This is a genomic window from Micromonospora sp. PTRAS2 (genome assembly GCF_054052245.1).
Genome location: NZ_JBSWBU010000001.1, coordinates 1,068,378 through 1,124,250, shown reverse-complemented (window position 1 = coordinate 1,124,250; position 55,873 = coordinate 1,068,378). Strand labels below are relative to the sequence as shown.

Here is a 55,873-nt window from a genome sequence, read left to right as displayed (position 1 = left end):
GCGACCCAGGTGGTGGACGATCCGGAGAGCTTCGACGAGTATCTTCGCTCGCTCGGCCGGGACCACCGGAAATACCACGTCGACGCGGCGCACTACGAGACGATGGGTGTCGCGCTGCTGGACGCGCTGCGCAGCACCGCCGGCGACGGCTGGAACCTGGAGTACGACCAGGCCTGGCGGGACGCGTACGGGGCGATCTCGGCGAAGATGCTGGCCGGGGCCGCGGCGGACGACAATCCGCCGTTCTGGCACGCGGAGGTGTTGACCCACGAGCGGCACGGGCAGGACACCGCGGTGTTGACGGTGCGCGCCCTCCAGCATCCGCTGCGGTGGCGGGCCGGCCAGTACGTCAGCGTCGAGGTGCCCCGGCACCTGCCCCGGGTGTGGCGGACGTACTCGGTGGCGAACGCCCCGAACGACGACAACGTCCTGGAGTTCCACGTCCGTACGCCCCCGGGGGCCGGCTGGGTCTCCGGGGCGCTGGTGCGGCGCACGAGGCCGGGCGACCTGCTGCGCGTGGCCGCGCCGATGGGTTCGATGGTCCTGGACCGCGACTCCGAGCGGGACGTGCTCTGCGTCGCCGGCGGGGTGGGGCTGGCCCCGATCAAGGCGCTGGTGGAGGAGCTGGCCGGCTGGAACCGGACCCGCTGGGTGCACATCTTCTACGGTGCCCGCCACGCCGCCGACCTGTACGGGCTGGCCGGGCTCCGCGAGCTGGTGGAGGCCCACCCGTGGCTGTCGGTGACGCCGGCGTGCAGCGATGAGCCGGACTTCGACGGCGAGCGGGGTGACATCTCCGATGTGATCACCCGCTACGGCCCGTGGACGACCCACGACTGCTACGTCTCGGGCTCGGCCCGGATGGTCCGGTCGACGTTGCGAGCCCTCGCGGAGGACGAGGTCCCGCCGCCGAACATCCGGTACGACACCTTCGGCGACCTGTAGGTCGGCCGGCAGCCGTCGTTCCCCGCCCGGTCGGCAAGCCGGGCGGGGTCGGCGGCAGAGAAGCTTTCCTCCCCCCGAAAAAGACCGGGTCGCGTGCCCCCGCCCCCTGGGGCACGCGACCCGGTCCCCTCTCGGCCCGGGCCCGTTCCGGCGCGAGGTCACCCCGCCTCGGCCAGGGATGCCGTGCCCGCCTCGGCGCGAAGTCACCCGCGCCCCGTCCGGGGTCGCCTCGGCTCAGTACCGCCAGGGGGTGCCGGTCTCGCGGTATTCCTCGACGGGCACCAGCGGCACGCCGGGCGTCATCCGGTCGACGTAGAGGCGGCCTTCCAGGTGGTCGATCTCGTGTGCCACGAGCCGGGCCATGGCGAACTCGAACGAGGTGATGAGGCGGGCGCCGTCCCACTGGGCGTGTTCGACGTCGATGCGCAGCGGCCGGGGCACCAACCCGCGGTGGTCGAAGAAGGAGAGGCAGCCCTCGTACTGCTCGTCGGTCTCGGGGGACGAGTCGACGACCCGGGGGTTGAGCAGCACCACCGGCTCGGCGGCCCGGTCGGGCGGGCGCACGACGGCGGCGGCCCAGGCGAGGCCGAGCTGCGGCGCGGCGATGCCGACGCCCTTGCTGAACGGGTGCAGCTCGTCGAGGCGGACGAGTGCCGAGCCGAGCCGTTCGACGACCTCCCGGGCGATCCCCTCCTCGGCGGGCAGGTCGAACTGGCGGCTGGGCTGGCGGAGCAGGTCCGCGCCGCGCTGGACGATGCCGAGCCCGCGCATCCGGTCGCTGGCCCGCACCCGGGCGACGCCGGCCGGGCCGCCCGGGTCCGAGTCGGGCGGGCGGCTGCGGAACCGCCACTGCAGCCGGTACCGGGCGTTGAGCGGCGGGTCCTCCGTCGCCCAGTCGAAGACGGCCCGGTCGGCGCGGTCGTGTCGGACGACAGGGCGGCGCAGCGGCCCTTCCTCCGCCGAGAGCGAGGTCTCCAGCCCCCAGACCTGGGGGTCCAGCTCCGCGGGGAGGTCCAGCCGCACCGCCAGGTGCCGGGTGGGCAGGCGTACGGCGCGCTGGAACCAGGGGCCCCACTTCTCGCGGCCGACCTGGTACGCGTATTCGATGGTGACCCGGTCGCCGGGGTAGAGCGGGAACCGGCCCTCGTCGTTCTCGAAGAGCAGCCAGATCTCCTTGAACGCGTCCCGGTCGTGTTTGGCCCGCCAGTGCATCGGCTCGGGCTGCCCGCCGCCGTCGTCGCGGTGCGCCCGCAGTTGCAGCTCGGCGAAGGTGAGCGGGTGCTCCCGGTGGTGCCGGTTGGACCGGCCCGGGTCGTTGGGGTAGCGGTCGACGGCGACCCGGACGAGGTAGCGGGTGACCGGTTCGGTGCCGGCGTTGTAGAGCTCCCGGCGGATGAGGCAGTGGTAGGCGCCGTCGGTGTGGGTGAGGACGGCCTGTTCGCGTTCGACGATGAGCCCGGTGCCGGGGGGCATCCACTGGCCGGGGGCGGGGTGGTCCCGGGCGGGCGTGGCGGAGCGGCCGTGCCGCAGTTCGTCGTACTCCCGGAAGCGTTGCCAGATCGCGCCGCTGGCCTCCAGGACGGCCTCGGCCCGGCGGGCGAAGTCCTCGGTGGGTCGGTGCCGTCGCCCCTCGACGTGGCTGACGTAGGACGGGTCGAAACCCATCAGTGTGGCCAGCTGCTTCTTGGACAGCCCCCGCTCGGTCCGGTGCCGGGCAAGTTCGGCCGCGAACGACTCGGCGGCCCGCTCGATGGGAGAGGTCGTCATCAGCTTCCTCAACGCCGGGGAGTATCAGTTTCACGTTCCGTACGTGAACGCGCACAGGAATGACATCTTGCCGACACTCAACTTGACAATTCACCCACGAACGTCAATCATTTCGCGACCCGAGCCCGGCCTCGCGCCTCCCGCCGCCCCCGGGCTTCCGCCCGCCGGCCCTGCGGCTCGACCGCCACCCCGGGCCGCGGGCCCCGCGTTTCCGCCGCCCCGGGCCGGGTAGTAGCGGCGCATGACCCTCCCGGTCGACGGGCCGCCGGAGTGACCGGAGCCTCCCTCCAGCACCCAGGTGAGGCTTTCCTTATCCGACCGGGATGGTTAGGCTAGCCTTAGTTCACTGGCCGGCGTGTCCGGCGGGCGCAGAGGCGGGGGGATCAGGTGACAGCGGTGCTGCCCACGCGGGAGACCGCGACGCCGCTCGCCCCGGTGACCGCCACCCTGCGCGCCATGTTCGGCACCGACGACCTGCCCGGTCTCGCCCCAGGGCTGCTCGTCACCGACGACCGGTTCGGCTGGGCCCCGGCCACCACCCTCGTCGACGGCAGCCGGCTGCCCGAGCTGCTCGCGGCCGCCGCGCTGCGCTGGGGCGGCACCCCGCACGCCTGCGCCGCCCTGGCCTGGAAGTCGTACAGCTACTGGGCGGCCCTGCCGGCCGTCCTCGGCTGGGCGGCGGCCCGCCGGGTGCCGCTGCTCGACCCCGCCGACGTGTTGATCCACTTTGAGGACCATCGCCCGCTGGTCACCCTCGGGCTGCGCCGGTCGACCACCGTCGCGGTGCTCCCCGGCGACCCGCTGGCCCTCGCGGGGCTCCCCGAGATCCGGGTCGTCGCCGACGAGGCCGCGCTCCTGGCCGCGCTTCGCGCCTCGCTGCTCGACGCCCACCTCGCCCCGCTGGTCGCCGCCATCCAGGCCGAGGTCCGCATCGGCGCCCGTACGCTGCTCGGCTCCGTCGCCTCCGGCATCGCGCACGGCGTCCTGCGGGCGGCCGACGCGCTGCCCGGCCCCGCGGCCCGGCACGTGGAGACGCTGCTCGACGCGCTCGACCTGGCGGACCTGGTCGAGCTGGTGCCCGGCCCGGCCGGCGAGCCGACGGTCCAGCGCCGCACCTGCTGCCTCGCGTTCACGCTGCCCCGGCCCAAGGTCTGCCAGGGCTGCTGCCTCCGCACCGCCTGACCCGCCACCGCCTCCGCTGGCCCCCCCGCCCGCGCCCACCAACCGCCCCCGCTCGCCAACCGCCCGCGGCCGGGCTTCAGTTCGTCAGCGGGCGGACGTCCCACACCCAGGCCCCGCCGGTGTACGTGGGGCGGATGCCGGTCAGCTCGGTCATGCCCCGGCGCAGCGCGTCGGCGTGCTCGTGCGGGCCGAGCACGACCACCCCCGCCCGCCAGTACCGCAGGTCGTCCACGGCGCTCACCCGGGTCAGCGGGGTGACCGGGGGCACCTGGCCGGTGCGCCGGATGGTGATGAAGAAGCTGCTGGTGGGGCGGGGCGGCGCGGTGAACAGGGCGATCCGCCCCTCCGGTGCCCGGGGGCGGGTGTCCGGCCCGAGGAAGTAGCCGCGCGCCAGCGGCAGGTCCAGCCCGGTGGCCGCCGACCAGCGCAGCGGGTCCGGGTAGTCGGTGTCGGGAAGTGGCAGGGTGACCACACTGCGGCCGCCGGCCACGTACGGACGCCAGGCGCCGGAGGTGACGAACTCGGGCACGGGGTCGAGGCGGGCCGAGGGCAGCGGGGTGGGGAACGCGGGGAGCAGCGCCATGGTCAGCACGGTGGCGGTGGCGAAGCGGATCTGCGGCCGGGCGGCGGGGTGGTCCCGGGCGAGCCGGCGGGCGCGGTCCGCGCCGAGCGCGAGCAGCACCCCGACGATCGGTACGGTCGCCAGCGCCCACCGGGTCGGCACCACGGAGTGCAGGATCGGCAGGTCCTCCAGCGCGGCCCAGGGGCCGGCGACCCCGGTGGCCCGGCCCTCGAACTGGATCTCGCGGCCGAGCGAGAGGACGGCGAAGAGGAGGCCGACCGCAGCAAGGCCGAGCACCACGGGGCTGCGCCGCAGCCACCATACGATTGCGCCCACCAGCACGACGAGCGGCCAGCCGAAGAAGCCGTTCTCCTCGGTGGGGTTCTTCACCAGCTCCCGGTTGGCCTCCGGGTTCCCCGCGACCGACTCGCGGGCGAACGCGGTGAACGCGGCCAGGTCGGTGCGGTAGCCGCGGATCAGCCGGGACAACCCCTCGTAGGCGCCAGGGCCGAAGAACTGCACATACAGCGGGTAGGCCAACAGGGCGGCGGAGAGAACGGCGGCGACCGCGAGGCCGGCGAGGAAGGGCCGGGCCTGCCGGCGCAGGTCGGGCCGGCCGAGGGCGAGCGCGACGACCACGACGCCGAGCCCGATCGCGGTCATCAGCAGGATCTCCAGGTTGATGAACGCCTGCCAGACGATCACGAGGCCGAGCAGCACGCCGTTGCGCAGCCACCGGCCCCCGTCCGCCAGCCGCAGGGTGCGCCAGACGATGAGCGGCACGACGAACTGGCTGACGATGTTGGGGTGGGCGTTGGCGTGCGACACCATCGCGGGGGCGAAGGCGCAGAAGCCGGCACCGAGCCAGGCCGGCCCCCGGGCGCCGATCAGCACCCGGGAGAGCACGAAGTACCAGGCGGTCGCGGTGGCGATCATGCCGCCGGTGAGAAAGACCAGGAATGCAGTACGCGGACCGAACAGGACGGTGATCGGCGTCATTGGCAATGAAATGGACAATACGGATGTATTAGCCATCAGATTCACGCCGTCCGGCACGTTCATCCGGTCCGAACCGAACGGGTATGCGAAATCGGTCACCACGCGCGCGCCGTGCGCCAGCATCCATTCGAAGAGCGCCTGATCGGATCGGTTGTCCCGCACCCCGTGCGCCGGGTTCGACCAGAAGCGCAGCGTCACCCAGAACGCGATCAGCGCGAAGCTGAGCACGGCGGCGGCGTCCACCCAGCGGCCCCGACGGGTCGCCGCAACACCGGCCCGCCGCTCTTCGCGGGCGCCCTGCGCCGGGGAGCCGCCCTCGCCGCCCCCGGCCTCGCCGTCGGGGCGGCCCGATTGATTAGTAGTCATGACAATTCGTAGAGTAGTCAGGGTTTGGCACTGACGTGACATGTTTCTGGGGACTGGCGTACTATGTGCCGGGTTCGCCGACCGCCGATCTCGTGCCCACCCCCGACCGCAATTCGGCCACTTCGGTGCCCCGATTTCCCCGCCGTCCGCTTCGGATGGTTCACTCTGTCGGTCCCGGGGCAGGTCGAGTCACACCGTGAGGAATCGACGCATGGCAGATATCACTGGGGATCAGCGAGTCCAGTCCGAGGTCCTCGAGGGGCTCGCGACGGCGGTCAACCACCGCAGGTGGTTCGTCGAACTGGCCGTCCCGCACCTCGGTGACAACCCTATCGAGATCGGCAGCGGGCTGGGCGACTACGCCCTGGAGTGGTCGGCGCACCTTCCCCGGTTCACGGCCACCGAGGCCGACCCGGATCGGCTGATCGCGCTGAAGGAGCGCCTCGCCGAGCAGCCGACCATCGAGGTGCGGCAGATGCTGCTGCCGCACTCCGAGCGGGGGGACTACAGCGCCGCCGTCTCGTACAACGTGCTGGAGCACATCGAGGACCACGTGGGCGCGCTGCGCAGCATGCGCGACCTGGTCCGGCCCGGCGGCAACGTGATCATCATCGTGCCGGCGTTCGAGTTCGCGATGAGCCCGGCGGACATCGCCACCGGCCACGTCCGGCGGTACACGAAGAAGACCCTGGCCGCCGCGATGACCGAGGCCGGCCTGACCGTGGAGAAGATCCACTACGCGAACGCGCTCGGCCTGATCGGCTACTTCATGGCGACCAAGGTCTTCCGGCTGATGCCGAAGGAGGGCCCGATGGTCAAGGTCTACGACACCCTGGTCCTCCCGGCGACCAAGGCCGCCGAGCAGCTGGTCCGCCCCCCGTTCGGCCAGTCCGTCTTCGCCGTCGCCCGGGTCCCCGCCTGACCCGAACCCCCTCCTGCGGCGATCTTGCACTTAGGGCCCCGACAGAACGGGCAAAGGCCGCGAGCGGCGGGCCCCAAGTGCAAGATCGCGGGAACGGGTGGGGCTGGGTCAGTCCTTGACCTGGTACGTCGGGCGGATCACCGCCCGGGCCAGGGTGTGGAAGGCCAGGTTGAAGCCCACGTACGCGCAGCTCGCCCCCGCGCCCACGTCGAGGCGCTCGACGTCGACCGCGTGCACGGCGAAGACGTACCGGTGCGGGCGGTCGCCGGCGGGCGGGGCGGCCCCACCGAACCCGGTGTCGCCGTAGTCGTTGCGGACGCTGAACGCGCCGCCCAGGTCGGCCTCCTTGACGCCCCGGGGCAGCTCGGTCACCGAGGCGGGCACGTCAACCAGGACCCAGTGCCAGAAGCCGCTGCCGGTCGGCGCGTCCGGGTCGAAGCAGGTCACCACGAAGCTCTTCGTCTCGGCTGGGAAGCCCGACCAGGCCAGGTGGGGCGAGACGTTCTCGCCGCCGACGCTGCCGTGGGCGTACCGGGCGGCCATCGGCTCGCCGTTGTGCACGTCGTCGCTGGTCAGGGCGAACGACGCGACGGTGGGCAGCAGCTCGTACGGGTCCGGGGCGATCGGTCGTTCCAGGGACATCGGGATGGTCCTTCCGGTGGGCGCGATTTCCTGCGCCCCTTCTTACCCCGCGACGTCCCGCCTATCGACCACCGGCACGCTTTCGGTCCCTTATCGTCGCGCTGCCTGCAAAGCCCTTGACGCGACGGTGTCTGCATCCACCATCAGAGGCGGCGGATGACCAACCCGGGCTTGACGTCTGCGGCCGCCGACAGTTGCGCGATGTCCTCGGGGTCGCTGGTGAACACGATGCCACCGCAGGCCAGGGCAACATTGACCACGCAGGCGTCGACCACGTCACGCGTGCCCGCCTTGCCGCACAGGACACCGGCCGCCTTCGCCAGCTCGACCCCGACCGGAACGACCTCGCAACTGTGCAGGAACCGGCCGAGCTGGACCTGCCGACGGGCATCGTGCCACGCCTGGCCCACCACGACGGACGGGATGAGCAGGCGTCGCCCCTCCTCCACGGCCAGGTGGTGGATAACCCACATCCGCCGGTCGTTGCCGTCGATCGCGAGCAGCACCCCGGCGTCGTAGACGTAGGGAATGCTCACGCGGCAGCTTGCCCTGCGGCACCGAGCGCCTGGGCGTCGGCGGCGGCCATCTCGGCGCGCGCTGCGGCGAGTTCCTCCACCGTGAACGCTCCATGCTCGGCTTGCCACTCCGCGACCAACCGTCGACCAACCCGCCGCCGGAGTTCGCTCTCCGCTGCGCTGGCGACCAGCCTCGACAGCGGCACCCCATCCTCACTAGCGGCCGCGCCGAGCGCTTCGACCAACTCTTCGGGGAGGGTGACGGTGATCTTCCTAGAAGCCATACAATCACCATACCGCGATATGGCGGGCCACCACATCGTGCCTCGGCACCCCTTCATGGGTGTTTCCGCTGCTCAGGAGGCGGAGGGTGTGGGATTCGAACCCACGAAGACATCGCTGCCTTACCGGTTTTCAAGACCGAGAGTCACACGGCGCTGACCTGCTCCAACGAAACCTGATCGGTGACAGCCGACACGTACACGACGTGGAGGGAGCGAAAGTAGAGCGCGGGGAACAGCGCTCACCTTCGGTCGCCCCGGACGTGTAGTCCGGATCGCCCCCGCGTGCGCGGGAACAGCCGGCGATCCGGACCGTGTCCCACTCCCGACCCGGATCACCCCCGCGTGCGCGGGGAACAGTGCGTCGCCGTCGCGGACGCGCTGAGCCCGTGGGGATCACCCCCGCGTGCGCGGGAAACAGGGGTCCGGCAAGGCTCGGCGTGTACGCGATCGGGGATCACCCCCGCGTGCGCGGGGAACAGGCGGTGCCGTGCCGGTCGATCGCATCGATCAGCGGATCACCCCCGCGTGCGCGGGGAACAGGCGGTGCCGTGCCGGTCGATCGCATCGATCAGCGGATCACCCCCGCGTACGCGGGGAACAGTCCGCCTTGCGGGTGGCCAGTACCGTGCCCGGGGGATCACCCCCGCGTGCGCGGGAACAGCTGGTGCCGGAGGTGAATCCGAACAGTCGCCGCGGATCACCCCCGCGTGCGCGGGAACAGGCGGCCCGCTACAACCTGCCGGCGACGCTGGCGGGATCACCCCGGGTGCGCGGGGAACAGTCGCCCGGCTCGCCACCCTGGCGAGAACCGGACGGATCACCCCCGCGTGCGCGGGGAACAGCTCCAGCGTCAGCACGAGCTGGAGCGGAAGAGCGGATCACCCCCGCGTGCGCAGGGAACAGGGCCACGGCCGACCGGGCATCCCACGCCGCTTCGGATCACCCCCGCGTGCGCGGGGAACAGCGCAACCCCCAGGCTCGTGGGCCAGGTGGACCGGGATCACCCCCGCGTGCGCGGGGAACAGGGCAGTCCGTACCGAGCACGGGTGCGCTCTCTCGGATCACCCCCGCGTGCGCGGGGAACAGAGCAGGAACACCCCTTGCGGCCATTCCACCCAGGGATCACCCCCGCGTGCGCGGGGAACAGATCACGTTACCGATCAGGTCCGACAGTTCCCCCGGATCACCCCCGCGTGCGCGGGGAACAGGCGTCTCCCCTGCCATACACCTACCTTTCGTAGGGATCACCCCCGCGTGCGCGGGGAACAGTTCGGGCCGGCGACCTGGCAGGCGTACCGCACCGGATCACCCCCGCGTGCGCGGGGAACAGCCCGAGGTGCGGGCCAACGCGATGGCGACGATCGGATCACCCCCGCGTGCGCGGGGAACAGTGCCGCTCGGTGTGGCCGCAGGCGCGGATCTCGGGATCACCCCCGCGTGCGCGGGGAACAGTTCCACACGATCGCTCGGGAGCGACTGCGGGAGGGATCACCCCCGCGTGCGCGGGGAACAGTGATCGGCCTCGTACGGGTGCGGGGCGAGGCGGGGATCACCCCCGCGTGCGCGGGGAACAGCGGCCGTCGACCTCCGCGCACGGCCCGCACGTGGGATCACCCCCGCGTGCGCGGGGAACAGACGCCGTCGACGTCGTACAGGTTGTCGGACACCGGATCACCCCCGCGTGCGCGGGGAACAGTACGAGCCGGCGCGCATCCAGGTGAGGTGGGCGGGATCACCCCCGCGTGCGCGGGGAACAGAAGCGGGTGCGTCGGTACGCGATAGGCGTATCCGGATCACCCCCGCGTGCGCGGGGAACAGACGGTCAGCCAGGCGATCAGCTTCGCGAGCTGCGGATCACCCCCGCGTGCGCGGGGAACAGACGGTCAGCCAGGCGATCAGCTTCGCGAGCTGCGGATCACCCCCGCGTGCGCGGGGAACAGACTTCCTGACCTGGACCGCTAAAGATCAACAACGCCGATTTCATTCACTTTCCCGCCCAAGATCCCTCCGCCCGTGCCGCCCGGCTGCTGGTAACAAGGTACCGCTGACTCGCTGCGCTTGGTGCGCACCGCCGCGCCCCCGGTGACCGGACGACCGCGCGGCAGGCCGAAGAGTGGAATCTATCGAGGGTCGGCTACGTATACGAGCGTAGCGTCATCGCTCTTCTTATTGCGCGGCCATTGGAGGGCGACCGGATCGGACTCTTCGAGCTGGCGCACGCGCCGGAGCGCCTCGGTTGGCCCTTGATGCTCCAATAGGTCGAGCATTTCCCTCCAGCTAACGTCATTGAACATCCGCACAAGCCTTGCAGCCCCATCGGTCAACAGGACCGACCGAGTGACGGTTTCGATGGGCACTGCCTCAACGATTGCGTGACTAACGACCGTAGGATCTGCTGCCGAAACCCAGAAGCCACCCTCAGCATTTCGGGCGGCTAGCTCAGCATGCTTCATTCGAATCAGGGCATCGGCTTTCTCGACCGATCCGATCGGGTATTCGTCCGCTTCTCGACGCTCTGCCTGCGCAGTCTTGTCTACCCGGTCATCGATGATGACACTTAGGTGCGAGTCGGAGGCAAGGATGATGCCGACATCTCCGAGAACCAGGTATTCGAGGTGACTCGGCGTGCGCCGGAGAACGGCCACGGCAGCCGAAGGTGTGCCGGGACTCGTTAGGTCGCAGTCGGGGTGCTTCTCAGCAACAACCTTGATCGCCGTTGCCAATGCTGCCGGCAACGCGACTGACGGATCGCTTGCCTGTGCTGAGACTGCGGCTCCGAGCTGCGCTGCATACCAGGAGACGCCGTGGATGCAACCGGTGTCGGTCCGGGCGGTCGCACCGTCTAGCACCACGACCAGATTTGGCGATGCCGAGAACCAGTCTTCATTGAGCTTGTCTGCCTTGGACGGCTCTGACGCTGCAAGGATTCGCATGCTTCTCAGCTCTCGTGGCGATAGATCGGAGTTACGCGCTCGCAGGAAAGAATCTTCCTTGGGTTGGCCGGGTCGTACTCGCAGCGAACCACCATCGAGAATCGGCGGCTCTTAAGCTCCTTATGGAGCTGAGCAAGGTTATTGGCGACGAAGTGAGCAGCGCCTAGCGTTCCCTGTGCGTGGGTGCCCGCGAGGTAAAGGAACGATCCCTTGCCATCAGGTCGGGGCAAGCGACCAACATAGCCGTAGTCCGCCGATTGCCCGTCGTCGCGGGGAGAGCGGTATTCGGTTTCGCCGTCGATAAGGTACCAACCGCGTTCGTCTGAGCCGAACCGCAGATGCGGATCTGCTTCCATCACCTGACCCACGAAAGGCAAGAGTCGTGGCGAGGTAAGGACAATGAGGTTCGGGCGATTCAGGTGCACGAACCCTGGGGGCGGTACTACCTCGTAGTTGGCATCTAGTCCGACCGTCCGGGCCAGGTCCGCTAGGACGTTGTAGGCCGCGAAGCTCTCGGCCGAGAGCATGTCGCCCGGGTCGTGCCGACCAGACTCCTGCTTTCCGCCGATGGCAACCGTCAGCCGACCGGTGCCGAGGAAGGCGCGTTCGGGCCGGGTGCCAGCGGACAGCAGTTGCGAGACCCGCGACCGAGACATGTCGAGCAGGTCTGCGATCTGCGCCTGCGTCATGCCGTCGACCAGGAGCTGCTCAAGGGCTTCCCGCCGGATCCGTGACAGCTCGGCGATCGCGGCTTGGTAGTCCTCGATCAGCGTGTGCGCCGCCTTTGCTCGCTCTCGCGTGTCGCCCACGGTGGCTACCGCTGCGGGGTCCTTCACCCGGCGCTCCCTTCGTCAAGGGGGCTAATTCTACCCGAGCTGCCTTGACCCGCCCGAACGCCTGCCGTCCTGTCAGTGGGGGCGAACTGGCTTGTTAAGGGGGGTTGACTGGCCTTGGCGGGGCGTGTTCAACTTGTCGCCACCACCCCCCTGGATCCCAGGGTTTAGGGGGGTGAACCTGCCGGTTGGTTGGCGGCGTCGGCGTTGCGGCTTCGGCTGCGGCGTGCGCGTACGGGCTGCCGTGTGCACGTTCATTGAGAACTTCACAGCACGAAGCGCCGCGTTGATTCGTCTGCGGTATGCCTGCCTTGATCCACACGGTGGCCGACCTCGGTAGATCCCGAGCGAGCGGGCCGAGTGGGCGGATCTGGCGCGCGGTTGCTTCTGCCACTGATCGCTCCCTGTGTTGGGCGGGGGCCGCGCTGTTAGAGGGCGCGGCGTACGCCCCAGGGGGTTCCCCGGCCCGCTGTGTTCGGGCCGTGCGTGACCGGGGCGTGATCGCCCCGCGCTGTCTACCTGACCTGACCTGTAGGGAGAGGTGATCTCGCTATGTCCGTGCTCGCTGCGTGTGTCCGCGTCACGACCAAGTCCAGCGCCACCTGGCGCACCTGCACCGCGTGCCGGGGCCTCGCCCCGCTGGCCCCCGACGAGCAGCACTGCCGGCCCTGCCGGCAGCCGTCGCGCTCTCGCCGTACCGGAAGGAACCGATCGAAGTGACCACCGACCACGACGCCACCACGGGGCCGACCGCCGCCGACCTGGCCGCGATCAAGCAGGAGTGGCCGTTGATCGCGGCCAACCTGGACCTGCTCGACGCCGAGATCGCGATGCTCTACGCCGCCGACGACGGCGGGCCGACCGCGCTGGACTGGCGCAGGCTGCGCCGGGCTGAGGCCCGGGTGACCCGCGCCGCCGCCGAGTTGTCCGCTCGTCCCACGCACGTCTGTCCCGCTGGCCAGAGCGCGTCGCGGGTTGCCTGATGTCGCGGATCCGGGCCGCGTACTGGGATCCGGACGGCGACCGTTACGGCATTCCTACCTTTTGGTGGAGAGGTGCCCCGCCCGGCTACGCCACCCGCCGTCAGTTGCGCGCCGCCGGCCTGCGCCCCGCCGGGCAGCCGGTCGCCGCTCAGGTGCTCTGGCGTGGCGTCGGCGGCACCCGTACGGCGTACCTGTACCGGGTTGATCTGGCACGGCCGAAGCGCACCGCTACCCCCGCCCAGCTCCGCGCCGTCCGCGCCGCGTTAACCGCGCGCCGTACCTGCCGCATCTGCGGCCATGAGCGGCCCTACTACATCCCGCGCTCGCTCGGCGAGTGCCTGACCTGCGCCGACCCGGCCGCGTTTCCTGAGGAGGAAGCAGCATGACCGCCCCGACCATCAACGGCACCCGCTATCCGCAGCCGGTGGAGACGCTGCTGCCGGCCGCCCGTGATCTGCCGCTGCCCGCCGGGCAGGAGTTCCCGTCGCGGAACCGGTTGATGCGGGAGTTCCGCATTGGCGCGGCGAAGGCTGACGACCTGCTCGCCCGCCTCAAGTCCGAGCACGCCGACCGTACCCGGGCCGAGACGCTGCGCACCGCGATGATCGTGCGCGGCGCGCTGCTGACCCCCGAGACGACCGCCGACGAACCTGCCGCGCCCCGGCTGGACTACCCGGAGCCGATCGGCCCGAACCCGGCCCCCCCGCCGATCGTGGCCGAGCAGACCACGCCGGCCCCGCAGGCCCCGGCCGTCGCCGTGGACAGCGCGCCGGTCGAGCAGGTCGAGCAGGTCACGGTGGTCAGTCACCCGGGCACGAAGATCAGCCCCGGCCGGGCCGGCAATCGGGCCCAGGGCCGGGGGTGGGCCTACGTCGGGGTGATCCTGGGCGGGGTGGTGTCGATCGCGGCGAACGTGGCGCACACCTACCTGCCGAAGCCGCCCGACGGCGCACCGCTCGGGTGGGCCCCGGACCCGGGGTGGTCCCCGTCGCCCCTGGCGGTGGCGTTGTCGGTGTTCTGGCCGGTGGCCCTGTTCGTCGCGGTGGAGATCCTGACCCGCATCCCCTGGGGCGAGGGATTCAGTTCCGTGGTCGCCCGGGTCGCCGGTGTGCTGCCGGTCGCGGTGGTCGCCGCCGTGGTGTCTTACCGGCACCTGTCCGGGCTGCTGGAGCACTTCGGCGAGGACCCGCTCACCATCGCCATCGGCCCCCTCGCCGTCGACGGCCTGATGGTCATGGCGTCGGCCGCGCTGCTGGTCACGAACCGCCGTAGCCGTAGCTAACCCCGCCCGGCGGCACAGCCCCTACGGCCTGGAAACCAGTGCTGTGCCGCCGGTCCGGTCACCCAACCCAATGTGAAGGGAGGGCACCTCTGATGGTGCCAGACACCACGTTCCTCACCGCCGAGCTGGCCACCGTGCGCGCCGAGCTGGTCCGCGTAGACGCGAAAGCGTCGACGTTGCTCACGCTCGCCGGCACCGCCCTCACCGTCGGCCTGGCCGTGCTGGCCCGCGCCGACTTGCCCGGCCCCGCCCTCGCCACCGGCGCCCCAACGGTCGGGGTGATCGGTGTCGCGGTCGGGTTGCTGGCCGGCGCGGTCCGCCCGTCCCTCGGCGGCGGGCACGGCCTGATCCGCTACGCCACCAGCGCGCCGGGGGACCTGATGACCGACGCCGCGCTGCCGCCGCTGAGCATGGCGTCCCTGCGAGCACACGAGCTGGTGTGGCTGTCCCGAACCACGGTGGCCAAGTACCGGCGGGTTCGTATCGCCGTCGACCTGCTGCTGTCCGGCCTGGCCGGCACCGCCGTCACCGCAGCCCTGGTCCTGCTCGGCTGACCGGCGCTCAACCGCTACCCCTTCCAACGAGAGGAGGCACCGGTGATGGTGCCGAGAAGTGAGCAGATTGACCGGCCGCGCGTGGCTGCGGCGGCGGTCGGGTCGAAGGATTCGCGGGCGGGGTTGGCCGTTGGATTGACGGTCGGCGGCCCGGTGGTCGTGTTCGCTACCGGGTTCGGGCTGGCACGCGATGCGCAGCTCACCGGGTGGCTGTTGCTGGCCCTGCTGATCGCGGCCGGTGGTTACGGGATCGTGCGGTGGTTGCTGCGCTGCCGGGCGGGTCGCCGGTGAGTACCGACACGATCGAGGCCACCGACACGACCGACGCCACGCCGCCCACCACCGACCCGGACCCGGACCACGGTGGCGACGCCGGGGGCGATGGCCTGCCCCTGGCCGACAGCGACGCGCCGGGCGCAGAGCCGACCGCCGACGACACCGGGGGTGACCCGCCGGACGGTGACGGCCCGTCCGGGTTTCCCGGTGGGGCGTTGCTGCTTTCTGCCGCTGACGTCCTGGCCGTGGGTGGTGGGGCGGTGTGGGCCGGTGCCGGTGGTGTCGGTGCGCTGCTGCTGGCCGCCGCCGCGACCGCCGCCGCCGGACTCGCCATGGCCGACCGTAAGAGCAAACGCGACCGCAAGCGCGACGCCGCCGGCCGTACCGGTCAGGTGGCGCGGTCGTCGCGGCGGGCCGCTGCCGCTGGCGGTATCCCCACGACCACCCGGGGTCGGGGTCGGGCCGGCGGCGGGAAGGGCACCCCCGGTGGCGGGCTGTTCGGCCGGGGCAGGCCCGGCGGGAAGAGCAGCGGCGCGGGCCGCCCTGCCGCCGGTGGCCTGGGCAGACCCACCGGCCGCAAGGGTGCTGGTGGCACCGGCGGCGGTGGGCTGTTCGGGCGGACCAAGCCCCGCACGGGCAACGGCTCCACCGGCGGTGGGCTGTTCGGCCGGGGCAAGCCCACCGGCGGGAAGGGCACCTCCGGGGGTGGGCTGTTCGGACGCGGCAGGCCCGGCGCGGGCAAGGGCGGCACCGGCGGTGGCCTGTTCGGCCGGGGCAGCCCTAGCAAGGGCCGGAAGCCGCAGCCGATCACGGGCGTGCGTCCCCGCACGGGTGCCACACCCCGCGGCATGTCCACCGGCCCGAAGCCGACGCCGAAGCCGATCGGCGGCCCGGAGGAAGCCGCCCGCCTCGCCGAGGAAGCCCGCAAGGCGCGGAAGGCCAGCGAGCGTAACAACCCCACGAACGGCAACGGCCCGGCCGGTCAGGTCGGGTCGCTGGAGATCACCGCTGGAGGTGGCGCACCTATGGGTAACTTCCCTCTCCCCGGGGCCGCATCGGAGTTCCGATCGGCCGCGAGCAGGTACACCCCCGATGACATGTACGAGTTCGGGGCGCACCTGGCGCAGATGCCCGCCGCGATGCTCGACATCGCCGAGGGCTTGAAGGCGATGGCGTTGCGCACCCACGCCGAGCGGCCCGTCGACCCGCGCGTCGTGGAAGCCCTCGCCGCGCTCTACCAGGTTCAGCGGGCCACGATCGCCGCCGCCGAGACGATCGCCCCGGTGTTCCGCAAGGTCCACGAACGCGACCTGGCCCGCAAGGAAGCCCCGCGCACCAACGAGCAGGAGTGGAACGTTTGATGACCACCACCGACACCAACCCGCAGATGGTGCCCCCGGCCAGCGTGCCGGGGGCCACCCCCAACCCGACCACCAACCCCACCGCCGCTGGGAAGCCGGCCCGGGGGCGGGCCATGTCGTGGGCCGCCTACGCCTTGTCCACCTGGCACTGGCGGCACCCACACCCCGCCTGGGGCACGTTGAACGCGGCCGGGGCCACCCTGGGCGCGGCGAGCATCGCCGCTGCCGCGCAGGTGCCCGGCCCGTTCGCCGCGATCGGCGGGGCGCTCGGTGCGGCCGGCGCGGTCGCCGCCGGCATGGCCGACGACCTGCCCGGCCACCGGCTGCTGTGGCGCGGCTGCTGCTGGATGATGCCCGGCGCATGGGCGACCACCGCCCTGATGACGGATGCGGTGTGGTCGGGGTGGGCGGTCGGTACCCTCGCCGCCGGCACCGCCGGGTTCGGCACCGTCGCTACCGCCATCGGCCGTACTCGCCGCCGCCGCGCCACCGCCGCCCAGCAGCACGCCGCCGCCATGGACGCCGCCGCGCGCCGCGACCGGGTCGCCGCCGTGTGGGAAGCCCGCATCGCCCGCGTCACCGACGTCAAGGTGAGGGTGCGCAACGTGCAGGGGTGGGCGACCCGCACCGGGTTCACCCTCGACGCCGACCTCCCGCCGGGCGGTGCGACGTGGCGGGACATCGCCCGCCGCACCGAAGGCTTGGCCGCTGACGCCCGGCTGCCGCACGGCTGCGAGGTCACCGTCGAACCCGGCGACAGCCGCGGCGCGGTGCTGCTGCACGTCTCCACCGTCAACGCCCTCGCCCAGGATCACTACCTGGACGACTACAGCCCCCTATCGATCAACAACCCCCTGGCGATCGGGCCGCTGCGCAACGGCGAACAGGCCGTGATCAACCTGCGTTACGCCTGCGGTGTGCTGGTCGGACAGACCGACAGCGGGAAGACCAACCAGTTGCAGACCATCAACACGCAGCTCGTGCGGTGCGTGGACACCCTCGTGTGGCAGATCGACCTGGCCGGCGGTGGGCTGTCCCGGCCGTGGGTCACCCCCTACGCCGAGGGCCGCGCGCCCCGCCCCGCTGTGGACTGGGTCGCTACCAGCATCGGCGAGGCGGAGATCATGGTTCGCGCCGCGATCGAGATCATCAACGGTCGTAAGCCCGCGTATCAGCAGCGGATGCGGGCGGCGAACGACGACAAGATCCCGGTCGGGCCGGACCTGCCCGAGATCGTGATCGTGGTCGACGAGATCAAGACCGTGCCGCCGCACATCGTGAACATGCTCGCCCAGATCAGCGACACCGGCCGCGCCGCCGGAGTCCGCACCCTGTGCTGCGCGCTGCGCGCCACCGACGACTACCTGCCCATCGCCATCAAGGAGCAGGCCCGGATCAGGATCGGGATGCGGGTCACGGATGAGAAGGAACTGAACTACCTGTTCGGCTGGAAGTACAACATCGACGCCGAAGCCGCCCCCTACCAGGGCTGCGGGTTTCTGCTCGCCGGCAACCCCGGCGAGGCCGCGCCGATGCCGTTCAAGGGTTACCGCACCGACCCCAACCGGATCGACGCCGCCGCCGTCGCGGTCGCCCCCTGGCGACCCGACCTCGACGCCATCTCGGCGCAGCTCGCCGGCAAGGTCGCGGTCAAGGGCACCCGCGCCTACACGGATCGGTGGGCGCGCACCATGCCGACCCTGTTTACCGCCCCCATCACCATCACCCCACCCGCGACCGCTCCGGCCGCGACCGCCCCGACCGCCCCGGCCACCGGCACCCCGCCGGCCGGCGGGGGCGCGGGAGCGGATATCGCCCACCTGTTCGACCCGATCCCCGGCGACACCCTCGACGCCGCCCTCGACCGGTTCAAGACCATCGCCGCTCGCAACGTCAGCGAACTCGGCATCGACATGACCGCCGCCCTCAACCACCTCAACCCGGTGCCGGAGTTGCTGACCCGCGCGCTGGAGGCCACCGACGCCAACGGTGGACGCATCCACACCGGAGAACTCGCTACCCGCCTCGACATGGACCCGGCCACCCTCGGCACCGAACTCAACCGGCTCCTGCGAGAGGTCGGCGTCGAGCGGCACAACGCCACCGGCAGCGTCCGCATCGGCGACGCGGTCAAGCCCGGATACCACTCCGCGACGCTGCGTGACGCCATCGACGCCTACCGCACCGGCGGACAGCGCGCCGCCTAGCCCCACACAAACCCGCGTGTGGGTCACACACCACCACCCCCACACACCCGTGTGACCCACACGCCCTGTCCCACCCCCCGTCCCACGCCCTGACCTGCCCGTGAGGGCGTGTCACCCACACACCACAACAGGGGGTCCCGGCCCGAAAACGGGCCCCAGCACCCCCCTTGCCCCACACGCCTGACACACCCCACACACCCCACACACGCCGGACCCACCCGGCGCGATTCCGCACACCCACAGGCGACTACCCACAGTCAACGCTGAGGAAGGTCATCACGATGACCGATCACCTACCGCAGTCCCCCGCCGACGCCCTCCGTGCCGCCACCGGCTACCTGCGCCGGCACGGCTGGCACCCCGGCCCCGGCCTCTACGACCCACACCACGGCTGCACCCACGGCGGTTGCCGGGTGGTCCGCTCCGGCATGTACCCCGCCAGCATCTACGGCGCGATCCGCGCCGTCCTGCTCGGCCGACCGCGCTGGTTCGCCATCACCGGCCCCACCACCGCCGAGACGTACGCCGCCGCCGTCGACCACCTCACCCGGCACCTGCGCACCCGCACGGTTGTCGACCTGCACGCGGCCATCCTGCCCTGGGAACGTGCACCGGGCCGCACCCGGCAGCAGGTCATGACCCTGCTCCTGTCCGCCGCCGACACCGCCCCCACCCCGGCCCCGGCGGCACGGCTCGCCCCGGTCATCCCGCTGGACGCCCGCCGCCCGGAGAGCCGGCCGCGCCGGATCGCCTAACCCGAAGTGCCTGATCGGCGCGCTTCGCGCGCTCACCGCCGGTTGGCCAGCGTCCGTGCGGCGTTGGCCACCGGCCCGCCTGCGCCAGGAAGGAGACACCTCATGTCCGACCTGCTCGCCGCCGCCCTTGACTACGCCGCCCGGGGCTGGCCGGTGTTCATGCTCGCTCGGTCGAAACGACCCGTTGCCAACTGTCCACCCTGTACCGATGCCGGCCCCGACCATGACCGCGACGCCTGCCCGTGTTTGACCTGCCACGGCTTCTACGCCGCCACCACCCACCCCGACCGGGTTGCCGCGATCGTGGACGCCGTTCCCACGGGGCAACTCGCCCTGCGCACCGGTGCGGCGTCCGGGGCCGTCGTGGTTGATGTCGACCCCGCCCACGGTGGCCGCGACACCATGAACGCGCTGATCGGCCGGGGCCTGTTGCCGCCGACGGCGTACGTGGTCACGGGGTCGGGTGGGTGGCACCTGTACTACCGGCACCCCGGCGACCCGGTGCCGTGCAGCCAGGGCAAACCCGGCCAAGGGTTAGGGCCCGGCGTCGACGTGAAAGCCGACGGCGGGTACGTGGTCCTGCCGCCGTCGGTGCACCCGCGCACCGGCCGCCCCTACCGGTGGACGCCGGACAGGGTGATGGAGGAGATGCCCCCCGCGCTGGTTGATGCCTGCCGACCGGTCGCGCCGGCACCGACCCCGGTCCCGGCGCACGTCCCGACCAGCACCCGCCCGGCGGGAGGCATCTCCTTCCCCGACCGGCTGCTAGCCGCGCACCTGCACGCGATCGCCACCGCCGCTGAGGGAACCCGCCGGACCACCCTCTACGGGGCCGCCCGGGGTGTGGCCCGCATGGTCGCGGCCGACGCGATCAGCCACGACGACGCCATCGCCGCCCTCACCACCGCCGGCCGTCAGGCCGAGCAAACCGACCGCGACATCCGCGCCGCCATCCGAGGTGGCTTCCACGCCGAAGGACTCGCCGCATGAACACGACCAGCACCACCGACCAACCCCACGACGGCGCGGCGATTCTCGACCAGGTACACGCCTGCCTCACCAAGTACGTGATCCTTCCCAGCTCGGAGGCGGTCGACGCCGTCGCGCTGTGGATCGCCGCGACCCACGCCCAAGCCGCGTGGGCACACGCGCCCCGACTGGTCATCCGCGCGCCGGAGAAGCGGTGCGGGAAGTCGCGTCTTCTCGACGTGGTCGAGGGCACCTGCCACGACCCGCTCATCACCGTCAACGCCTCACCCGCAGCCGTCTACCGGGCCATCGGCACCGGACAGCCACCCACGCTGCTCGTGGATGAGGCCGACACCCTGTTCGGCGGGAAGAACGCCGACGCCAACGAGGACCTACGCGGACTGCTCAACGCCGGCCACCAACGCAACCGGCCCGCGATCCGATGGGACAACAACACCCAAAGCCTGGAGAAGATCCCCACCTTCGCCATGGCCGCCCTCGCCGGCATCGGCGCGATGCCCGACACCATCGAAGACCGCGCCGTCGTCATCCGCATGCGCCGCCGCGCCCCCGGCGAGCAGGTCGCCCCCTACCGACACCGCCGCGACGGCCCCGCCCTCCGCGCCGTCGCCCAACGCCTCGCCGGATGGCTCCGCGCGAACCTCGCCATCCTCGAAGCCGCGGAACCGCCCATGCCGGTAGAGGACCGGGCCGCCGACACCTGGGAACCCCTCGTGGCGGTCGCCGACCTCGCCGGGGGCACCTGGCCGGCCCGCGCTCGCCAGGCCGTCACCGTCCTGACCGCCGAAGCCGACGACGCCGGCAACGTCTCCCAACGCGTTCGTCTCCTGGCCGACATCCGTACCGCGTTCGCCACCCTCGGCGACCCGCCCGCCGCGCCCAGCGCCGACCTGCTCGCCGCCCTCAACGGCGACCCCGAAGCACCGTGGGCCGACAGCGGCCCCAACGGCCTGACTGGTAAGAAACTCGGCGACCTGCTTCGCGAGTTCGACATCCGCTCCGACACGATCCGCTTCCCCGTCGGGCAGGCCAAGGGCTACACCCGCGACGCCTTCACCGACGCCTGGCAGCGCTACTGCCCACAACCCGAAACCCCCTCCACCGGGGTATCCGTACCATCCGTACCAACCTCGTTTCCGCAGGTCATCCCCGGTACGGATAACCCCGCTGGTACGGATCGATCCGTACCACGACGCACCCTCACCGCCGCCCCCGGTACGCATTAATCCGTACCGCGATCCAATCCGTACCGCCCCTGAGCAGGCAAAACGAGGTTGGTACGGATGGTACGGATACCCCCGGCCCGCCGTAGCTCCTAGCGACGTGAGGGCGACTCCGTGGGGAGCCGCCCTCACCAGGTGCCAGCAGCGGGTCAGAAGCGAATAACCTGCGTGAGAGCAACGATCAGCGTTGCCAGCCCGCTCAGGAAGGTCCCGAGGGCCGCAAGCACCGGAACCCACCAGGGCAGTTGCTTACGCCGCTTGCGCCGCCTTGTCTCTTTCGACCGCTGCTTTTGGTGCCATAGTTTCGTTAATCCCATCAACCTGTGCTTTCGCTGAGTGCGAGTGCAGGTCGGGGGCGGCGCTCGTGCCCATGCCTAGCCCGTGGTGCCGCCCCCTCCCTCGCAGGCAATTCACCTGCGCACTAGGGCAACGAGTTGGGGTTACGCAAGGCCACCCTCATCAATGATGAAATCGCACTTAATTGTGCGACTCTTCGTGCCCTTTCTTGACGGAATTAACACTTTTTGTCTTGATTTGGCGCACGGCTTTTTCTCGCTCTGCAACTTGCATTCAGCAAGGGCTTATGCACCTTTAGTGCATCTTGTCATGTTTCTTTGACCTGATTCGAACTTTATGCCGTCTTTACGAGGTTCTGCAACTAGCGCACCCATTCGGCCTGCGATGCCGAGATCGCACTCGTAGCCCAGCAGTCGATCTTCTGCCCGCCCCAGAGGTGGGGCATCGTTCTGCCCCGCTTTCCTGAGCCGTTCCGCGCCGGGGACTGCCCTGCAACGGCCGGAACAGCTACCCCGCCGCAGGAACTGCACGCACTAGGGAGGACACCCGCCCGTGACCGCCAGGCCGAAGCGCACCACCCCCACCGGCAACCTGCTCACCCTCGCCGAAGTCCTGGACGAACTCCGCGTACCCCGGTCGACCTTCTTCAAGTGGAAGGCCACCGGCCGCGCGCCCCGAACCATCAAGTACCCCAACGGCAGCCTCTACGTCCGCCGCCGCGACCTGGACAACTGGCTCAACGATCACGAGGAGGCCGCTTGAGCAGCTATGACGTACGCATTCACGCGATCCTGACCAACAGCCTCGCCGGCAAGAAGAAGTCCTACACCGTTCGATGGCGGGTCGCCGGCAAGTCCTTCCGGAAGACGTACGCCACCGGGGCGCTCGCCGAGAGCTTCCGGTCGAAGCTGGTCGTTGCCCAGCGCGAGGGAACGGCATTCGACGAGAAGAGCGGGCTGCCGGAGCCGATGGCCCGGGAACTGAACGCCCGCAACTGGTATGACCTGGCTGTCGCGTTCGTGGACATGAAGTGGCCGCGTGCTGCCGCAACTCAGCGCAAGAGCATCGCCGACGCGCTCACCACGGCCACGCTCGCGCTGCTCGCCACGTCGCGCGGCGCACCCGATGACGCCGAGATCCGGCACGCCCTCTACACCTGGACCTTCAACAAGTTGCAGCGCGACCGCGACAACGGCCTGCCACCGGAGCAGATCGCGCCGGTCGTTCGCTGGCTCGCCGCGAACACCCTCCCGCTGTCCGACGTGGCGAACCCCGCTACCACCCGAAAGGCGCTCGACGCGCTTACGGTCCGGATCGATGGCGGCCCTGCCGCCGCGAACACCGTTGCGAGGAAACGGGCCGTGCTCTACAGCGCCTTGAAGTACGCCGTCGAACTTCGCTATCTCGACGCCCACCCGATGGACTTCATCCAGTGGCGAGCGCCGAAGAACACCGACCAGGTCGACCGGAAGGTGGTGGTGAATCCCGAACAGGCACGTTCTCTGCTCTCGGCGGTGCGGAACCGCGATCCGCACTTGGAAGGCTTCTTCGCCTGCATGTACTTCGCCGCGCTTCGCCCCTCCGAGGTGATCCACCTGCGCGCCGACGAGTGCGAGCTACCCGAAACCGGGTGGGGATGGCTCCACCTCAGCGGATCGACTCAGCAGGTGGGCGAGGACTGGAGCGACGACGGCACGTCGCTGGAGGACCGGGAACTCAAGCACCGGGCGAAGAAGGCGACCCGCGACGTACCGGCCTGCCCCGAGTTGGTTCGCATCCTGCGGCACCACCTACGGGAGCACTGCCGCAACGCCAACGGCCGGATGTTCAACGCCGCCGGTGCCAGGGTGGCCCCGGTGTCGAAGAGCACCTACCTGCGCGCCTGGCGGCAGGCTCGTGAGGCAGCGTTGACGCCCGCCCAGCAGCGGTCACCGCTGGCGCACCGGCCGTACGACCTGCGGCACGCCGCCGTGTCGCTCTGGCTCAACGCCGGGGTGCCCGCTACCCAGGTCGCGCAGTGGGCCGGGCACAGCGTCCACGTCCTGCTGAAGGTCTACGCCTCGTGCATCGACGGCCAGGACGAAGCGGCCCGGAAGCGGATCGAGGGAGCGTTGGGCACCGAGGAAGCCGAGTAGCGCCGACACGAATACGACACGACCAGCGAGACGCGACGGCCCCGAGCGGGACGAAGTGAGACTCACTCACGAATGACGAAACGGCCTCTGGCTGGCGTCCGCGCTGGTCAGGGGCCGTTTCTGCTGTCCAGAGAGCGGAGGGTGTGGGATTCGAACCCACGAAGACATCGCTGCCTTACCGGTTTTCAAGACCAGCGCCATCGGCCACTAGGCGAACCCTCCCGGCACGTGCCCCGCAGGGCACGACCGTTGCCTAGTCTGCCAGAAGCCGGCCAACCCGCGACTCACCGTCCCACCGGCACCGAGCGTCGACGGACCGGGACAGCCCGAACGTGGAGGGCGCGCCGGATCGGGTATGACTGGGCCATGCGCGCGATCACGATTCCGGAGCCCGGTGGACCCGACGCACTCGTCTGGGCGGAGGTGCCCGACCCCGAGCCCGGCCCCGGCGAGGTGATCGTCGACGTGCGGGCCAGCGCGGTCAACCGGGCCGACCTGCTGCAACGGCAGGGGCACTACCCTCCCCCGCCGGGCGCGCCCGCGTACCCCGGGTTGGAATGCTCGGGGGTGGTCAGCGCGATCGGTCCCGACGTGGCCGGGTGGGAGGTGGGCCGGGAGGTCTGCGCGCTGCTGGCCGGCGGCGGGTATGCCGAGCGGGTGGCCGTGCCCGCCGGGCAGTTGCTGCCGGTGCCGGACGGCGTCGACCTGGTCGACGCGGCGGCGCTGCCCGAGGTGGCGTGCACGGTCTGGTCGAACGTCGTGCGGCTCGCCGGGCTGGCGCGGGGCGAGACACTGCTGGTGCACGGCGGGGGCAGCGGGATCGGCACGTTCGCCGTGCAGCTCGGCGCGGCGCTCGGTGCGACGGTGGTGGTGACCGCCCGGCCGGCCAAGCACGAGCGGCTGCTCGGGCTGGGCGCGGCGCACGCGATCGACTACCGGGAGCAGGACTTCGTCGAGGAGGTCCGCCGGGTCACCGACGGCCGGGGCGCGGACGTGATCCTCGACATCATGGGCGCGTCCTACCTGGCCCGGAACGTGGCGGCGCTGGCCACCGGCGGCCGGCTGGTGGTGATCGGGATGCAGGGCGGCCGGAAGGCGGAGCTGGACCTGGGGGCGCTGCTGGCCAAGCGGGCGTCGGTGGCGGCCACCGCACTGCGCTCCCGGCCGCTGGCGGAGAAGGCGGAGATCGTGGCGGGCGTACGCGAGCAGGTGTGGCCGCTGGTCGCCGCCGGGATGGTCCGCCCGGTCGTCGACCGGCGGCTGCCGATGGCCGAGGCCGCCGAGGCGCACCGCCTGGTCGAGTCCAACGCCCACGTGGGGAAGGTGCTGCTGACCGTCCAGTAGTGCCTTCTCGTGCCCGGACGGGCCGCTGCGCCTCCGGGCGCGGTGTCCGGGCACCCCGACGACGCTCGGGCTCGCCATGGTCACCGCTGGTGTCCATTCGCCCACCCGGCGATCAGTGTCCCTGGTGACGACGCCTCGGGGTCGCGGTGAACGCGTTCCGGTAGTTGGTGGGAGTCACGCCGGCCCTGATGGTGAAGTGGCGGCGCAGGTTCGCCGCCGTGCCCATGCCGCTGCGCTCACTGATCCGCTCGATCGACAGCTCGGTCGTCTCCAGCAGGGTCTGTGCGTGAGACAGCCGCTGGTCAAGCAGCCACTTCAGCGGCGTCATCCCGGTGGCCGCCTGGAACCGCCGGAAAAAGGCGCGGGTGCTCATCCCCGCCTGCTGGGCCAGGTCACCGACCGTCAACGGCTGGTCGAGATTGGCAGCCGCCCAGTCCATCACCACGCCGAGGCTGTCGTCGTCGGTGACCGCCACGGAGAGGCCCACGACCTGTGCCTGACCACCGATCCGGTGGGCGGAGACCACCATCCGGCGGGCCACCTGATTGGCCACCCGCACGCCGAGGTCACGGTGCACGAGGTGCAGGCAGAGATCCAGCCCAGCGGTCATTCCGGCGCTCGTCAGCACGTTGCCCTCATCGACGTAGAGCACCGAGTCGTCCACGTTCACCTTGGGGTACCGCTTCGCCAGATCGGCGGTCTGCGACCAGTGGGCGGTGGCCCGCCGGCCATCCAGCAGCCCCGCCTCGGCGAGCGCGAACGCGCCGGTGCACAGGGACACCATGCGCGCGCCCGCGTCGGCAGCCCGACGCAGTGCGTCGATGAAGTCATCTGCCAGAGGCTCACCACGGGAGATGACGGCGTCCGGCACCGAGGGGACGATCACGGTGTCGGCCTCGACGAGGTCGTCGAGCCCATGATTCGCACGCACGGAGAAGCCCCGCGCCTCCGCGGCGGGAGACTGCGAAACCGCACACAAACGCAGGTCGTACCAGGGATCGGCGAGATCGGGATGAGGATCACCGAAGACGGCGTAGGCGATGGCCGTCTCGTACACCTCGCACACCTGCATGTCAGTGTCGTTGATCACCGCAATCGCGACGGAGCCAGGACCCATGGACGCCAGTCTACGGCAGGATATTTTCGAACTCTGTCACTCCTGCCACTGTCGACACCCATCCAGCGATGCCACCATTCAGACATACGCGAGTCCGTAGTCGCGACACCTACAGCAGAGCAATTAACGGGAGTGGATGATGTCTGATCCAAATGCCGATCGACCCCCGGTCACTGTCGTCGGCCTCGGGCTGATGGGCCAGGCGTTGGCCGCCGCATTCCTCAAGGAAGGCCACCCCACCACGGTTTGGAATCGGTCGCCGGAAAAGGCGGAGCGACTCGTCGCCGACGGCGCAGTGCTCGCCGACACACTGGAAAGCGCGGTGACCGCCAGCCCCTTGGTGATCGTCTGCGTCTCGGACTACGACGCGGTCCACGAGCTGATCCGCCCCGTGGAGTCCGCGCTCGCCGGCCGGGTCCTGGTCAACCTGACGACTGCCACCTCGACGCAGGCTCGCGAGACCGCCGAGTGGGCCGCGCAGCGGAACATCCCGTACCTCGACGGTGCGATCATGGCCATCCCCCCGGTCATCGGCACCGACGGCGCCGTTCTGCTCTACAGCGGCCACAAGTCGGCCTTCGAGGCACACGAGTCGACGCTCAAGGCCATCGCCCCGGCGGCCACGACCTACCTGGACGAGGACCACGGCCTCTCCTCCCTCTACGACATGGCGCTGCTGGGCATCATGTGGGGCATCCTGAACGGATTCCTGCACGGTGCCGCCCTGCTCGGGACGGCGAAGGTGAAGGCTGAGACCTTCGCGCCGCTGGCGAACACCATGATCAGCGCCATCACGGAATACGTGACCGCCTACGCCCCCCCAGGTCGACGAGGGTAGGTACGAGGCGACGGATGCCACGATGACCGTCCACCAAGCGGCGATGGAGCACCTCGCCGAGGAGAGCGAGCACCTCGGCATTCACTCCGAACTGCCGCGGTTCTTCAAGACACTGGCGGACCGGGCGGTGGCCGACGGCCACGCCGAGAACAGCTACGCAGCCATGATCGAGCTATTCCGTAAGCCCACGGCCTGACCTCGATCGACGCACAATCGCACACGAAAAGCGGCGCGCCCGAACAGGAGAATTCCTGCGCGGGCAAAGCCGTCTGAGAAGCCCGGCCGGGCCCACGACAGTCAAGGGATGTCGGTCCCGAAATCGCAGTTCGCGGCACCCGACTCCGGAGAGCCCAAGCGCTGAAATCCGATCGCGGGGTCGCCGTGCAATTCCTCAGTTCCGCGACGTACGAGCGGATCCCCGTTCGCCGCCGGCACCCCTCGGCTCTTCCGGTGCGCAGGAGGCTCCTCGCGAGCAGATGCAGGAGAGGAGAACCGATCAGGTCGCGGAGACGCTAGACGGCGGCCGGGGCGACGCAGTCGCCGCACGCGGACGCAGGGTCAGGAGCGGGCGTGCAGTCGACGCAGGCGTCGTCGGGGCTGGCGGGGCCGGCAGAGCGGGGGAGCATGAGGCGGGCGCCGGGGCCCTCGCCGGACAGCTTGTCGTCGGGGTTGTAGAGGACGCAGCGCTGCAACGAAAGACAGCCGCAGCCGATGCAGCCGTCGAGGTCGTCGCGGAGTTTGGTCATCAGGCGGATCTTCTCGCTGAGCCGGGCCCGCCAGGCGGCGGAGAGTTCGGCCCAGTCGGCCGCTGTGGGCGTGCGGGAGGCGGGCAGGGAGTCCAGCGCCTCGCGGATCTCCTCCAGCGAGACGCCGACCTGCTGGGAAACGCGGATGAACGCGACCCGGCGCAGCTCGGTGCGGGCGTAGCGGCGCTGGTTGCCGCCGGTGCGGTCGGCCCGGATGAGGCCGAGGCGCTCGTAGTAGCGCAGCGCCGAGGGTGCGACCCCGCTGCGCGCGGCGAGCTGGCCGATGGTCAGGGATTCCTGCATCACGTCGCCTTGAATTGAAGTGGACTTCAACTCGACCAGGCTAACGGCACGGCCCGCATGACCGCCAGCACGGCGGAGCCGTCGGAATCAGTGCTGCGAGGCGCCCGCGGGGCGGCGGCGGGTGCGCTCCCGGCCGAGGATCCAGATCGCCTCGACGCCGTCCTTCCAGGTGATCTTCTTGCCCTCCTCGCGGCCACGCGCGCGGTAGCTGATCGGCACCTCGTACGGGCGGATGCGCCGGCGCAGCAGCTTGCCGGTCACCTCCGCCTCCATGCCGAAGCCCCGCGAGCGGATGTCGAGGGAACGGTAGAGCGCCACCGGCATCAGCTTGAAGCAGGTCTCCAGGTCGCCGATGTACGAGTTGAACAGGACGTTGGCCGCCATGGTGACGCCCTTGTTGCCCATCACATACCAGAAGCTGTAGGCGCTGTGGCTGCCGAAGGTGCGATTGCCGTAGACCACCGTGGCGCGGCCGTCGAGCACCGGGTCGAGCAGCTTGGGGATGTCCTGCGGGTCGTACTCCAGGTCGGCGTCGAGGATGACCATGTATTCGCCCTCGGCGTTGTCGACCGCTGTCTTGATGGCCGCGCCCTTGCCGGCGTTACGCTGGTGGGTGATCACCCGCAGTCGCGCGTCGTCGGCTCGGCCGAGGACCTCCCCGGTGCCGTCGCGGCTGCCGTCGTCGACCACGACCAGCTCGATCTCGCACGGATAGTCGACCGCCAGTGCCTGCTTGAGGGCATCCGCGATGCGTTCTTCCTCGTTGTAGACCGGCATGAGGATCGAGAGCTTCACGGGAATCTCCACGCTAACGGCGACACGTCCGGCCTAGCCTAGCTTGGCAGCTCAGCGCGGCGGGGTGCAGCACCGCCGGGCGTCGGGCTCGGCGCGTTCAGCCGGATGGTGTTTACTTCGCGCCATGTCGGCAGCCGGCTCCCTGCTCGTGGCGGCCCCGCTCGTCGCCGTCCTGTCCCTCGCCGTGGCGCTGCGCCCCGCCCGGCCGGACACCGTCGCCCCGCTGCGCCTCGCCGTGGTCCGGGCCGCGGTGGTCACCGGCGCGTTCGCGGTGCTGACCGTGGAGCTGCTCGGCGCGTTGCGCCTGCTGACCCTGCCCGCGTTCGCGGTCGCGTGGCTGATCTTCGTCGCCGCCACCGTGACGGCGGCGGGCTGGCGACGCCGCCGCACCGCCGCACCAACCGGGTCCGGCGCCGCCCGGGACCTGGCCGCCGTCCGGGCCCGGCTGGCGGACCGGTGGCGTACGGCCGGGCGGGGCGAGCGCCTGCTCGCCGGCACGGTCGGCGGGCTCGTCCTGGTGGAGCTGCTGATCGCGCTGCTCGCCGAGCCGAACAACTTCGACTCGCAGACGTACCACCTGCCGAAGGTGGAGCACTGGGTGGCCCAGGGCAGCCTGGAGTTCTGGCCCACCGCGATCCACCGGCAGGTGACGATCCCGCCCGGTGCGGAGTACCTGCTGCTGCACCTGCGCCTGTTCACCGGCGGCGACGCGCTGCACAACCTGGTCCAGTGGGCCGCCGGGGTGGGCTGCCTGCTGGCCGTCGCCCGGATCGCGGCGCAGCTCGGCGGGGGACGGCGGGCCCAGCTCCTCACCGCGTTCGTGCTGGGCACCACGCCCATGGTGGCGCTGCAGGCGACCAGCACCCAGACCGACCTGGTCTGCGCCGCCTGGGTGGCCTGCGTGGCGACCCTCGCCCTGGACGGGCTGCGCCGCCGGGCCAGGGTCGGCACGCTGCTGCTGCTCGGCGCGGCGACGGGACTGACCGCGGTGACGAAGACCAGCGGCCTGATCGGCGTCGGCCCGCTGCTGCTGCTCTGGGGGATCGGCCAGCTCCGGCTGGCGTACCTCGGCGGGATCGTGCGGGGTGCGGACCGCGACCGGCGGGCCGGGGCCAGGGTCGACGGACCGGCCCGGCCGGCCCTGGTCGGCGCGGGTCGCGTCGGTCTGCCGACCGGCGGGGCCGACGAGGTGGCCCCGATCGGCTCGGACGACGTCGCCCGGCCGGGGGCGGGCGGCGGCGCCCCGGAGCCGCCGGGGTCCCGCGCGGGCGGCGTGGCCCGGACGGTGGCCGGCTCCGTGCTGGTGGTGCTGGTGGCCCTGCTGGTGGTCGGCCCGTTCCTGGCCCGCGTGCAGGCGGAGTTCGGGCACCCGTTGGGGCCGCCGCGGCTGCGCGAGTCCATCCCGATGGAACGGCACGACCCACCGTCGGTCCTGGTCAACGCCCTGCGGATCGGGCACACCGCGCTGGACACGCCGGTCGCGCCGGTGCGGGCGGGCACCGCCGAGGCGATCATGGCCGGGGCGCGGGCGATCGGCGTGGACCCGCAGGACCGGGCCATCACCTTTGGCCGGGAGACCTTCCCGGTGCCGTCCTGGTATCCCGACGAGGACCGGGTGGCGTTCCCGCTGGCCGGCGCGCTGGCGCTGGTCGGCGCGGCGCTGGCGCTGGCCCGGCCGGCCCGGGTCAGCCCGACGGCGGCCGGCGCCCTGCGCGGGTACGCGATCGTGGTGGTGACGGCCGTCGCGCTGCACACCGCGATGATCAAGTGGCAGCCGTGGGGGAACCGGCTCCTGCTGTACGCCCTGGTCCTGGCGGCCCCGCTCGCCGGGCTCTGGCTGGACTCGCTCTTCCGCCGCCGGCTGGCGTCGGAGTCGGAGTCCGCGAGCGGCTCCTCCTCCGCCTCGGGCCGCCGGCGGTCGGTGGCGGCCGGGCTGGCGGTCGCGATGCTGGCCGGGTCCGCGCTGGCCGGCGTGCTCGCCCTGTCGTACGGCTTCCCGCGCCGGCTGGTCGGGGCCGGCTCGGTCTTCACCACCTCGGAGTGGGACACCCGCTTCCTGCGCCGGCCGCAGTGGGCCGACGAGTTCCGGGCGGCGGCCGACGCGGTCCGGGCCAGCGGTGCGCGGCGGGTCGGGCTGGTGCAGCAGAACGACAACTGGGAGTACCCGTGGTGGCTCCTGCTGCGCGACGCCGACGGCCGGCCGCCCGAGCTGGTGGCGCTCCAGTCGGTGCTGCCGGACCGGCCGCCGGCCGACCCCGCCTCGACGGACGCGATCGTCTGCACGGGCACCCGGAAGGTCTGCGCCGACCTGGTGCCCGCCGGCTGGACGCTGACCTGGCGGGGCTACGTCGGGTACGCCCTGCCGCCTACTTGAGCAGGACGAGCCGGGCCTTGGCGGCGTCGCCGTCCTTCGCGCCGGCCACGCCGACCGTCGCGCCGACCCGCACCGCCTCCGGCTGGATCGTCTTGCGCCGCTCGACCACCCGCAGGTCGTCGCCGAAGGTCCACGTCATCGTGAACCCGTCGGTGGACTTGACGGTCATCGAGTCCCCGTCGATCGCGGTGACCTCGCCGCGCTGCACGGCGACGGTCCTCGTGCCGCCGTCCTTCGTGCCCACCACGACCTCGCCGTGCAGGGTGTTCTTCTTCCGCAGCAGCACCCGCGCCTGCCGGCGCTTGCGCCACTCCTGCGCCCGCTCGCCCCGCTTCTCCTTCGCGTCGGGCTCACCGCTGGCCGGCGCGGGCGCGCCCGGCTGTGTCGAGCCCGAGCCGGCCGGGGCCGGGGCGGCCACCAGGTCGAGGTCGCCCGGGTCGAAGCCCAGCGCGGTGAGCGCCTGTCCCTCCGCGCCCAGCGCGGCGGACACGTCGACCGCGACCTCCTTGGAGGCGTCCTGCGCCACCTGCGCCGGCCCGCAGCCGGTGACGCCCAGGGCGACCGCCGCGAGCAGCGAGGTGGCGGCGACCGCGAATCCGTGACGTGCCATGGGTATCCCTCTCGTCGGTGAGGGTCCCAGCGTCCCGCCCCGGTGCTCAGGGGGTGTCAGCGCGATGTTCGGGTCAGGTAAGGGTCGGCCGGCAGCCGCACGGTGAACGCCGCGCCGCCCTCGGCGGCGTGACCGGCGGAGATCTCCCCGCCCAGCCGGCGGACCAGCCCGGCGGCGAGCGCCAGCCCGAGGCCGCTGCCGACCTTGCGTACCCCCCGGTAACGCGCGTGCAGCGCACCCCGGTCGAACGCCACCGCCAGGTCGTCGTCGGTGAAGCCGGGGCCGCCGTCGCGCACCTCCAGGATCCCACCGGCCGCCGGGTCGGCTCCGGCGGGCCGGGCCGCGAGCACCACCGGCGCACCTGGGGGTACGACCCGCAGCGCGTTCTCCAGCAGCCCGTCGACCACCTGCCGGATGCGCCCCGGATCGGTGTACGCGGGCACCACGCCGTCAGGGATCTCCATGCGGAACGTCACCCCCACCGCCGCGCAGCGGTCGGCCCAGGTGTGTTCCGCGTCGGCGGCCAGCCGGGCCAGGTCGACCGGCACCGGTTCGAGGGGGAAGTCGGCGGCCTCCAGCCGGGCCAACGCGAGCAGGTCGCGGACCAGCCGGTCCAGGTGCTCGGCCTCGGCCAGCATGGTGCGCCCGGTGCGCGGCGTGTCGTCCGCGTCGATCACCCCGTCGGCCAGCGCCTCGGCGTACCCGCGGATGGCGGTGAGCGGGGTGCGCAGCTCGTGGGAGACGGAGAGCAGGAACTCCCGCTGCCGGTCCTCGCTGGTGGCCAGCGCGGCGGCGAGCCCGTTCAGGGCCAGGGCCAGCTCGGCGACCTCGTCGGGTGGCTCGACGGGCACCCGTACGGCCCGGTCACCGGCGCTGAGCCGGGCGGCGGCGGTCGCGGCGACGCGGATCGGGCGGGCCAGCCGGCGGGCCAGCAGCATGCCGGCCGCCAGGCCGGCGGCCAGCCCGGCGAGCAGCGGCAGCCAGAGGCCCCGGACGACCCGCCCCCACAGGCCGGGGGTGGCGGGCCGGGTCAGCACCACGCCGTCCCCGCCGGCCAGCGGCCGCCCCTCGACCAGGGCGCGCTCGCCGGAGACCAGCCGCCGGCCGGAGACGGTGTTGCCGGCGGCGACCCGGTTGACGACCTGCCGGGGCAGGCCGGCGTGGTCCACCGTGCCGGCGCGGATCACGTACACGGAGATGTCCTGCTCCTGGAGCTGGCGGATCAACCGTTCGCCCGCCGCGTCCCGCTGCCTCGGGGCCCGCACGCGCAGCACGTCGGCGGCGAGCCGCGCCTGCGCCGCGAGCGCCTCCTGGTCGCGTCGCTCCTGCCCGCGCACCGCCAGCGGGACCGCGACGAGCGCGGTGACCAGCACCGAGACGAGGGCGACCGCGCAGGTGACGAGCACCGCGCGGGCCGTGAGGGTACGCCCGGGGCGACGCCGGCGCGGGCCGGCCGGACGCGGGCCGATCACCGGCAGCGCGACGGTGGGCTGGGCCGGCACGGACTCCCCCGGCGTCGCCGGTCGGTCAGCCATCGGCGGCGTACCCGACGCCCCGGTGCGTGCGGATCACCCCGGCCGCCCCGCCCAGCTTCGCCCGGACCTGCGCCACGTGCACGTCGACGGTGCGGGTGCCGGAGTGGGCCGCGTAGCCCCAGACGCCGGCCAGCAGCTCCTCGCGGGTGAAGACCCGGCCGGGGCGGGCCATCAGGTGCGCGAGCAGGTCGAACTCGGTCGACGTGAGCTGCACCGGCTCGCCGGACACGGTCACCGTGCGGCGGGTCGGGTCGAGGGTGACCGGGCCGACCGTCCGGGGCCGCTCGACGCCCTCCGGCACGCCCGCCGTGCGGCGCAGCACCGCCCGGACCCGGGCCACCAGCTCGCGCGGGCTGAACGGCTTCGTCACGTAGTCGTCCGCGCCCAGCTCCAGACCGATGATGCGGTCCACCTCGTCGTCGCGCGCGGTGAGGAAGAGCACCGGCGTCCAGTCGCCGGCCTCGCGCAGCCGCCGGCAGATCTCGGTGCCGGCGAGCCCCGGCAGGGCGATGTCCAGGACACAGGCGACCGGGCGCAGCCGGCGGGCGGCGGACAGCCCCGCCGCGCCATCGCGTTCCAGGTGGACGCCGAAACCGTCCCGCGTCAGGTAAAGCCGAACCAGCTCGGCGATCGCCGGCTCGTCCTCGACGACGAGGACCAGCCCGCGCTGCGGTGCGTCGACGGTCACCGGACCATGATTGCCGACCACCGCCCGACGGAGGGTGTCAGGACATGTTCGGATCAGGTAAGGGCCCGATCAGTGCACCACGACGGGCCGGAACGCGGCCCCCCGGGCGGCGGTCGGCGCGTCGCCGATGGCGGCCACCACCCGCTCCCGCGAGTTGCGCAGCCGGGTGCTGAACGCGTGGTGCAGCAGCGCGTCGAGCTGCCACACCTGCCTTGGGTGCTGGACGCGGATGACGAACCGTTCCCGCACGCCGTCGATGGCCGTGGCGGCCAGCTCGATCGCCGGCTGACGCGGGTCGGCGCTCCAGGTGACGTCGCTCAGCTCGCCCAGCTCGGCGTTGAGGTGCAGGCGGAGCCGGTGCAGCACCCGGGTCTGCCGGGTGACCACGAGCCGGCGGTGGGTGAGCAGCAGCAGGTATTCGCCGGCCGCCCGGTCGGGTCGGCCGCACCGGGCGACCAGGACGCTGGCGTCACCGGCGCCGACGCAGCGGCGGAAGACCGGCACGTGCCGGCTGACGGCCTGCACGGCCAGCCCGGTCTCGGCGGCGGCCGGAAGGAACGTGCGGGAGAAGACGTCCATGACGTGACCAACGAGCCCGCCCCGCGCCTGATATGGGCAACCGCCAATCTACGGAACTTCCACGCGCGGGGTGGACGACTGTCAGAGGCGGTCGGGTTCGAACAGCTCGGCGAGCCAGCCGGGGACCGCCTCGGCGTACTCGGCGCGGGCCGGGTCCGGCGTGCTCAGCGCGCGCCGCCAGGACAGCGCCCGGCTGACCTTGGTCACCGTGACCGCCAGGGCGGCCGCCTCCCGCAGGTCGGCCCGGTCGTGCCGGTCGGTCCACGGTTCGAGGTACGCGTCGCGCAGCCGCAGCAGCACCGGGTCGCCGTCGGGCAGCTCGAAGGAGTGCGCCACGGAGTTCAGGGTCACCAGCAGCGTGCCGAACGGGTGGGCGACGGAGGCGTCCCCCCAGTCGAAGAAGCGGTGGTCGGCGGCGAACACGTTGCCGTCGTGCAGGTCGTCGTGCTGCACGCTGGCGGGCACCCCGGACGCGGCCAGCCGGCGGCAGCGGTCGGCGTACTCGGGCAGGAACGCCCGCAGCCGCGCCGACATCTCGGGGGTGAGGCCGCCCTGCGCGCCGAGGAGCAGGGCGTCGGGGTCGTCGAGCAGCCCGGCGAGGAGGGCGGGCAGCGCCTCGGGGCGGTGGTCCGGCACCCCGAGGGCCAGCAGCTCGCCGACCCGGGGCGCGACGGCGCGCTGGAACGCCGCGTACCGGGGGAGGACACGTTCCCAGACGGCCGGGTCGCGGTGCCGGGCGAGCGCGTCGCGCAGGGTCTCGCCGCCGTCGGGCAGCAGCGACCATCCCAGGTCGGCGTCGACCGCCACCGGGTCGGGCACCCGGCCGGGGGCGATCCGGGCCAGCGCGCCGAGCAGCCCGGCCTCGAAGCGGGTGCCGGCATTGTTGGCCTTGAACCAGTACGGGCCGGCGTCGGTGGGCACCCGCCACACCAGCGACCAGGGCCGGAGGCGGGATTCCACCGGCCCGGTGACCCGACGGCCGACCCGGTCGAGCTGCCCGGCGACCCAGTCGTGGGCGCGGGCCTGCCAGCCCGGGTCGGCCCAGTCGGTGGACGGCGTCGGTGCACCGGCGGGCGGGGTCAGCGCGTCGGCGGGGGGCGTCGGTGCGTTGGTCACGGTGGGCAGGGTAGGCAGCGCCGTGCCGGCCGGCGAGGGGTTTTCCCCGCCCGCCCGCTCAGAGCAGCTCGACGATGGTGGCGTTGGCCATGCCGCCGCCCTCACACATGGTCTGCAGGCCGTAGCGGATGCCGTTGTCGCGCATGTGCTGGAGCATCGTGGTCATGATCCGGGCCCCGGACGCGCCGAGCGGGTGCCCCAGGGCGATCGCGCCGCCGCGCGGGTTCAGCCGCTCCGGGTCCGCCTCCGTCTCGGCCAGCCAGGCCAGCGGCACCGGGGCGAACGCCTCGTTCACCTCGTACACCCCGATCTCCTCGATGCCCAGCCCCGCGCGGCGCAGGGCCTTCGCGGTGGCCGGGATGGGCGCGGTGAGCATGGTGACCGGGTCGTCGGCGGCGACCACGGCGGTGTGCACCCGGGCCAGCGGGCGCAGGCCGTGGCGGCTGGCCCACTCGGAGGTGGTGACGGCGAGCGCGGCGGCGCCGTCGGAGATCTGGGACGCGGACCCGGCGGTGACCACGCCGTCGGCGCGGAAGGGGGTCTTCAGCCCGCCCAGCCTCGCCAGCGAGGTGTCCCGGCGGATGCCCTCGTCGGCGGCGAACTTGCCGCCGTCGGCCAGCACCACCGGCGCCAGCTCCGGGTCGAAGGCGCCGGCGTCCTGCGCGGCGGCGGCCTTGACGTGGCTGGCGAGGGCGAACTCGTCGAGCTGGGCCCGGGAGAAGTGCCAGCGGGCGGCGATCAGCTCGGCGCCGACGCCCTGGTTGAACGGCAGCGGCTCGTCCCCGGCGAAGCCCTCGACGCCCCGGTAGCGGTCGCGGACCTGGGCGCTGAACGGCGTGCCGCCGACGACGCTGGAGCCCATCGGCACCCGGGTCATCGACTCGACGCCGCCCGCGACGACCAAGTCGGCCTGCCCGGACAGGACGGTGGCGGCGGCGAAGTGCAGGGCCTGCTGGCTGGAGCCGCACTGCCGGTCCAGCGTGGTGCCGGGCACCGACTCGGGCCAGCCGGCGGCGAGGACGGCGTTGCGGGCGACGTTCCACGACTGCTCGCCGACCTGGGACACACAGCCCCAGACGACGTCGTCGACCTGCGCGGGATCGATCCCGGTGCGCTCGGCGAGGGCGCGCAGCACGTGGGCCGAGAGGTCGACCGGGTGTACGGCGGCGAGGCTGCCCTCGCGCCGCCCGACCGGGGTGCGTACCGCACCGACGATGACCGCGTCACTCATGTTTACTCCCCGGTAACCTGGCTGCCCCGATAGTACGTCTTCCGTCGCCCGGCCGTCCCCCCACGGCGGTCGGGGCGGTCGCGGGCGGGCCCTGTCACGGGTGGGCCGGCTGGCATCCTGGTGGGATGGAGTCGGCACTGACCCCCGCAGCACCGTCGGCCCGGCAGTGGCGGGTCCCACCCACCCTGCCGGCGCTGAAGCTGGTCGGCGCGGCGGCGCTGGTCGGGCTCGGGCTGGTGTTCGCCGACGGCGACCGGGTGCGGCTGGTGCTCGCCGGAGTGCTGGCCGCCGGACTGGTCGGCTGGGCGCTGCGGGACCTGCTGGCCCCGGTGCGGCTCGCGGTCGATCCGGCGGGGATCACGGTGGTCCGGGGCTTCGCGGGCCGGCGTCGCCTCGACTGGGCCGCCGTCGAGGCGATCACCGTGGACCGGCGGCCCCGGCTGGGCCTGTCCACGGAGATCCTGGAGATCGACGCGGGCGAGTCGCTGCACCTGTTCGGCCGCTACGACCTGGACGCCCCGCCCGGTGAGGTGGCCGACGCGCTGCGCGCCGCCCGCGCCCGGTCGACCGGGATGGGTGAGCCGGGCGGCGTGGGCAGACCGGGCGGGCTGGATCGCCCCTAGCTTGTCGCGCCCGAGCCGCCGCCGCGGTCCGGGCGACGGCCCGGCGGCGGCTCCGCGTCCTGCCGCCCTGTCGTCCCGCCGTCCCGCCGCTTCGCCGTTCCGCCGATGCCACTCGGAGGCACCACGATCATTCTCGGGCCCGGTGACGGAAAGCAACGAGCCAGCGCGGGGCCAACCATTTGCTCCGGCCCTTTGCTCTGCACCCGGATACGCAACGGTCTACGTAGCGCAACCGATCGTCACCACCCCCCACCCTTGACCATCCCGCATCAACGCAGCTCAGGCTGATGCTGCTTATATGGGTGCAGAGCAAAGGGGGCGTCGGGCGTGGTGGCAAGCCGGCAGGAGAACACGCGGAGTGAGATCGGCCGGCCGGCGGGGACTCGCCCCGCTGTGACGCACGGAGCGTGGGCACAGCTTGTGCGGCGGCCGGCGTTCCCGGGCCAGGGCCCGCCGCCTCCCGCCGACCGGGGCTAACCGGGGCCGACCGGGGTTGGACTGGCCGGCTAGCCGGTCAGCATCAGGGTGCGCACGACCGCCAGGGCGAGCAGCGCCACCAGCAGGACGGCCGCGCCGGCGACCTGGAACAGCGTCCGCCGGGACCGGGGCGCGTACGCCAGCACCAGCGCCATGGCCCCGCCGGTCACCAGGCCGCCGAGGTGACCCGGGATGGAGATGCCCGGCACGGTCAGGGTGAAGACCAGGTTGATCACCAGGACCGGCAGCACCGAGGAGATGTCCCGCCCCATCCGGCGTTCGATCACGATCAGCGCGGCGAAGAGGCCGAAGATCGCGGTCGACGCGCCGGCCGTGGTGGCGTTCTCGGCGCTGAACAGGTAGGCCGCCACGTTCCCGCCGAGGCCGGCGATCAGATAGAGGGCGAGGAAGCGCAGTGGGCCGAGGTTGGCCTCCAGGGACCGCCCGAGCACCCACAGTGCCCACATGTTCAGCAGCAGGTGCACGATGCCGTAGTGCAGGAACATCGCGGTGACCAGGCGGTACCACTCGCCCTGGGCGATGCCGTGCACGCTGCCGTCGGGGAAGAGAGCCTGCCCGAGCACCGAGCCCCAGTCGGTGAGCGGGGTGCTGCCACCCATCAGGCCACCGAACCCGGAGCCGCCGGCCAGCGCGTCCCCGCCCCGGTCGGAGGCGATGGACAGGAGCATGAGCAGCACGTTGAGCGCGATGAGTGCCTTGGTGACGTAGCCGAGGCGGCCGACGGCACCGCCACCGAAGGCGGTGCGCGCCGGCCGCACGCTGCGGCGTCCCTCGTCCACGCACTCCGGGCACTGGTGCCCGACCGAGGCGTCCCGCATGCAGTCGGGGCAGATCGGCCGGTCGCAGCGGGTGCAGCGGACGTACGTCTCCCGGCCGGGGTGCCGGTAGCAGACCGGGGTGGTCGGCGGGGACTCACTCACGGCTGCTGCCTCCCGGTGCGGCGGGGCGCTCGGTCATGCGAGCAAAGGTACCTCGCGCAGCCGGTCAGGCCGGGACGCGCTCGATCTCGACGCGCTCGATGACGACGTCCTGGAGCGGGCGGTCGCTCGGGCCGGTGGGGGTGTTGGCGATCGAGTCGACGACCTTCGCCGACGCCTCGTCGGCCACCTGACCGAAGATGGTGTGCCGGTTGTTCAGGTGCGGGGTCGGGCCGACGGTGATGAAGAACTGCGAGCCGTTGGTGCCGGGCCCGGCGTTCGCCATCGCCAGCAGGTACGGCCGGTCGAAGCGCAGCTCGGGGTGGAACTCGTCACCGAACTTGTAGCCCGGGCCGCCGCGACCGGTGCCGGTCGGGTCGCCCATCTGGACCATGAAGCCGCTGATCACCCGGTGCGAGATCGTGCCGTCGTAGTACGGCCCACTGCCCGGCTGACCCGTACGCGGGTCGATGTACTCCTTGTTGCCCTCGGCCAGGTCCACGAAGTTGCGAACCGTCTTCGGCGCGTGGTTGGGGAACAGCTCCAGCCGGATCGGGCCGGCGTTGGTGTGCAAGGTGGCGTAGACAGCCTCGGCCACGGGTACTCCTCAGTCGTTGGTCAGTTCCATGCGGATCCTCCCATGTGCCCGTTCTGGCAGTGCGGAGGCATCCGAAGGTGGAGGATGACGAAGGAACAACTCCCAGGAGGTGGGACCGTGTTTGGAATCGTGCGGCGCAAGACCCAGGGGCAGCTGGCGAGGGCCGAGCTGAACCAGGGCATCGGCCACCTGCGGCAGGCTGCGACGTACGCCGCCAAGGGTGCCGGCGCCACGGTCGGCCCGCGGGTCCAGGCGGCCCGGGGAGCCGTCGCGCCGACCGCCCTCGTGGTGCGGGACCGGGCGTCCAGCGGTCTCGCGTCGACGGTCGCGGCCCTCGCGCCGCTCGCCCTGGCCGTCCGTAACGCGCAGGCCGAGGCGGCCGGGAAGGCCGTCGCGGGGAAGAAGGCCGCCGCCGCGCGGCAGGCCGCCGTGAGCAGGAAGGTCAAGGCGAAGAGCATGAAGGCGAAGCGGAAGCAGAAGCGTTCGCGGGGCACGATGGTCGGCCTGCTGGCCGCCGGCACGGTCGCCGGCCTGGCCGGCGCCATGGCGCTGCGCCGCCGCCGCGAGCAGCAGGAATGGTCCGAGTACGACCCGACCCGCACCCTGGAGCCGGCCCGCGACGAGGTGGACACCCTGGTCGTGGAGACCCCCTCGGCCAGCTCCGCCACCCCCCGGCCCGCCGCCCAGCCGGTGGTCCACCCGACCGACAAGGTCCCCTCGGTCGCCGAGGGCGCCCGCGACGTCTCCGGCCGCCCGGCCGACAACCTCGACAAGGCGCTCAACAAGGAGAAGACGGCCGGTTCCGGCGGCCGCCGCTGACCCTCGTGCCACCGCCCGCGGCGCGGCGACGACCCCCGTCGTCCCGCGCCGTGGGCGCTGTCGTCACAGGCCGCCGCGACGGCGGAGCCGTCAGAGCCAGCCGTTGCGGCGGAGCCGTCAGAGCCAGCCGTTGCGGCGGAACCAGCGGTAGAGCGCGAGCGAGATGGCGAGCATCAGGGCGAGCACGACCGGATAGCCGTACGTCATCTTGAGTTCCGGCATGTTCTCGAAGTTCATGCCGTAGATGCCGGCGATGGCGGTCCAGACCGCCGCGATGGCCGCCCAGGCCGCGATCTTGCGCATGTCGTTGTTCTGGTCGACCGTGACCTGCGCCAGCCGCGCCTGGAGGATCGAGTTGAGCAGGTCGTCGTAGGAGTTGACCTGTTCGACGGTGCGGCTGAGGTGGTCCTGCACGTCCCGGAAGTAGCGCCGCACCTCCTGCGGGATCTCCCGGCTGACCTGCGCGGTGAGGGTCATCAGCGGGCGTTGCAGCGGGACGACGGCCCGCTTGAACTCGACCAGTTCCCGCTTCATCTGGTAGATCCGCTGGATCCGGCCGCTGCTCTGCCGGTCGAACACGTCGGCCTCCAGGACGTCCAGGTCGTCCTCCAGCTGGTCGGCCACCTCCAGGTAGACGTCGACCACGCGGTCGGTGATCGCGTACGCGACGGCCCAGGGGCCGTGCGCCAGCAGGTCGTGCTTGGCCTCCAGGTCGGCGCGGACCGGGGCGAGCCGGCAGGCGTCGCCGTGCCGGACGCTGATCACGAAGTTCGGGCCGATGAAGAGCATCACCTGGCCGGTCTCGACGACCTCCGAGTTCTCGGTCAGCTCGTCGTGCTCGCAGTAGCGGGCGGTGCGCAGCACCAGGAAACTGACCTCGCCGAAGCGTTCCAGCTTGGGCCGCTGCTGGGCCTTGACGGCGTCCTCGACGGCCAGCTCGTGCAGGCCGAAGGTGGCGGCGATCGCCGTCATCTCCGCCAGCTCCGGCTCGTGCAGGCCGATCCAGACGAAGCCGCGCTCGCGGCGGGCGGCGGCCAGCGCCTCCGCGTAGTGCCGGTCGCCGGGCTGCCGCCGGCCATCGACGTAGAGGGCGGAGTCCATGACCGCGCTGCGGCCGGTGCCGGTGCCGGCCGGTACGGCGGTGCGCTGGCTGCCGTCGGCGTTGAGGATCCGGGTCATCGCCCGCACCGGGGCCCAGGCCCGGGGCTTGATCGCCCGCGCGCCCGTGGGCGACGTGGCCTCGTTCCGCTCCGTCCGGTCCGACATGGCGACCCCCTCCCCACGCTGCCGCGACCGCCGATGCCGCCGCGGGTTGCAGGGTACGCCCGCCGGAGGCGGGCCGACCGCCGCCCGCCGCAGGGCGGTCCAGCCGGCGCTGCCGCCCGGGGCGGGCCGACCGCCACTTCCGCCGGGACCGGGCGGGGCGGCGCCGGGTGGGCCGGGTCGCATCAGGGGGGTGAGGGGCGACCCGGCCCACCCGGCGCCCTTGGGGGCGGGGGTGATGCCTCGCGCGCCGCCGGCCAGGCCGCCGGGTCCGCGTCGGGGCAGGTGGGCCGGCCGGTGTGAACGGCGCTCGCAGCATTGTGGGCCGTGGATCGGCCGGGCGGGAGACCCCACCCGGCCCACACCACCGTGTTGTGACCAAATTGACAGGCAATCAGCCCCGAACGGCCGCCATCGCCTCCGCGAGTCGACGAACACCCTCGTCGATCCGGTCGGCCGTGACCGCCGAGAAGGCCAGCCGGAGGGCGTGCTGCCCACCGTCGACCACGAAGTCACTGCCCTTGACGACCGCCACGCCGCGCTCGGCCGCCGCCGGGGCGAGGCGGTCGACCAGCACGTCCTCAGGCAGCTCGACCCAGAGGAAGTAGCCGCCGTCCGGCTCGACGAAGCGCGCCTCGGGGATGTGCCGGCGCAACGACTCGGCGAGCACCCGGGCCCGCTCGCCGAGGGCGGTGCTGACCTTCTCGATCGAGCGGGTGATGTCGCCGGAGACGCAGAACTGGTGCACGATCGCCTCGGACACCATGCCCGGCGAGATGTAGAGGCTGGTGGCCTTCTTCGCGATGTCGCCGATCAGGTCCGCCGGCCCGACCAGGTAGCCGACCCGTACGCCGGGGCAGACCGTCTTGGTGAAGCTGGAGGCGTGCACCACCACGCCCCGGGTGTCCATCGACAGCATGGAGGGCAGCGGCTCGCCCCGGAACCGGATGTCGGCGTACGGGTCGTCCTCGAAGAGGGTGAAGCCGTACTCGGCGGCCAGGTCGAGCAGTTCCCGCCGCTTGTCCAGCGACAGCGTGACGCCCGCCGGGTTCTGGTAGTTCGGGATGACGTGGGCGAGCTTGGGGCGTACCCCGGACTCCAGCAGCTTGCGCAGCTCGGCGGTGTCCAGGCCGTCGGGCTGGACGGTCACGCCGTGGACCTCGCCGCCCATCCGCTGGAGGTTGAGCAGCGTCCGGTCGTACGTGGGGCGCTCCACCACGACGGTGTCGCCGGGCCGGACCAGGTGGTCGAAGAGGAACGCGTCGGCCTGGAGCGAGCCGTTGGTGACGAGCACCTGGTCCGCCTCGACGCCGTGCTTCTCGGCGATCCACTTCCGCAGGGGCGGGTACCCGACGGAGGTGCCGTACGCCGTGACCCCGGCGGGGTCGGCGTCGAAGGCGCGGACGGCGGCGGCCTTGAGCCCCTCGACATCGACGATGTCCAGCGAGGGAGCGCCACGGGCGAAGGAGATCAGCTGCTCGGCGGTCATGCGGACGAGCCTAGGGCCTGGCCCGGGCGCTCCGACCGGCATACACGCCAAGTTCAACATGCGGGCAGCACACGGGCGGCGAACGGCCGAAGCGGGAGACACCGAACGTGCGCGACACTCGTTGTCGATTATCGGACCGGTGTCTGGCCGCGACCGCGCGACCGCCGAAGGATGGCGTCCGCCGGACGGCGCAGGACGGTCCGGCGGTGGCACTCAAGGAGTGGTGAGGTTCACGTGACCGAGGACGGTACGGGTCGGCTCGACGACCAGGCGTTCGCCGAGTGGCTGGCCGGCGAGGCCGGCGTGGCGCTGACCGCGCTCCGCGCCGAGCAGGGCTTCGCCGACGCGAAGGCGCTCAAGGACGCCGGCGACAAGGTCTCCCACGACCTGATGTCGACGGCCCTGGCCCGGTGGCGTCCGGCCGACGCGGTGCTCTCCGAGGAGCAGGCGGACAGCCGGCGGGCCTGGGCCGACGAGCCGTCCGCCGGGGACCGGCCGACCCGGCTCACCGCCGACCGGGTGTGGATCATCGACCCGCTGGACGGCACCCGCGAGTTCTCCGAGTCCGGGCGCGACGACTGGGCGGTGCACGTGGCGCTGTGGCAGCGTTCGGCCGGCCCGGACGGCGCGCTGGTCGCGGGCGCGGTCGGCATGCCGGCCCGGACCGGCCCCGACGGCGCGCCGCTGGTGCTCGGCAACCGGGTGCCGGCCGCGCCGGCCGTCGACGGGCCGCTGCGGATCGCGGTGAGCCGCAGCCGTCCGCCCGCGTTCGTCAGCGAGCTGGTCGAGGGCATCGGCGCCACGGCGGTGCCGATGGGCTCGGCCGGGGTGAAGGTCTGCGCGGTGGTCACCGGCGAGGTCGACGCGTACGTGCACGCCGGCGGCCAGTACGAGTGGGACTCGGCGGCCCCGGTCGCCGTGGCCCTCGGCGCGGGGATGCACGCGTCCCGGATCGACGGCTCGCCGCTGCGCTACAACCGGGACGACCCGCGCCTTCCGGACCTGCTGGTGTGCCGGCCGGAGCACGCGGGGGCCCTGCTCGCGGCCATCGACCGCTACCGTTGACGACGCCCGCTTCCGGCACCGCCGATCCGAGGAGGGTCATGAGCACCGGCCCCACCGCCGCGCCCACCCTCGCGCCCGCTCCGCCCGAGCCCGACCCGCCCCGTCGCCGGCGACGGCTGCTGCTGGGCCGCTGGTGGCTGCTGCCGCTGACCGCGGGCGCGCTCGCGCTGGGCACCACGGTCGCCCTCGCCACCAACGGTGACCTGCCCGGCCGGCCGGCGCCGACGGGCACCGACGCCACCGGCGGCAAGGCCGGCCTCGGCCCGGCCGCCTCCGGCAGCCGCCCCACCCCGGGCGGCAACGAGGGCTTCGGCGCGGGCCCGAAGTCGGGCTCACCGAGCCCGAGCACCAGCGGCGGGGCCAAGTCCGGCGGCTTCCCGGGCAGCCGGAACACGCTGCCGGGGGCGAGCATCTACCTGCAGAACGGGGAGAGCTTCGCCGCCGGGCTCGCCCGGTCCGACCGCAGCTACGGCCCGCTGCGCATGGTGCGGGTCTTCTATCCGGGGCTGCCGCCGTCCTGGTCGGGCTCCCGCGCCGATGTCGCCGACCGGACGGTGGTCGTCTCGTTCAAGGCCCCGCCCGGTGAGGTGGCCGCCGGCAAGCACGACTCGCGGCTCACCTCCTGGTTCCGCTCCGTGCCCCGGGACCTCGACGTCTACTGGTCCTACTTCCACGAGCCGGAGGACGACATCGAGCGCGGCTCGTACACGGCCGCCCAGTACCGGTCCGCGTGGAAGCGCCTCGCCGGCCTCGCCGACCGGGCCGGCAACGCCCGGCTGCGGTCCACGCTCATCCTGATGTGCTGGACGCTCAACCCGAACTCCCGGCGCAGCTTCGACGACTACTGGCCGGGCGGCGAGGCGATCGACGTGCTCGGCTGGGACTGCTACAACAGCGGCGGGAAGTACGACCGGTACACCGACCCGGCGCAGGTCTTCACCCCGATGATCAACAAGTCGAAGGCGCTGGGCAAGCCGTGGGGGCTCGCCGAGACCGGCAGCGTCCGCATCGCCGGCGACAGCAGCGGCACCGGCCGGGCCGCGTGGATCCGGTCCATGAGCCGCTACCTCGACGCGCAGCGCCCGCTGTGGGTGGCGTACTACGACTACGAGGTGGCCGGCGGCGACTTCCGGCTCCTCGACGCGCCGAGCCGCGAGGCGTGGCGGGCCTGGTGCGCCGCCTCCTGACGAGGCTCAGATGCCCCGGCCGCGCTTGTGCAGCGTACGCAGGACGCGGTCGGGGTCGACGGCCCGGCTGGCCACGGCCAGGGCCAGGTACGCGCGCGGCTCCCGGGGGTTGCGCGACAGCGTGCGCCGCGCCCAGCGCACGGCCTCGCCCCGGTTGCCCAGCGCCGCCTGGGCGAACGCGATCTGCCCGCTGACCCGGGCCTCGCCGGCCGGCACGGTGGCGAACTCCGGATAGCGGCCGAGCAGCCACTGCAACGCCACGGAGATGGTCTCCCAGCGCTGGGCGAAGTAGGACTGCTTGTGCCAGCGCACCGTCACGTACGGCTGCGCCAGGTTGACCAGCGGTGCGTGCCGGGCGGCCCGGAGCAGGAACTCGTAGTCCTCCGCGTAGCTGCCCGGGATCTCCTCGTCGACGAGCCCGATGCCGTCGAGCAGCGCGTCCCGGCGGATGAGGAACGTCGACGGGTGCAGCTCGGTGTGCCGGTCGCGCAGCAGGGCGGCCAGCGGCACCCGGTCGACGGGCAGCACCCGGTCGACCTGGCGGCCGTCGTAGTCGACGCGGATGCCACAGCTCACGAACGCGCCGTCGCCGGCGGCGGCGAGCGCCGCCACCTGCGCGGCGAGCTTGCCGGGCAGCCACTCGTCGTCGTCGTCGCAGAACGCCACCAGGTCGCCGGTGGCGGCCAGGATGCCCGTGTTGCGGTTGCCGGCCAGGCCGGGGGTGCGCTGGTTGACCAGCACGGTGATCCGGGGATCGTCGGCCAGCGACCGGTCCGGCTCGGACTGGTCGTAGACGACCACCGCGTCGACCCGACCCGGGTAGTCCTGGCCGAGGATCGCGTCGAGGGCCTTGCGCAGCAGCTCGGGGCGGTCCCGGGTGGGGACCACGGCGGTCACCGACGGGTACGTCGCGCCCGACTCGGCCGTCGCGCCCGCGTCGTTCACCGGCTCGGTCATGGTGCCTCCGTGGAACCCGGGCGGCCGAGGCCGACGTATCCGTACCGCAGACGCAGGGGCAGCGTCGCGGCGCTCACCACCACCCGGCTGCGCGACGGCAGGGCCGTGCGCCAGGCGTCGTCCTGCCGGACCCGCAGCGGGCCGGCGTTGAACCGCAGCGGGTTCCCGGCGATGCTGTGCGCCCGGCGCAGCGGCGCGGGCGACGGGTCGAGCACCCGCAGCGCCTCGGGGTCGTCGGGCAGGCCGGCGAAGCGGCGCAGCCGGGCGACCGTGCCGCGCGGGTCGGCGGTGAAGTCCTCGTAGCGCAGCCGGACCACCGGCGCGCGGGTGGCCAGCAGGTGGAACGCGGCGTTCTGCGCCGTCCACAGCTTGCTCACCGTGAACGGCGAGAAGGTCGGCATGTACGCCTCGGCGTCGACCACCTCGGGCCGGCGCACCTGCTTGGCCCACGAGTAGGCCACCGCCCGGCTGTCCCGCACCAGGTGCAGCACCCGCAGGTCGAGGTCGTCGGCCCAGCGCAGCGCGAACGCCGTGGACGCGTGCTTGCTGGAGTCCACCACCAGCCGCGCGCCGGTCACCGCCATCGCGGCGGCGTAGATGCGGGTGTAGAGGTCGGCGTAGCGGCGCACCTCGTCGAGTTGCGCGGCGGGCAGCTCGGCGCGGGCCAGCCGGGGGATGTGCCGGGTGCGGTCCACCGCGTCCTTGAGCGCCAGCACCTCGGCACGGTCGACCGCCGACCAGCCGCCGAAGGCGTGCTCGCCGACGCGCTGCCAGAAGTCGCAGGCGGTGAACCGCTCGCCGCAGCCGCACCGCTCGTCGCCGCCGAGCGCCCGCTCCCACAGGTGCACCACCTCGCCGACGGCGCAGACGTCGGGGTGCTGGGCGAGGATCAGCTCCAGCAGGGTGGAGCCGCTGCGCCCCAGCCCGCCGACGAACAGCACCCGGGCGCTCACCGCCACCACCTGCGCCGCCCCGGCGCCCGGCTGGCGCGGACCAGGTCCTCGACGATCCGGCCGACCTCGGTGGCGGCGGCGACCCGGGGGTCGGGCCGGTCCGGGTCGGCCGCGAGGGCGTACGTCAGCGGGTCCGCCACGCCCTTGTCGAGCGCCTCGACCAGGTCGGCCTCGGCCTCGGCGAGCTTGACCATCCCGGCCGCGCCGAGCCGGCGGGCGAAGAGCTGCTGGTGGTTGTCGACGTGCTCGTCGCGGGTCGGGTCCCGGGGCACCACGATCGGCAGGTGCCCGTGCCGACGGGCCTCGGTGATAGTGGCGGGACCGCCGTGGCAGACCACCAGGTCCGCCTCGGTCATCGCCCGCTGGAGCTCGTCGTGGGCCAGGAACGGCGCCCCGCCCGGCAGCCGGGGCGCGCGGCTGCGGCCGTGCTGCACGACGAGGCGGACCTCCGGCGCGGCGGCGTCGCGGCCGGCGTGCCAGCGTTCCAGCCAGTCGACCAGCCGGTCGAAGCGGTGCACGTCCGTGCCGACCATGGCGAGGATCGTGCGGGGGGCCGGGGAGTTGCCGCGCTGGCGCGGGATGGGCAGGCTCACAGCAGGTTTCCCACCACGGTCGCCTTCGGGTAGAGCCGGCGCTGCTCCTCCCACTGCACGAGCATCGCCGAGAGGAACGGCCGGCACAGCCGGGCCGACAGCGTCGGGGTGTCGATCCGGTCGTACACCTCGATGTAGACCGTGGGGATGCCGCGCAGCCGGGCCACGATCACGAACGGCAGGGCGACCCCGGCGCCGGTGGTGACCACCGCGGCGACGTCCCGCCCCCGGAACACCCGCACGGCCAGCCACAGGTTGCGGGCCAGGTTCTTGAAGTTGCGGGTGGTCGGGTGGTATGCCCAGACGACGTCCTCGCCGTCGAGCAGCGAGCGGGCGTCCGGGGTGTCGAAGGTCACCCAGGAGCGGGCCCGGTCGCGGTACCACGGTGCGAGCGCCACCAGTTGGGCGAGGTGCCCGCCGCTGGAACCGACGAGCATGACTTCACCAGACTCCACGTCCACCCGCCTCCCGAGGGCCCACCGCGCCCCGGGACGCGCCCACCGGGGGCGGTCGACCGGACGGCGCGACGCCGCCACAATGTAGCGGCCTCCGGAACTGAAACATAAGTGGCGTTCACCATCATCCGGCCTGTCGGATGGTTGCCAGCAGGACCTTCCGCCAATGCCGGGCTCCCCCGTTGCGCACCTAGACTGCCGCTGACAGCACCGGGGGCGAGGGGATCGCGGATGACCGACCAGACGGCCGAGGCAGCGCAGGGTGCCGGCGACGGGGTGGCCCCCGACCCGGTCACCGTCCTCTACGTCTGCGGCATGCCGCGCAGCGGCTCCACGCTGCTCGACCTGATGCTCGGCCAGTTCGTCGGGCACTGCGACGTCGGCGAGCTGTTCTACCTCTGGCAGTCCGGCGTCGAGCGCAACTTCCGGTGCGCCTGCGGCGAGCACTTCGACGCGTGCCCGTTCTGGGGCGAAGTGGGCCGCCGGGCGTACGGCGGGTGGTCGCAAATCGACGTGGCCGACGTGCGGGCGCTGCAGAGCCGGGTCGACGCCACCGCCAAGATCCCGCTGATCGTGAACCCGGGGATGTCCACGGCCTTCCGCCGGGACCTGGACCGCTACGTCGAGCTGCTGACCCCGCTCTACCGGGCGGTGGCCGAGGTGTCCGGGGCCCGGGTGGTGGTCGACTCGACCAAGCGCCCCTCGCTGGCGTACATCCTGGCCCGCGCCCCGCAGATCGACCTGCGGCTGGTGCACGTGCTGCGGGACCCGCGCGGAGTGGCGTACTCGTGGAGCCAGGTGGTGGAGCTGCCCGAGGGCACCTCGACCAAGGGCCGGATGAACCAGCGGTCGGCGCGGCTGACCGCCCGGCGCTGGGTCACCGTCAACGCGATGGTCGCCGCGCTGGGCCGCCGGGGCGTGCCCCGGGTCACCGTCCGGTACGAGGACCTGGTCCGCGACCCGCGCGGGGAGCTGGGCCGGATCGCGGCGCTGACGGCCGACGTGACCAGGGTCGTCGACCCGCTGGAGTTCCTGCGGGACAACGAGTTCGAGCAGGCCGGCTCGCACGCGGTGGCCGGCGGCCGGATCCGGATGCGCAGCGGCCCGATCACGCTGGCGCTGGACGAGAAGTGGCGTCGCGAGTACGCCCCGGGGCCCCGCCGCCTGGTCGGGGCGATGACCTGGCCGCTGCGCCGCCGCTACGGCTACCGCTAGGTGAGGTGTTAGGAGGGGGCCCTTCCTATACCGGAAGCGTTAACAGGGGGCCCTTCCTTACGCCGCCGCGGCGGCGGCCAGGTGGGCGTCGAGGGTGTCGATCAGCTCGGGGGCCCGCTCGTAGTCGAACTTGCGGGCGAAGTGCGCCCCGCTGGCCAGCGCGAGGGGCAGGTCCTCGGCGGTCAGCGACTTGGGGTGGTTGAAGGTGCTGTTGCGGAAGTCGAAGTAGCGCTTGCAGTCCGGCACCAGGTTGAACCGGTCGGCGCTGCACACGATCGTCTGGAAGACCGCCTCGACCGGGGAGAGGCAGTGTCGGAAATATTCCACCACGTCCGGTCGCCGGTCGAAGTAGTCCCGCAGGTAGGCCACCACGGGCCAGCTCAGCGAGGAGAACGCCGACCCGCCGTGCAGGCGCAGGTCGGGGCCGAACGGGGTGCGGGCGCGGCGGCCGAGGGCCAGCCCGTACGACACGTGCACCCGCACCAGGGGCTGCACCCGGTTGACCGCCTGGAGCGGGCGGAGCAGCTTCTTGCCCCGGGGGCTGAGCGGCAGCACCCGGCGGTGCTGGAAGTGGTAGCGGGAGCGGACGCGGCTGCGCGGCCAGTGGCTCTCCGGCCCGAAGGCGTCCCAATATTCCATGAACCCGTCGGCGCCCGAGTCGACCAGCTCCGCCTCGGACTCGCCGAGGGGCCGCAGCGGGTAGTCCTGACCGGTGATGTTCACCAGCCAGTCGACCTGCACCCCCTCGTCGTTCAGCCAGTCGACGGCGGCCATGTAGCGGTCGACATGACTGAAGTCACCGTATCCACCCTCGTGCATCTGCACGACGACGTCGGTCATCGAACGCAGCTCGGCGAGGTCCGGCGGGGCACCGTTCACGTCGTGGCTGACGTGCACAATGCTGTCGGGACTGTACTTCTTCACCGCGTGCACCAGCCGGTTCAGCTGCTCGGGCGACCGGTGGCTCTGGATGTGGTAGCAAAACCGCACCCGCCTATCCTCCCTTGCGACGCCGTTGCTGGAAAGCGACGCTTCGTCGGCTTCCCCTGACCGCCCGGATCAGGGAGACTCAGGTTTCCGCCGTGACGCCGCCCGTCACGGACGACTGGCCGGTCCGGTCCAAAGGGAGCGACACACCCCGATGCCCTCGTCTCACCACGCCGATCTGCGCGACTCAGACGGCCCCACCCTGATGACCTACCTCGAGTGGCTACGCCGCCGGTGGTGGATCCTCGTGGTGGCCGCGCTGCTCGGCGCGGGCGCCGGCATGCTGGTCAGCCAGGTGCAGACCCGCACCTACGTGTCGACCACGTCGCTGCTGGTCCGCCAGGTCGGCCCGGACGCCAACCCCGGCGCCAAGGTCAACCTTGACACCGAGGCGCAGGTCGTCCGCTCCCTGGTGGTCGCCGAGCGGGCCGAGGCCCTGATGAAGACCGAGATCCCCGCCGAGGACCTGGTCCGGTCGCTGTCGGTGACGGTGCCGCCGAACAGCCAGGTGCTCCAGATCGCGTTCGAGGCGGCCAGCCCCGAGGCGGCGCAGGCGGGCTCGCACTCCTTCGCCCAGGCGTACCTCGACCTGCGGCTGGCCACGGCCACCCGGTCCCTGGAGAACGAGACCACCGCGCTCAAGCAGCAGATCACCGAGACCAACAAACAGCTCGCCGCCGTCGCCGGCAAGATCGCCGCCGCGCCGCCGAACTCGGTGGAGCGCGCCCGCGCCGAGGCCGACCGCAACGTGCTGACCAACCAGCTCGCCAGCCTCAACAGCCGGCTGAGCCCGCTGCTGAGCACCGCCCTCGACCCCGGCGAGATCATCTCCGACGCGCCGCTGCCCCGGAAGCCCAGCTCCCCGAACACGACCCTCAACCTGGCCAGCGGCCTCGGCGCGGGGCTGCTCTTCGGCATCGTGGTCGCCCTGGTGCTGGACCGGCTCGACACCCGCGTGCGGCGCGGCCGGGACGTCGCCGACCGGCTCGGCGTGCCGATGCTGCTGGAGCTGCCGACCGGCCAGGCCGGGCTGACCATCCTGCCGGCGGGCCACGAGGTCTCCCGCGAGCTGGGCCGGCTGCGCAACGTGCTGCTGTCGACCATGCCCGAGCCGCAGCCCGGCCGGGGCCGCCAGCTGCTGCTCACCGACACCTCGCCCGGCCCGGCGGCCGGCTTCGTCGTCGGCAACCTCGCCGCCGCGTACGCCCGCACGGGCGCGCAGGTGGCGGTGGTGACGACCAAGCGGGACTCCCCGCTGCCCACGATGCTGGGCGGGATCAAGCCCCGGCACACCCTCGCCGACGTGCTGCGCCACGACGTGTCGGCGCTGACCGCGCTGACCCCGGCCCCCGGCCTCGGCCAGTTGCGGGTGCTGTTCCCCGGTGCCCTTGACACCGAGGTGGAGCTGCCCGTCGCCATGATGCTGGAGGTCCTCGGCGAGCTGGCCGCCCGCTTCGACCACGTGCTGATCGAGACGGCCCAGCCGACGGCGGCGGTGGAGGCGCAGGCGCTGGCCCGGCACGTCGACGGGGTGATCCTGGTGATCGAGGGCGGGCAGACCCGCAGCAGTGAGATCACCGCCGCGATCCACCAGTTCGAGCAGGTCGACGCGCCGGTGCTCGGCGCGGTGCTGGCCCCCCGGCTGGCCGAGCGCGTCCCGGCCCCGCCCGCGGCCCCGGCGGCGCGGCGGGACGGCCCGCCGTCGCCCCGCCCGCGGCCCAACCCGGTGCCACCGCAGGCCGGCCCGCCCAACATCGAGTCGACGATGATCCTGCCCCGCCCCGCCACCAGCAACCGGGACAACCGCCCGTCGGCCGGGGGCCCCGACCACCGCCCCTCGGCCGGCGGCCGGGACGCCCATCCGCCGGCCGGCCCGCAGGCCTCCGCCAGGCCGACGCCGCCCCCGGCGGTCCAGGGCCCGCCGCCCGTCCCGCCGGCCCGGCCGACGACGCAGCCGAAACCCCCGGGCAAGTCCACCGTCTACCGGTCGTCACGGGACTCCGACGGTGTCGACCCGGGCCGATACTCGATGGCCCTCGACCCGGTCGAGGACAGGGAGTGAACCGCCGGCGCGCCCTGGGCAGCACGCTCTCGGTGGCGCTGGTCGCCGCGTTCGGCGCGGGCTGCGCCGAGGAGCAGCCGCCCGGGGCCACCAACGTGGTCGACCCGGGCTCACCGGCCCCCCGGCCCACCCCGACCCCGAGCCTGCCGACCGCGCCGCTGTCGGGCAAGCCGGTCGCCGAGGAGGTCGCGGGCCGCCAGGCGGTGGTGGTGCCGGTGCGGGTGACGCCCGGCACGAGCCCCGTCGGGCTGGCCGAGGCCGACGTGGTCTACCAGGAGTTCGCCGAGTCGGAGAGCCTGCACCTGACGGCGGTCTACCAGTCCCGGGACGCCGCGAAGGTGGGCCCGGTCGCGGAGATCCGCCCCGTGGACATCCGCACCGTCGGCGTGCTGCACCCCTTCGTCGGCTACGCGGGCGGGCCGACCGGCTTCCTCAACCAGTTCGCCGCCGCCGAGCTGAAGGGCGTCACCCCGGCGCAGCGCGAGGGGGCGTTCCCGTCGGGTCAGGCGTCGACCGCCGCGCTGCGGGCGGCGGCCCCGAAGGGCGGCGCCGCGCCGACCCCCGTCCTCGACCACGCCACCCCGGGCGCGCCGCTTGCCAGCCAGGGCGTCGCCCCGGCCGGCAAGCTGACGATCGCCGCCCCTGGGCACCCCACGCAGACCTGGACGTACGACGCGGCCAGCGCGTCGTGGCGGGGCAGGATCGGCAAGGTCACGGTGAGCGTCGCCTCGGTGGTGGTGCTCACGATGGAATACCGCACGCTCACCGTGCGTAAGCCGAGCCCCCGCTCGCTGCCCGGGGCGAACGTCTACGGCTCCGGGCCGGCGCTGGTGGTCTCCGGTCCGTCCAGCGCCAAGGCGCAGTGGAGCAAGCCGGGGCAGAAGCTGGTCTGCAACGTCACCGACGAGGGCGGCTTCCAGGTCCGGCCGCAGCCCGGCCCGGCCTGGGTGATCTACGCCCCGAAGACCGCCAAGGTCAGCGTGACATGACCATGGCCGCCCCGCTCCGGCCGGCACCGGAGCCGGCACCGGCGGGACGGCGTCCGGCCGGCCCGCCGCAGCACCCCGCGCAGCACCCGCCGGAGCCAACCCGGCGCTGGTCGCTGCGGCTGCCCGTCGCCTGGCCGGTGACCGCGCTCTTCGTGCTCTACCCGGTGTGGTGGGCGTTGGGCCTGCCCTCGTTCATCTTCGCGATCCTCGCCATCCCGATGGCGTTCCAGCTCTACCGGCGCGGCAACGTGAAGGTGCCGCCGGGCTTCGGGATCTGGCTGATCCTGCTGGCCTGGGTGGTGCTCTCGGGGCTGATGCTCGGCATCACCGCGCCCAACACGCTCCCCCCGAGCGGCTCCGGCCGATTCATCGGCTGGGGCATCCGGGTGATGAACTACACCGCCCTGACGGTGACGATGCTCTACGTCCTCAACCTCAGCGAGCGGGAGCTGCCCCGGGGCCGGCTGGTGAAGCTGTTCGGCTTCATGGCCGTGGTCACCGTGATCGGCGGGTACGTGGGCGCGCTGTTCCCGCAGCTCAAGTTCGTCGCGCCGCTCAACTACATCCTGCCCGCCGCCATCGCCAAGGAACCGTTCGTCAACCGGCTGATGCACGTCGAGGTCGCCCAGGTGCAGGAGGTGCTCGCCGGGGAAGCCAGTTCGCCCCGCCCGGCCGCCCCCTTCGAATACACCAACACCTGGGGCGAGAACATGGCGATCCTGCTGATCTGGTTCATCGTCGGCTGGGTGGTCCTCGGCCGGGGGCCGCGCCGGCTCACCGGCTACCTCGTGGTGGTCGCCGCCGTCTTCCCGATCGTCTACTCGCTCAACCGGGGGCTGTGGATCGGGCTGGTGGTCGGCGCGGTGTACGTCGCGGTGCGGCTGGCGCTGCGCGGCCGGGTCGTGGTGCTGGTCGGGCTGGCGCTGGCGAGCGGGCTGATGGGGGTGGCGGTGCTGGCCTCCCCGCTGGGCGACCTGCTCAACGAGCGGATGGCCAACGGCCACAGCGACGACATCCGGGCCACCCTGTCCAGCGGCGCGGTCGAGGCGGCCAACCATTCGCCGGTGCTCGGTTATGGGGGCAACCGCGCCCTGATCGGCAGTAACCGGTCGATCGCGATCGGCAAGTCGGCCGAGTGCAAGCAGTGCGGCAACCGGGAGCTGGGCAGCAACGGGCAGGTGTGGAACCTGCTGACCGGCCAGGGTTGGGTGGGCGCGTTCTGCTACAGCGCGTTCTTCCTGTGGTGCCTGTGGCGGTTCCGGCACGACAACACCCCGATCGGCATCGCCGGCAGCCTGGTGCTGATCCTGATGCTGTTCTTCCAGTTCCTCTACGGCTCGTTGAACACCACCCTGGCGTACGGGCTGATCAGCGTGGCGCTGCTCGCCCGCAACGACCTGCACCTGCGCGCCGAGCGCCGCGAGGCCCGGCTCGCCGCCGTCGAGGCCGCGTCCGCGCCGGCCGCGCCGGGTGCCCGGCCCGAACGGCGGTTCCGCTGATGCTCACCCCTCCCCCCGGCGCCGACGCGCGCGGCGCGTACCTGCCGGAGCTGGCCGGCCTGGTCTGGCCGGCGCCGGCCCGACCGGCGCTGCGGCGCGGCGGCCGGGCCGGTTTCGCGGTGGTGCCCTCGGCCGCGCGGCCGCGGCTGCTGGTGCCGGCCGGTTCCCGGCGGGCGGCGGCGGGCGCGGTGCGGCACTCCACGGAGGCGCAGAGCGCGAAGGCCCGGCTGCGCCGCGCGGTGCTGGCCACCGCGTTCCGCACCGGGCTGGGCCGGCTCGCGTTCCGGGACCGGCTGGTCGTCGACTCGGGCGGCAACGCGGGCGGCGGCGCGCTCGACGCGCACCTGGCCGCCGTGCTGGGCCGCCCGGCGCTGCTGAGCATCCACATCGGGCCGGCGCGGGCCAACCGCAAGCC

The 55,873-nt window shown here is 72.7% G+C and carries 53 protein-coding genes, 2 tRNA genes and 1 CRISPR repeat array (2 of these 56 only partly in view); of the genes, 28 read left to right on the top strand and 27 right to left on the bottom strand.

Annotation, left to right across the window (positions count from 1 at the left end; translation table 11 throughout):
- On the top strand, positions 1-945 hold the 3' portion of the coding sequence (locus ACVMYR_RS05355) for a globin domain-containing protein (protein ID WP_077935194.1). Its footprint begins 174 nt before the window's first position; the window shows 945 of its 1,119 coding nt (coding positions 175-1,119); the start codon falls outside the window, past its left edge; the stop codon is at positions 943-945.
- 234 nt (positions 946-1,179) lie between these two features.
- Here ACVMYR_RS05355 and ACVMYR_RS05350 read toward each other — a convergent pair whose 3' ends face one another.
- Complete coding sequence (locus ACVMYR_RS05350; RefSeq protein WP_077935195.1) at positions 1,180-2,712, bottom strand: peptide deformylase; 1,533 nt, start codon at positions 2,710-2,712, stop codon at positions 1,180-1,182.
- Positions 2,713-3,168: 456 nt separating this feature from the next.
- Here ACVMYR_RS05350 and ACVMYR_RS05345 point away from each other — a divergent pair, with 456 nt between their 5' ends.
- Complete coding sequence (locus ACVMYR_RS05345) at positions 3,169-3,894, top strand: IucA/IucC family C-terminal-domain containing protein (RefSeq protein WP_457121301.1); 726 nt, start codon at positions 3,169-3,171, stop codon at positions 3,892-3,894.
- 76 nt (positions 3,895-3,970) lie between these two features.
- On the opposite strand, the gene ACVMYR_RS05340 is transcribed toward ACVMYR_RS05345, so the two are convergent.
- Positions 3,971-5,821, bottom strand: coding sequence for a hypothetical protein (locus ACVMYR_RS05340; protein ID WP_457121215.1), 1,851 nt, complete (start codon positions 5,819-5,821; stop codon positions 3,971-3,973).
- A gap of 211 nt (positions 5,822-6,032) precedes the next feature.
- Here ACVMYR_RS05340 and ACVMYR_RS05335 point away from each other — a divergent pair, with 211 nt between their 5' ends.
- The gene (locus ACVMYR_RS05335; RefSeq protein ID WP_043960820.1) at positions 6,033-6,743 is read left to right on the top strand and encodes a class I SAM-dependent methyltransferase; all 711 of its coding nucleotides are present in this window, start codon (positions 6,033-6,035) and stop codon (positions 6,741-6,743) included.
- Between the two features lie 108 nt (positions 6,744-6,851).
- On the opposite strand, the gene ACVMYR_RS05330 is transcribed toward ACVMYR_RS05335, so the two are convergent.
- The 6 genes from ACVMYR_RS05330 to ACVMYR_RS05305 all read right to left on the bottom strand — a co-directional run bounded on the left by ACVMYR_RS05330 (position 6,852) and on the right by ACVMYR_RS05305 (position 11,953).
- Positions 6,852-7,385, bottom strand: a complete 534-nt coding sequence (locus tag ACVMYR_RS05330) for a YbhB/YbcL family Raf kinase inhibitor-like protein (protein WP_457121214.1) — start codon at positions 7,383-7,385, stop codon at positions 6,852-6,854.
- 143 nt (positions 7,386-7,528) lie between these two features.
- Entirely contained in the window at positions 7,529-7,921 is a 393-nt protein-coding gene (locus ACVMYR_RS05325) for a type II toxin-antitoxin system VapC family toxin (RefSeq protein WP_457121213.1), read from the bottom strand.
- Positions 7,918-8,184 carry a ribbon-helix-helix domain-containing protein gene (locus ACVMYR_RS05320; protein WP_077935201.1) on the bottom strand — a complete coding sequence of 89 codons (267 nt, stop codon included), beginning with the start codon at positions 8,182-8,184 and terminating at the stop codon, positions 7,918-7,920. Before ACVMYR_RS05320 ends, ACVMYR_RS05325 begins: the two co-directional genes overlap by 4 nt.
- A gap of 80 nt (positions 8,185-8,264) precedes the next feature.
- Positions 8,265-8,349: transfer RNA gene (locus ACVMYR_RS05315), tRNA-Ser, on the bottom strand.
- A gap of 648 nt (positions 8,350-8,997) precedes the next feature.
- Positions 8,998-10,124: a CRISPR direct-repeat array (repeat unit 28 nt; unit sequence GGATCACCCCCGCGTGCGCGGGGAACAG).
- Positions 10,125-10,304: 180 nt separating this feature from the next.
- Positions 10,305-11,117: a protein phosphatase 2C domain-containing protein gene (locus ACVMYR_RS05310; protein WP_457121212.1), complete on the bottom strand. Its 813-nt coding sequence runs from the start codon at positions 11,115-11,117 to the stop codon at positions 10,305-10,307.
- A 5-nt stretch (positions 11,118-11,122) separates the two neighbouring features.
- Positions 11,123-11,953, bottom strand: coding sequence for an RNA polymerase sigma factor (locus ACVMYR_RS05305; protein ID WP_457121211.1), 831 nt, complete (start codon positions 11,951-11,953; stop codon positions 11,123-11,125).
- Positions 11,954-12,666: 713 nt separating this feature from the next.
- Between ACVMYR_RS05305 and ACVMYR_RS05300 the strand changes: the two genes are divergently transcribed.
- From ACVMYR_RS05300 to ACVMYR_RS05245, 12 genes are all read left to right on the top strand, one after another.
- Positions 12,667-12,933 carry a DUF6284 family protein gene (locus tag ACVMYR_RS05300; RefSeq protein WP_457121210.1) on the top strand — a complete coding sequence of 89 codons (267 nt, stop codon included), beginning with the start codon at positions 12,667-12,669 and terminating at the stop codon, positions 12,931-12,933.
- The gene (locus ACVMYR_RS05295) at positions 12,933-13,319 is read left to right on the top strand and encodes an RRQRL motif-containing zinc-binding protein (RefSeq protein ID WP_457121209.1); all 387 of its coding nucleotides are present in this window, start codon (positions 12,933-12,935) and stop codon (positions 13,317-13,319) included. The genes ACVMYR_RS05300 and ACVMYR_RS05295 overlap by 1 nt, the downstream gene beginning before the upstream one ends.
- Positions 13,316-14,215, top strand: coding sequence for a DUF2637 domain-containing protein (locus tag ACVMYR_RS05290; protein ID WP_457121208.1), 900 nt, complete (start codon positions 13,316-13,318; stop codon positions 14,213-14,215). Before ACVMYR_RS05295 ends, ACVMYR_RS05290 begins: the two co-directional genes overlap by 4 nt.
- Before the next feature lie 92 nt (positions 14,216-14,307).
- Entirely contained in the window at positions 14,308-14,769 is a 462-nt protein-coding gene (locus ACVMYR_RS05285; RefSeq protein ID WP_457121207.1) for a Pycsar system effector family protein, read from the top strand.
- A 45-nt stretch (positions 14,770-14,814) separates the two neighbouring features.
- Positions 14,815-15,060, top strand: a complete 246-nt coding sequence (locus ACVMYR_RS05280; RefSeq protein WP_457121300.1) for a hypothetical protein — start codon at positions 14,815-14,817, stop codon at positions 15,058-15,060.
- Entirely contained in the window at positions 15,057-16,406 is a 1,350-nt protein-coding gene (locus tag ACVMYR_RS05275) for a hypothetical protein (protein WP_457121206.1), read from the top strand. Before ACVMYR_RS05280 ends, ACVMYR_RS05275 begins: the two co-directional genes overlap by 4 nt.
- Complete coding sequence (locus ACVMYR_RS05270) at positions 16,406-18,613, top strand: hypothetical protein (protein WP_457121205.1); 2,208 nt, start codon at positions 16,406-16,408, stop codon at positions 18,611-18,613. Before ACVMYR_RS05275 ends, ACVMYR_RS05270 begins: the two co-directional genes overlap by 1 nt.
- A gap of 281 nt (positions 18,614-18,894) precedes the next feature.
- The gene (locus ACVMYR_RS05265; RefSeq protein WP_457121204.1) at positions 18,895-19,368 is read left to right on the top strand and encodes a DUF6197 family protein; all 474 of its coding nucleotides are present in this window, start codon (positions 18,895-18,897) and stop codon (positions 19,366-19,368) included.
- Between the two features lie 102 nt (positions 19,369-19,470).
- Positions 19,471-20,358: a bifunctional DNA primase/polymerase gene (locus ACVMYR_RS05260; RefSeq protein WP_457121203.1), complete on the top strand. Its 888-nt coding sequence runs from the start codon at positions 19,471-19,473 to the stop codon at positions 20,356-20,358.
- Positions 20,355-21,584: a DUF3631 domain-containing protein gene (locus ACVMYR_RS05255; protein WP_457121202.1), complete on the top strand. Its 1,230-nt coding sequence runs from the start codon at positions 20,355-20,357 to the stop codon at positions 21,582-21,584. Before ACVMYR_RS05260 ends, ACVMYR_RS05255 begins: the two co-directional genes overlap by 4 nt.
- Positions 21,585-22,430: 846 nt before the next feature.
- Positions 22,431-22,640 (top strand): helix-turn-helix transcriptional regulator, encoded by a 210-nt coding sequence (locus tag ACVMYR_RS05250; RefSeq protein ID WP_036373105.1) that lies wholly within the window; start codon positions 22,431-22,433, stop codon positions 22,638-22,640.
- Positions 22,637-24,013 (top strand): tyrosine-type recombinase/integrase, encoded by a 1,377-nt coding sequence (locus tag ACVMYR_RS05245; RefSeq protein WP_457121201.1) that lies wholly within the window; start codon positions 22,637-22,639, stop codon positions 24,011-24,013. Before ACVMYR_RS05250 ends, ACVMYR_RS05245 begins: the two co-directional genes overlap by 4 nt.
- A 135-nt stretch (positions 24,014-24,148) precedes the next feature.
- On the opposite strand, the gene ACVMYR_RS05240 is transcribed toward ACVMYR_RS05245, so the two are convergent.
- Positions 24,149-24,235: transfer RNA gene (locus ACVMYR_RS05240), tRNA-Ser, on the bottom strand.
- A gap of 144 nt (positions 24,236-24,379) precedes the next feature.
- On the opposite strand from ACVMYR_RS05240, the gene ACVMYR_RS05235 reads away from it, so the two are divergent.
- Positions 24,380-25,357 carry an NAD(P)H-quinone oxidoreductase gene (locus tag ACVMYR_RS05235; protein WP_396792884.1) on the top strand — a complete coding sequence of 326 codons (978 nt, stop codon included), beginning with the start codon at positions 24,380-24,382 and terminating at the stop codon, positions 25,355-25,357.
- Between the two features lie 112 nt (positions 25,358-25,469).
- On the opposite strand, the gene ACVMYR_RS05230 is transcribed toward ACVMYR_RS05235, so the two are convergent.
- Entirely contained in the window at positions 25,470-26,474 is a 1,005-nt protein-coding gene (locus ACVMYR_RS05230) for a helix-turn-helix domain-containing protein (RefSeq protein WP_457121200.1), read from the bottom strand.
- A gap of 139 nt (positions 26,475-26,613) precedes the next feature.
- On the opposite strand from ACVMYR_RS05230, the gene ACVMYR_RS05225 reads away from it, so the two are divergent.
- Complete coding sequence (locus ACVMYR_RS05225; RefSeq protein ID WP_457121199.1) at positions 26,614-27,312, top strand: NAD(P)-dependent oxidoreductase; 699 nt, start codon at positions 26,614-26,616, stop codon at positions 27,310-27,312.
- Positions 27,313-27,334: 22 nt separating this feature from the next.
- Complete coding sequence (locus ACVMYR_RS05220) at positions 27,335-27,508, top strand: imine reductase family protein (RefSeq protein ID WP_457121198.1); 174 nt, start codon at positions 27,335-27,337, stop codon at positions 27,506-27,508.
- 316 nt (positions 27,509-27,824) lie between these two features.
- On the opposite strand, the gene soxR is transcribed toward ACVMYR_RS05220, so the two are convergent.
- Together soxR and ACVMYR_RS05210 are read right to left on the bottom strand one after the other, a co-directional pair.
- Positions 27,825-28,361 (bottom strand): redox-sensitive transcriptional activator SoxR, encoded by a 537-nt coding sequence (soxR, locus tag ACVMYR_RS05215; protein WP_431895614.1) that lies wholly within the window; start codon positions 28,359-28,361, stop codon positions 27,825-27,827.
- 87 nt (positions 28,362-28,448) lie between these two features.
- Positions 28,449-29,156: a glycosyltransferase family 2 protein gene (locus ACVMYR_RS05210; RefSeq protein WP_043960844.1), complete on the bottom strand. Its 708-nt coding sequence runs from the start codon at positions 29,154-29,156 to the stop codon at positions 28,449-28,451.
- Between the two features lie 124 nt (positions 29,157-29,280).
- On the opposite strand from ACVMYR_RS05210, the gene ACVMYR_RS05205 reads away from it, so the two are divergent.
- On the top strand, positions 29,281-31,530 hold the full coding sequence (locus ACVMYR_RS05205) for a hypothetical protein (RefSeq protein WP_457121197.1): 2,250 nt from the start codon (positions 29,281-29,283) through the stop codon (positions 31,528-31,530).
- On the opposite strand, the gene ACVMYR_RS05200 is transcribed toward ACVMYR_RS05205, so the two are convergent.
- The 6 genes from ACVMYR_RS05200 to ACVMYR_RS05175 all read right to left on the bottom strand — a co-directional run bounded on the left by ACVMYR_RS05200 (position 31,523) and on the right by ACVMYR_RS05175 (position 37,289).
- Complete coding sequence (locus ACVMYR_RS05200) at positions 31,523-32,140, bottom strand: hypothetical protein (protein ID WP_457121196.1); 618 nt, start codon at positions 32,138-32,140, stop codon at positions 31,523-31,525. The genes ACVMYR_RS05205 and ACVMYR_RS05200 overlap by 8 nt on opposite strands.
- A gap of 56 nt (positions 32,141-32,196) precedes the next feature.
- The gene (locus tag ACVMYR_RS05195; RefSeq protein WP_077935218.1) at positions 32,197-33,675 is read right to left on the bottom strand and encodes a sensor histidine kinase; all 1,479 of its coding nucleotides are present in this window, start codon (positions 33,673-33,675) and stop codon (positions 32,197-32,199) included.
- A complete protein-coding gene (locus ACVMYR_RS05190; RefSeq protein WP_043960848.1) occupies positions 33,668-34,363 on the bottom strand; it encodes a response regulator transcription factor in 696 nt (231 codons plus the stop codon). Before ACVMYR_RS05190 ends, ACVMYR_RS05195 begins: the two co-directional genes overlap by 8 nt.
- 69 nt (positions 34,364-34,432) lie before the next feature.
- Positions 34,433-34,942, bottom strand: coding sequence for a hypothetical protein (locus ACVMYR_RS05185; protein ID WP_457121195.1), 510 nt, complete (start codon positions 34,940-34,942; stop codon positions 34,433-34,435).
- Positions 34,943-35,023: 81 nt separating this feature from the next.
- Positions 35,024-36,058 carry a phosphotransferase gene (locus tag ACVMYR_RS05180; protein ID WP_457121194.1) on the bottom strand — a complete coding sequence of 345 codons (1,035 nt, stop codon included), beginning with the start codon at positions 36,056-36,058 and terminating at the stop codon, positions 35,024-35,026.
- A gap of 58 nt (positions 36,059-36,116) precedes the next feature.
- On the bottom strand, positions 36,117-37,289 hold the full coding sequence (locus tag ACVMYR_RS05175; protein ID WP_077935223.1) for a thiolase family protein: 1,173 nt from the start codon (positions 37,287-37,289) through the stop codon (positions 36,117-36,119).
- Between the two features lie 125 nt (positions 37,290-37,414).
- Between ACVMYR_RS05175 and ACVMYR_RS05170 the strand changes: the two genes are divergently transcribed.
- The gene (locus ACVMYR_RS05170; protein WP_457121193.1) at positions 37,415-37,912 is read left to right on the top strand and encodes a PH domain-containing protein; all 498 of its coding nucleotides are present in this window, start codon (positions 37,415-37,417) and stop codon (positions 37,910-37,912) included.
- Positions 37,913-38,418: 506 nt separating this feature from the next.
- On the opposite strand, the gene ACVMYR_RS05165 is transcribed toward ACVMYR_RS05170, so the two are convergent.
- The gene (locus tag ACVMYR_RS05165) at positions 38,419-39,330 is read right to left on the bottom strand and encodes a rhomboid family intramembrane serine protease (RefSeq protein WP_457121192.1); all 912 of its coding nucleotides are present in this window, start codon (positions 39,328-39,330) and stop codon (positions 38,419-38,421) included.
- Between the two features lie 64 nt (positions 39,331-39,394).
- Positions 39,395-39,925, bottom strand: coding sequence for a peptidylprolyl isomerase (locus tag ACVMYR_RS05160; RefSeq protein WP_077935225.1), 531 nt, complete (start codon positions 39,923-39,925; stop codon positions 39,395-39,397).
- 84 nt (positions 39,926-40,009) lie between these two features.
- Here ACVMYR_RS05160 and ACVMYR_RS05155 point away from each other — a divergent pair, with 84 nt between their 5' ends.
- A complete protein-coding gene (locus ACVMYR_RS05155) occupies positions 40,010-40,744 on the top strand; it encodes a hypothetical protein (RefSeq protein WP_457121191.1) in 735 nt (244 codons plus the stop codon).
- Between the two features lie 117 nt (positions 40,745-40,861).
- Here ACVMYR_RS05155 and corA read toward each other — a convergent pair whose 3' ends face one another.
- Entirely contained in the window at positions 40,862-42,010 is a 1,149-nt protein-coding gene (gene corA / locus ACVMYR_RS05150) for a magnesium/cobalt transporter CorA (RefSeq protein ID WP_043960855.1), read from the bottom strand.
- A gap of 391 nt (positions 42,011-42,401) precedes the next feature.
- Complete coding sequence (locus ACVMYR_RS05145) at positions 42,402-43,496, bottom strand: aminotransferase-like domain-containing protein (RefSeq protein WP_077935227.1); 1,095 nt, start codon at positions 43,494-43,496, stop codon at positions 42,402-42,404.
- Positions 43,497-43,730: 234 nt separating this feature from the next.
- Here ACVMYR_RS05145 and ACVMYR_RS05140 point away from each other — a divergent pair, with 234 nt between their 5' ends.
- Both ACVMYR_RS05140 and ACVMYR_RS05135 read left to right on the top strand, forming a co-directional pair.
- Entirely contained in the window at positions 43,731-44,561 is an 831-nt protein-coding gene (locus tag ACVMYR_RS05140; RefSeq protein ID WP_457121190.1) for a 3'(2'),5'-bisphosphate nucleotidase CysQ, read from the top strand.
- A 38-nt stretch (positions 44,562-44,599) separates the two neighbouring features.
- A complete protein-coding gene (locus tag ACVMYR_RS05135; protein ID WP_457121189.1) occupies positions 44,600-45,748 on the top strand; it encodes a hypothetical protein in 1,149 nt (382 codons plus the stop codon).
- A gap of 6 nt (positions 45,749-45,754) precedes the next feature.
- On the opposite strand, the gene ACVMYR_RS05130 is transcribed toward ACVMYR_RS05135, so the two are convergent.
- Genes ACVMYR_RS05130 through ACVMYR_RS05115 form a run of 4 tightly spaced genes read right to left on the bottom strand, consistent with a single transcriptional unit; the run spans position 45,755 to position 48,688 of the window.
- On the bottom strand, positions 45,755-46,705 hold the full coding sequence (locus tag ACVMYR_RS05130; protein ID WP_077935229.1) for a glycosyltransferase family 2 protein: 951 nt from the start codon (positions 46,703-46,705) through the stop codon (positions 45,755-45,757).
- Positions 46,702-47,667 (bottom strand): sulfotransferase family protein, encoded by a 966-nt coding sequence (locus ACVMYR_RS05125; protein WP_077935230.1) that lies wholly within the window; start codon positions 47,665-47,667, stop codon positions 46,702-46,704. Before ACVMYR_RS05125 ends, ACVMYR_RS05130 begins: the two co-directional genes overlap by 4 nt.
- Positions 47,655-48,191, bottom strand: coding sequence for a glycosyltransferase (locus tag ACVMYR_RS05120; protein WP_077935244.1), 537 nt, complete (start codon positions 48,189-48,191; stop codon positions 47,655-47,657). Before ACVMYR_RS05120 ends, ACVMYR_RS05125 begins: the two co-directional genes overlap by 13 nt.
- Before the next feature lie 56 nt (positions 48,192-48,247).
- Positions 48,248-48,688 carry a glycosyltransferase family 28 protein gene (locus ACVMYR_RS05115; protein WP_077935231.1) on the bottom strand — a complete coding sequence of 147 codons (441 nt, stop codon included), beginning with the start codon at positions 48,686-48,688 and terminating at the stop codon, positions 48,248-48,250.
- Between the two features lie 249 nt (positions 48,689-48,937).
- Between ACVMYR_RS05115 and ACVMYR_RS05110 the strand changes: the two genes are divergently transcribed.
- Positions 48,938-49,921, top strand: a complete 984-nt coding sequence (locus ACVMYR_RS05110; RefSeq protein ID WP_353900177.1) for a sulfotransferase family protein — start codon at positions 48,938-48,940, stop codon at positions 49,919-49,921.
- A gap of 57 nt (positions 49,922-49,978) precedes the next feature.
- On the opposite strand, the gene ACVMYR_RS05105 is transcribed toward ACVMYR_RS05110, so the two are convergent.
- Complete coding sequence (locus ACVMYR_RS05105; protein WP_396792909.1) at positions 49,979-50,911, bottom strand: hypothetical protein; 933 nt, start codon at positions 50,909-50,911, stop codon at positions 49,979-49,981.
- Positions 50,912-51,113: 202 nt separating this feature from the next.
- Here ACVMYR_RS05105 and ACVMYR_RS05100 point away from each other — a divergent pair, with 202 nt between their 5' ends.
- The 4 genes in view from ACVMYR_RS05100 to ACVMYR_RS05085 are tightly spaced (each overlapping or abutting the next) and all read left to right on the top strand, a layout consistent with a single transcriptional unit that may run on beyond the window.
- Positions 51,114-52,970 (top strand): lipopolysaccharide biosynthesis protein, encoded by a 1,857-nt coding sequence (locus ACVMYR_RS05100; protein ID WP_457121188.1) that lies wholly within the window; start codon positions 51,114-51,116, stop codon positions 52,968-52,970.
- Positions 52,967-53,959 carry a DUF3048 domain-containing protein gene (locus ACVMYR_RS05095; protein WP_457121187.1) on the top strand — a complete coding sequence of 331 codons (993 nt, stop codon included), beginning with the start codon at positions 52,967-52,969 and terminating at the stop codon, positions 53,957-53,959. The genes ACVMYR_RS05100 and ACVMYR_RS05095 overlap by 4 nt, the downstream gene beginning before the upstream one ends.
- Positions 53,956-55,458 carry an O-antigen ligase family protein gene (locus ACVMYR_RS05090; RefSeq protein ID WP_176734091.1) on the top strand — a complete coding sequence of 501 codons (1,503 nt, stop codon included), beginning with the start codon at positions 53,956-53,958 and terminating at the stop codon, positions 55,456-55,458. Before ACVMYR_RS05095 ends, ACVMYR_RS05090 begins: the two co-directional genes overlap by 4 nt.
- On the top strand, positions 55,458-55,873 hold the 5' end (the start) of the coding sequence (locus tag ACVMYR_RS05085; RefSeq protein ID WP_457121186.1) for a hypothetical protein. The gene runs 826 nt beyond the window's last position; 416 of the gene's 1,242 nt are visible here — the first part of the coding sequence; its start codon is at positions 55,458-55,460; its stop codon lies off the right edge, out of view. Before ACVMYR_RS05090 ends, ACVMYR_RS05085 begins: the two co-directional genes overlap by 1 nt.

Bases quoted from the DNA above. Each gene is read 5' to 3' on its own strand.
- ACVMYR_RS05350 (WP_077935195.1), bottom strand. From the start codon at position 2,712: ATGACGACCTCTCCCATCGAGCGGGCCGCCGAGTCGTTCGCGGCCGAA.
- ACVMYR_RS05345 (WP_457121301.1), top strand. From the start codon at position 3,169: ATGTTCGGCACCGACGACCTGCCCGGTCTCGCCCCAGGGCTGCTCGTC.
- ACVMYR_RS05340 (WP_457121215.1), bottom strand. From the start codon at position 5,821: ATGACTACTAATCAATCGGGCCGCCCCGACGGCGAGGCCGGGGGCGGC.
- ACVMYR_RS05335 (WP_043960820.1), top strand. From the start codon at position 6,033: ATGGCAGATATCACTGGGGATCAGCGAGTCCAGTCCGAGGTCCTCGAG.
- ACVMYR_RS05330 (WP_457121214.1), bottom strand. From the start codon at position 7,385: ATGTCCCTGGAACGACCGATCGCCCCGGACCCGTACGAGCTGCTGCCC.
- ACVMYR_RS05320 (WP_077935201.1), bottom strand. From the start codon at position 8,184: ATGGCTTCTAGGAAGATCACCGTCACCCTCCCCGAAGAGTTGGTCGAA.
- ACVMYR_RS05310 (WP_457121212.1), bottom strand. From the start codon at position 11,117: ATGCGAATCCTTGCAGCGTCAGAGCCGTCCAAGGCAGACAAGCTCAAT.
- ACVMYR_RS05295 (WP_457121209.1), top strand. From the start codon at position 12,933: ATGTCGCGGATCCGGGCCGCGTACTGGGATCCGGACGGCGACCGTTAC.
- ACVMYR_RS05290 (WP_457121208.1), top strand. From the start codon at position 13,316: ATGACCGCCCCGACCATCAACGGCACCCGCTATCCGCAGCCGGTGGAG.
- ACVMYR_RS05285 (WP_457121207.1), top strand. From the start codon at position 14,308: ATGGTGCCAGACACCACGTTCCTCACCGCCGAGCTGGCCACCGTGCGC.
- ACVMYR_RS05280 (WP_457121300.1), top strand. From the start codon at position 14,815: ATGGTGCCGAGAAGTGAGCAGATTGACCGGCCGCGCGTGGCTGCGGCG.
- ACVMYR_RS05270 (WP_457121205.1), top strand. From the start codon at position 16,406: ATGACCACCACCGACACCAACCCGCAGATGGTGCCCCCGGCCAGCGTG.
- ACVMYR_RS05265 (WP_457121204.1), top strand. From the start codon at position 18,895: ATGACCGATCACCTACCGCAGTCCCCCGCCGACGCCCTCCGTGCCGCC.
- ACVMYR_RS05260 (WP_457121203.1), top strand. From the start codon at position 19,471: ATGTCCGACCTGCTCGCCGCCGCCCTTGACTACGCCGCCCGGGGCTGG.
- ACVMYR_RS05255 (WP_457121202.1), top strand. From the start codon at position 20,355: ATGAACACGACCAGCACCACCGACCAACCCCACGACGGCGCGGCGATT.
- ACVMYR_RS05235 (WP_396792884.1), top strand. From the start codon at position 24,380: ATGCGCGCGATCACGATTCCGGAGCCCGGTGGACCCGACGCACTCGTC.
- ACVMYR_RS05230 (WP_457121200.1), bottom strand. From the start codon at position 26,474: ATGGGTCCTGGCTCCGTCGCGATTGCGGTGATCAACGACACTGACATG.
- ACVMYR_RS05225 (WP_457121199.1), top strand. From the start codon at position 26,614: ATGTCTGATCCAAATGCCGATCGACCCCCGGTCACTGTCGTCGGCCTC.
- ACVMYR_RS05220 (WP_457121198.1), top strand. From the start codon at position 27,335: ATGACCGTCCACCAAGCGGCGATGGAGCACCTCGCCGAGGAGAGCGAG.
- soxR (WP_431895614.1), bottom strand. From the start codon at position 28,361: ATGCAGGAATCCCTGACCATCGGCCAGCTCGCCGCGCGCAGCGGGGTC.
- ACVMYR_RS05205 (WP_457121197.1), top strand. From the start codon at position 29,281: ATGTCGGCAGCCGGCTCCCTGCTCGTGGCGGCCCCGCTCGTCGCCGTC.
- ACVMYR_RS05200 (WP_457121196.1), bottom strand. From the start codon at position 32,140: ATGGCACGTCACGGATTCGCGGTCGCCGCCACCTCGCTGCTCGCGGCG.
- ACVMYR_RS05195 (WP_077935218.1), bottom strand. From the start codon at position 33,675: ATGGCTGACCGACCGGCGACGCCGGGGGAGTCCGTGCCGGCCCAGCCC.
- ACVMYR_RS05185 (WP_457121195.1), bottom strand. From the start codon at position 34,942: ATGGACGTCTTCTCCCGCACGTTCCTTCCGGCCGCCGCCGAGACCGGG.
- ACVMYR_RS05175 (WP_077935223.1), bottom strand. From the start codon at position 37,289: ATGAGTGACGCGGTCATCGTCGGTGCGGTACGCACCCCGGTCGGGCGG.
- ACVMYR_RS05170 (WP_457121193.1), top strand. From the start codon at position 37,415: ATGGAGTCGGCACTGACCCCCGCAGCACCGTCGGCCCGGCAGTGGCGG.
- ACVMYR_RS05155 (WP_457121191.1), top strand. From the start codon at position 40,010: ATGACGAAGGAACAACTCCCAGGAGGTGGGACCGTGTTTGGAATCGTG.
- corA (WP_043960855.1), bottom strand. From the start codon at position 42,010: ATGTCGGACCGGACGGAGCGGAACGAGGCCACGTCGCCCACGGGCGCG.
- ACVMYR_RS05145 (WP_077935227.1), bottom strand. From the start codon at position 43,496: ATGACCGCCGAGCAGCTGATCTCCTTCGCCCGTGGCGCTCCCTCGCTG.
- ACVMYR_RS05135 (WP_457121189.1), top strand. From the start codon at position 44,600: ATGAGCACCGGCCCCACCGCCGCGCCCACCCTCGCGCCCGCTCCGCCC.
- ACVMYR_RS05130 (WP_077935229.1), bottom strand. From the start codon at position 46,705: ATGACCGAGCCGGTGAACGACGCGGGCGCGACGGCCGAGTCGGGCGCG.
- ACVMYR_RS05120 (WP_077935244.1), bottom strand. From the start codon at position 48,191: ATGGTCGGCACGGACGTGCACCGCTTCGACCGGCTGGTCGACTGGCTG.
- ACVMYR_RS05115 (WP_077935231.1), bottom strand. From the start codon at position 48,688: ATGCTCGTCGGTTCCAGCGGCGGGCACCTCGCCCAACTGGTGGCGCTC.
- ACVMYR_RS05110 (WP_353900177.1), top strand. From the start codon at position 48,938: ATGACCGACCAGACGGCCGAGGCAGCGCAGGGTGCCGGCGACGGGGTG.
- ACVMYR_RS05100 (WP_457121188.1), top strand. From the start codon at position 51,114: ATGACCTACCTCGAGTGGCTACGCCGCCGGTGGTGGATCCTCGTGGTG.
- ACVMYR_RS05090 (WP_176734091.1), top strand. From the start codon at position 53,956: ATGACCATGGCCGCCCCGCTCCGGCCGGCACCGGAGCCGGCACCGGCG.